Source organism: Halomonas sp. H10-59, from assembly GCF_040070555.1.
Lineage (GTDB): Bacteria > Pseudomonadota > Gammaproteobacteria > Pseudomonadales > Halomonadaceae > Halomonas > Halomonas litopenaei.
Map to the genome: position 1 here is coordinate 2797076 of NZ_CP098828.1, position 57671 is coordinate 2854746.

Annotated in this window: 49 protein-coding genes (2 of these 49 running past the window's edge); 8 read left to right on the plus strand and 41 right to left on the minus strand. The window is 64.2% G+C overall.

The annotated features are described in order from the left end of the window. Nucleotides 1-783 carry the 3' portion of a L,D-transpeptidase family protein gene (locus NFG57_RS12235; RefSeq protein WP_108132833.1) on the plus strand. Its footprint begins 273 nt before the window's first position, so the window shows 783 of its 1056 coding nt (coding positions 274-1056); the start codon falls outside the window, past its left edge; its stop codon occupies nt 781-783. A gap of 527 nt (nt 784-1310) precedes the next feature. Here the strand turns inward: NFG57_RS12235 and NFG57_RS12240 are convergent. From NFG57_RS12240 to NFG57_RS12320, 17 genes are all read right to left on the minus strand, one after another. Next, nucleotides 1311-1574 (minus strand): Lpp/OprI family alanine-zipper lipoprotein, encoded by a 264-nt coding sequence (locus NFG57_RS12240; protein ID WP_045992670.1) that lies wholly within the window; start codon nt 1572-1574, stop codon nt 1311-1313. A gap of 198 nt (nt 1575-1772) precedes the next feature. Beyond that, complete coding sequence (locus NFG57_RS12245; RefSeq protein WP_231498647.1) at nt 1773-2339, minus strand: L,D-transpeptidase; 567 nt, start codon at nt 2337-2339, stop codon at nt 1773-1775. A 216-nt stretch (nt 2340-2555) separates the two neighbouring features. Then, nucleotides 2556-3023 carry a DUF6586 family protein gene (locus tag NFG57_RS12250; protein ID WP_045992672.1) on the minus strand — a complete coding sequence of 156 codons (468 nt, stop codon included), beginning with the start codon at nt 3021-3023 and terminating at the stop codon, nt 2556-2558. After that, nucleotides 3020-5653, minus strand: coding sequence for a type I DNA topoisomerase (gene topA / locus NFG57_RS12255; protein ID WP_045992673.1), 2634 nt, complete (start codon nt 5651-5653; stop codon nt 3020-3022). The genes NFG57_RS12250 and topA overlap by 4 nt, the downstream gene beginning before the upstream one ends. Before the next feature lie 332 nt (nt 5654-5985). Then, nucleotides 5986-8763 carry a DUF3141 domain-containing protein gene (locus NFG57_RS12260; RefSeq protein WP_348816181.1) on the minus strand — a complete coding sequence of 926 codons (2778 nt, stop codon included), beginning with the start codon at nt 8761-8763 and terminating at the stop codon, nt 5986-5988. A gap of 224 nt (nt 8764-8987) precedes the next feature. Then, nucleotides 8988-9989 carry a lipoyl synthase gene (gene lipA, locus NFG57_RS12265; protein ID WP_045992674.1) on the minus strand — a complete coding sequence of 334 codons (1002 nt, stop codon included), beginning with the start codon at nt 9987-9989 and terminating at the stop codon, nt 8988-8990. 67 nt (nt 9990-10056) lie between these two features. Continuing rightward, complete coding sequence (gene lipB, locus NFG57_RS12270) at nt 10057-10728, minus strand: lipoyl(octanoyl) transferase LipB (protein ID WP_348814421.1); 672 nt, start codon at nt 10726-10728, stop codon at nt 10057-10059. Further along, a complete protein-coding gene (locus tag NFG57_RS12275; protein ID WP_045992676.1) occupies nt 10728-11036 on the minus strand; it encodes a DUF493 domain-containing protein in 309 nt (102 codons plus the stop codon). The genes lipB and NFG57_RS12275 overlap by 1 nt, the downstream gene beginning before the upstream one ends. A gap of 144 nt (nt 11037-11180) precedes the next feature. Then, a complete protein-coding gene (locus NFG57_RS12280) occupies nt 11181-12401 on the minus strand; it encodes a D-alanyl-D-alanine carboxypeptidase family protein (RefSeq protein ID WP_253551978.1) in 1221 nt (406 codons plus the stop codon). A 140-nt stretch (nt 12402-12541) separates the two neighbouring features. Beyond that, a complete protein-coding gene (locus tag NFG57_RS12285; RefSeq protein WP_348814422.1) occupies nt 12542-13582 on the minus strand; it encodes a septal ring lytic transglycosylase RlpA family protein in 1041 nt (346 codons plus the stop codon). Further along, a complete protein-coding gene (mltB, locus tag NFG57_RS12290; RefSeq protein WP_045992678.1) occupies nt 13579-14631 on the minus strand; it encodes a lytic murein transglycosylase B in 1053 nt (350 codons plus the stop codon). Before mltB ends, NFG57_RS12285 begins: the two co-directional genes overlap by 4 nt. 273 nt (nt 14632-14904) lie before the next feature. Further along, nucleotides 14905-16062: a rod shape-determining protein RodA gene (gene rodA / locus NFG57_RS12295; protein WP_108132837.1), complete on the minus strand. Its 1158-nt coding sequence runs from the start codon at nt 16060-16062 to the stop codon at nt 14905-14907. Next, nucleotides 16062-17948 (minus strand): penicillin-binding protein 2, encoded by a 1887-nt coding sequence (gene mrdA, locus NFG57_RS12300; protein WP_045994182.1) that lies wholly within the window; start codon nt 17946-17948, stop codon nt 16062-16064. Before mrdA ends, rodA begins: the two co-directional genes overlap by 1 nt. Nucleotides 17949-17981: 33 nt before the next feature. Continuing rightward, the gene (rlmH, locus tag NFG57_RS12305) at nt 17982-18449 is read right to left on the minus strand and encodes a 23S rRNA (pseudouridine(1915)-N(3))-methyltransferase RlmH (RefSeq protein ID WP_108132839.1); all 468 of its coding nucleotides are present in this window, start codon (nt 18447-18449) and stop codon (nt 17982-17984) included. Continuing rightward, entirely contained in the window at nt 18446-18808 is a 363-nt protein-coding gene (gene rsfS, locus NFG57_RS12310; protein ID WP_108132840.1) for a ribosome silencing factor, read from the minus strand. Before rsfS ends, rlmH begins: the two co-directional genes overlap by 4 nt. A 117-nt stretch (nt 18809-18925) precedes the next feature. Continuing rightward, a complete protein-coding gene (gene nadD, locus NFG57_RS12315; RefSeq protein WP_108448871.1) occupies nt 18926-19555 on the minus strand; it encodes a nicotinate-nucleotide adenylyltransferase in 630 nt (209 codons plus the stop codon). A gap of 47 nt (nt 19556-19602) precedes the next feature. Next, complete coding sequence (locus NFG57_RS12320) at nt 19603-20841, minus strand: glutamate-5-semialdehyde dehydrogenase (RefSeq protein ID WP_083970559.1); 1239 nt, start codon at nt 20839-20841, stop codon at nt 19603-19605. A 176-nt stretch (nt 20842-21017) separates the two neighbouring features. Between NFG57_RS12320 and NFG57_RS12325 the strand changes: the two genes are divergently transcribed. The 3 genes from NFG57_RS12325 to NFG57_RS12335 are packed head-to-tail and all read left to right on the plus strand — an operon-like array spanning nt 21018 to nt 24295. Next, nucleotides 21018-21881, plus strand: a complete 864-nt coding sequence (locus tag NFG57_RS12325) for a hypothetical protein (protein ID WP_348814423.1) — start codon at nt 21018-21020, stop codon at nt 21879-21881. Beyond that, a complete protein-coding gene (locus tag NFG57_RS12330) occupies nt 21878-22828 on the plus strand; it encodes a diguanylate cyclase (protein WP_348814424.1) in 951 nt (316 codons plus the stop codon). Before NFG57_RS12325 ends, NFG57_RS12330 begins: the two co-directional genes overlap by 4 nt. A gap of 60 nt (nt 22829-22888) precedes the next feature. Further along, complete coding sequence (locus NFG57_RS12335) at nt 22889-24295, plus strand: bifunctional DedA family/phosphatase PAP2 family protein (RefSeq protein ID WP_348814425.1); 1407 nt, start codon at nt 22889-22891, stop codon at nt 24293-24295. Nucleotides 24296-24547: 252 nt separating this feature from the next. Here the strand turns inward: NFG57_RS12335 and NFG57_RS12340 are convergent, their stop codons facing one another. The 3 genes from NFG57_RS12340 to mpl all read right to left on the minus strand — a co-directional run bounded on the left by NFG57_RS12340 (nt 24548) and on the right by mpl (nt 27308). After that, nucleotides 24548-25171: a LysE family translocator gene (locus tag NFG57_RS12340; protein ID WP_045994175.1), complete on the minus strand. Its 624-nt coding sequence runs from the start codon at nt 25169-25171 to the stop codon at nt 24548-24550. A gap of 120 nt (nt 25172-25291) precedes the next feature. Then, on the minus strand, nt 25292-25933 hold the full coding sequence (locus NFG57_RS12345; protein ID WP_222516574.1) for a flavin prenyltransferase UbiX: 642 nt from the start codon (nt 25931-25933) through the stop codon (nt 25292-25294). Further along, a complete protein-coding gene (gene mpl, locus NFG57_RS12350; RefSeq protein WP_348814426.1) occupies nt 25926-27308 on the minus strand; it encodes a UDP-N-acetylmuramate:L-alanyl-gamma-D-glutamyl-meso-diaminopimelate ligase in 1383 nt (460 codons plus the stop codon). The genes NFG57_RS12345 and mpl overlap by 8 nt, the downstream gene beginning before the upstream one ends. A gap of 451 nt (nt 27309-27759) precedes the next feature. Here mpl and NFG57_RS12355 point away from each other — a divergent pair, with 451 nt between their 5' ends. After that, the gene (locus NFG57_RS12355; RefSeq protein WP_108132845.1) at nt 27760-29019 is read left to right on the plus strand and encodes a 6-phosphofructokinase; all 1260 of its coding nucleotides are present in this window, start codon (nt 27760-27762) and stop codon (nt 29017-29019) included. 400 nt (nt 29020-29419) lie between these two features. Here NFG57_RS12355 and NFG57_RS12360 read toward each other — a convergent pair whose 3' ends face one another. Beyond that, nucleotides 29420-31141 (minus strand): protein kinase, encoded by a 1722-nt coding sequence (locus NFG57_RS12360; RefSeq protein WP_348814427.1) that lies wholly within the window; start codon nt 31139-31141, stop codon nt 29420-29422. Between the two features lie 303 nt (nt 31142-31444). On the opposite strand from NFG57_RS12360, the gene ppa reads away from it, so the two are divergent. Beyond that, nucleotides 31445-31975: an inorganic diphosphatase gene (ppa, locus tag NFG57_RS12365; protein WP_045993354.1), complete on the plus strand. Its 531-nt coding sequence runs from the start codon at nt 31445-31447 to the stop codon at nt 31973-31975. 195 nt (nt 31976-32170) lie between these two features. Here ppa and NFG57_RS12370 read toward each other — a convergent pair whose 3' ends face one another. Together NFG57_RS12370 and NFG57_RS12375 are read right to left on the minus strand one after the other, a co-directional pair. After that, nucleotides 32171-33445, minus strand: a complete 1275-nt coding sequence (locus NFG57_RS12370; protein ID WP_108449017.1) for an O-antigen ligase family protein — start codon at nt 33443-33445, stop codon at nt 32171-32173. 3 nt (nt 33446-33448) lie between these two features. Further along, a complete protein-coding gene (locus NFG57_RS12375) occupies nt 33449-34462 on the minus strand; it encodes an NAD-dependent epimerase (RefSeq protein WP_108132848.1) in 1014 nt (337 codons plus the stop codon). 600 nt (nt 34463-35062) lie between these two features. Here NFG57_RS12375 and NFG57_RS12380 point away from each other — a divergent pair. Both NFG57_RS12380 and tviB read left to right on the plus strand, forming a co-directional pair. After that, on the plus strand, nt 35063-37042 hold the full coding sequence (locus NFG57_RS12380; RefSeq protein ID WP_348814428.1) for a nucleoside-diphosphate sugar epimerase/dehydratase: 1980 nt from the start codon (nt 35063-35065) through the stop codon (nt 37040-37042). 36 nt (nt 37043-37078) lie between these two features. Beyond that, nucleotides 37079-38365 carry a Vi polysaccharide biosynthesis UDP-N-acetylglucosamine C-6 dehydrogenase TviB gene (gene tviB / locus NFG57_RS12385; protein ID WP_348814429.1) on the plus strand — a complete coding sequence of 429 codons (1287 nt, stop codon included), beginning with the start codon at nt 37079-37081 and terminating at the stop codon, nt 38363-38365. A gap of 260 nt (nt 38366-38625) precedes the next feature. On the opposite strand, the gene NFG57_RS12390 is transcribed toward tviB, so the two are convergent. The 18 genes from NFG57_RS12390 to neuC all read right to left on the minus strand — a co-directional run. After that, nucleotides 38626-39819, minus strand: coding sequence for a DegT/DnrJ/EryC1/StrS aminotransferase family protein (locus NFG57_RS12390; RefSeq protein ID WP_124803714.1), 1194 nt, complete (start codon nt 39817-39819; stop codon nt 38626-38628). Between the two features lie 240 nt (nt 39820-40059). Further along, nucleotides 40060-41283 carry a glycosyltransferase gene (locus NFG57_RS12395; protein ID WP_348814430.1) on the minus strand — a complete coding sequence of 408 codons (1224 nt, stop codon included), beginning with the start codon at nt 41281-41283 and terminating at the stop codon, nt 40060-40062. 142 nt (nt 41284-41425) lie between these two features. Continuing rightward, nucleotides 41426-42538, minus strand: coding sequence for a glycosyltransferase (locus tag NFG57_RS12400; RefSeq protein WP_222569827.1), 1113 nt, complete (start codon nt 42536-42538; stop codon nt 41426-41428). Nucleotides 42539-42670: 132 nt separating this feature from the next. Next, nucleotides 42671-43594, minus strand: coding sequence for a glycosyltransferase family 2 protein (locus NFG57_RS12405; RefSeq protein ID WP_108449013.1), 924 nt, complete (start codon nt 43592-43594; stop codon nt 42671-42673). A 30-nt stretch (nt 43595-43624) separates the two neighbouring features. Beyond that, nucleotides 43625-44572, minus strand: coding sequence for an ATP-grasp fold amidoligase family protein (locus NFG57_RS12410; protein WP_108449012.1), 948 nt, complete (start codon nt 44570-44572; stop codon nt 43625-43627). Continuing rightward, nucleotides 44556-45542: an ATP-grasp fold amidoligase family protein gene (locus NFG57_RS12415; protein WP_124803724.1), complete on the minus strand. Its 987-nt coding sequence runs from the start codon at nt 45540-45542 to the stop codon at nt 44556-44558. Before NFG57_RS12415 ends, NFG57_RS12410 begins: the two co-directional genes overlap by 17 nt. Nucleotides 45543-45569: 27 nt before the next feature. Beyond that, the gene (locus NFG57_RS12420; RefSeq protein ID WP_124803726.1) at nt 45570-46904 is read right to left on the minus strand and encodes an oligosaccharide flippase family protein; all 1335 of its coding nucleotides are present in this window, start codon (nt 46902-46904) and stop codon (nt 45570-45572) included. Continuing rightward, nucleotides 46901-47494, minus strand: a complete 594-nt coding sequence (locus tag NFG57_RS12425; protein WP_045994001.1) for a sugar transferase — start codon at nt 47492-47494, stop codon at nt 46901-46903. The genes NFG57_RS12420 and NFG57_RS12425 overlap by 4 nt, the downstream gene beginning before the upstream one ends. A 2-nt stretch (nt 47495-47496) precedes the next feature. Then, nucleotides 47497-48750 carry a glycosyltransferase family 4 protein gene (locus NFG57_RS12430; RefSeq protein WP_213227200.1) on the minus strand — a complete coding sequence of 418 codons (1254 nt, stop codon included), beginning with the start codon at nt 48748-48750 and terminating at the stop codon, nt 47497-47499. Next, on the minus strand, nt 48747-49955 hold the full coding sequence (locus NFG57_RS12435; RefSeq protein WP_348814431.1) for a hypothetical protein: 1209 nt from the start codon (nt 49953-49955) through the stop codon (nt 48747-48749). Before NFG57_RS12435 ends, NFG57_RS12430 begins: the two co-directional genes overlap by 4 nt. An 82-nt stretch (nt 49956-50037) precedes the next feature. Further along, entirely contained in the window at nt 50038-51036 is a 999-nt protein-coding gene (locus NFG57_RS12440) for a hypothetical protein (RefSeq protein WP_045993990.1), read from the minus strand. Nucleotides 51037-51128: 92 nt separating this feature from the next. Beyond that, on the minus strand, nt 51129-52460 hold the full coding sequence (locus tag NFG57_RS12445; RefSeq protein WP_348814432.1) for a DUF4910 domain-containing protein: 1332 nt from the start codon (nt 52458-52460) through the stop codon (nt 51129-51131). A 105-nt stretch (nt 52461-52565) separates the two neighbouring features. After that, nucleotides 52566-53549, minus strand: a complete 984-nt coding sequence (locus tag NFG57_RS12450) for a polysaccharide deacetylase family protein (RefSeq protein ID WP_348814433.1) — start codon at nt 53547-53549, stop codon at nt 52566-52568. A 94-nt stretch (nt 53550-53643) separates the two neighbouring features. Then, on the minus strand, nt 53644-54507 hold the full coding sequence (locus tag NFG57_RS12455) for an SDR family oxidoreductase (RefSeq protein ID WP_348814434.1): 864 nt from the start codon (nt 54505-54507) through the stop codon (nt 53644-53646). After that, on the minus strand, nt 54497-55411 hold the full coding sequence (locus tag NFG57_RS12460; RefSeq protein WP_348814435.1) for a Gfo/Idh/MocA family oxidoreductase: 915 nt from the start codon (nt 55409-55411) through the stop codon (nt 54497-54499). Before NFG57_RS12460 ends, NFG57_RS12455 begins: the two co-directional genes overlap by 11 nt. Next, complete coding sequence (locus NFG57_RS12465; protein WP_222516590.1) at nt 55408-56232, minus strand: SDR family oxidoreductase; 825 nt, start codon at nt 56230-56232, stop codon at nt 55408-55410. The genes NFG57_RS12460 and NFG57_RS12465 overlap by 4 nt, the downstream gene beginning before the upstream one ends. Before the next feature lie 70 nt (nt 56233-56302). After that, complete coding sequence (locus NFG57_RS12470) at nt 56303-57016, minus strand: acylneuraminate cytidylyltransferase family protein (RefSeq protein ID WP_348814436.1); 714 nt, start codon at nt 57014-57016, stop codon at nt 56303-56305. 46 nt (nt 57017-57062) lie between these two features. Continuing rightward, nucleotides 57063-57671: the final stretch of a UDP-N-acetylglucosamine 2-epimerase gene (gene neuC, locus NFG57_RS12475; RefSeq protein ID WP_222516592.1), read on the minus strand. Its footprint extends 609 nt past the window's final position; the window shows 609 of its 1218 coding nt (coding positions 610-1218); its start codon lies off the right edge, out of view; the stop codon is at nt 57063-57065.

Genomic DNA, 57671 nt, shown 5'->3' on the forward strand with positions numbered 1-57671 from the left:
GAAGTGACCATCCCGGCCCAGTTCATCCTGCCCGATGCACCGCGCAACGGCATCGTGGTCAACGTGGCCGAGATGCGCCTCTACTACTACCCGCCGGCCAAGGAAGGCGAGCCGCGTACGGTGCAGACCTACCCGATCGCCGTGGGCCGCATGGACTGGAAGACGCCGCTGGGCTCCACCACCATCACCCAGATGGTCAAGAATCCGTCCTGGTATCCTCCTGCCTCCATTCGCCGCGAACACGCCGAGGCCGGCGACCCCTTGCCCGGCGTGGTGCCGCCCGGACCCGACAACCCCATGGGCACGCGCAAGATGCGCCTGGGCATCCCCGGCTACCTGATCCACGGCACCAACAAGCCCGAGGGCGTCGGCATGCGCGTCACCCACGGCTGCATCCGCATGCTGCCCGACGATGTCGAGAATCTGTTCGATCAAGTCGCGGTGGGCACCCGTGTCCGACTGGTCAACGAACCGCTGAAGCTCGGCTGGTCCGACGAGCACCTCTATGTCCAGGCCTACCCCTACCTCGACGAAGAAGAAGGCGCGCCGATCGAGGACATGACCGCCGCTATCGAGGAGGTCGAGGCCGCCGTCAAGGACAAGGACTACGATGTCGACTTTGCGCGCCTGCGTAGCGCCATGGAGACGCCCAGCGGCCTTCCGGTCGCCATGCAGACCACCACCCCGGCAGAACCCAAGCCGCTGCCTGGCAGCCTCTATGACCATATCGAGTTGATCGCCGACGAGCCTGCCCTGCTGGGACAGGTCAGCCACGAAGGCTGAACCGGCGACCACAGGCACCACATCAAGCACGTGACGTGCACGGCGCCCCGACAGGGGCGCCTTTTTTTGGCGCCAACATTTCCAGCGGGGGCCTCGCCGGCATGGTGGCGACACCATGATCCAGCTCAAGCGATGCATCCGCAGCAGTCAGCCGTCAGGCAGAGGAGAGGCAGCCGTCAGGCGGCAAGCGACAGGACAGGCAGCCGTCAGGCAGAGGAGAGTCAGCCGTCAGGAGACAAGCGACAGGACAGGCAGCCGTCAGGCAGAGGAGAGGCAGCCGTCAGGAGACAAGCGACAGGACAGGCAGCCAGACAGGCAGCCGTCAGATGAAGGAACAGGCAGCGGTCAGACGATTGGCTGGCAGCTCCCGCCCACCATCAATCGTCATGCAATGATCACACGCCACAAACGACTGAGGCCCCACCTTTCGGTGGGGCCTCAGCCTATCGTTTCATGACCTGGACGACCTGATTTCGATGAAACCCTGACGTCCTGTCGGTCAATCCCGCGAACGGGATGCGAAACGATTACTTGCGCATGGAGCGCTCGAACATGCGGTTCATCTCTTCGCGGTTCTGCTGAGACAGCTGCAGGGCCGCTTGAGCGTCACGCTGTGCCTGGTTGGCAGTGTTCTGAGCCTGAGTGGCGATGCTGCGAGCTTCTGCAGCGTCGGCCTGAGCGGACTCAGCGGTCATGCGGACTTCTTCCAGAGCGCTGGAAGAAGCACAGCCAGCCAGAACGGCCAGAGAAGCGGCGGCGGCGGTCAGCTTCAGGGTAGTCTTCAGAGTCATGGTGTTCTCCTTGAGTCTTCCTTGGTACTGCGTTGGTGACAGTAACATACCCGATCAGGGTATGTATCCATCAGGCTTCCTGCAAAGGCAGGCCTTTCTTGCAGCGACTTGTGCTGCTAAGCACAGGAGTCAAACGCTGTTTTATAATACACAACGGCGCTTGTCCATAGTCTTGAACGTCCCTTGCGCCCCTAAAGACTAGCGGATGACGACGCGAGTGCCAACATCAATCAAGCCGGAAAGTTCCCGAATTTCATGATTGGTCACGGCGACACATCCGTTGGTCCAGTCAAAGTTGCGATGGATGTCCATGTCTCCATCGCCGACTCCGTGTATGCCGATATAACCGCCCAGGATCGTCTGCTGGGGCGGGCTACGATGCCGGCGATAGTAGTCGAAATAGTCGTCGTAATCCTGCTGACTGTACAGCCCCGTCTCCAGCGCCATCCTGGCGTGGGTGGGCGTCGGATAGTCCAGGCCGATGAAGATGTCGAACTTGCTGTCGAAGTTGAAGCGATTAACGTGGAACTCGCCTCTTGGCGTGGTCTTGTCGCCCATGACCCGCTGGGACTTGGCGCCCCCTCTACCGACCGAAATCGGTGAGTATCGAGCCAGCTCAACCCCCCCGCGATACACCGTCAGGCGAGACTCCTGGTTATCGATCAGGACCCAGATCTCGCTGGAGGAGTCCGGGACAATGGCACGGCGAAGCTGGTCCTCCACCATGTCCATGCTGGCACTGACACCCAGAGGGAGTAGCAGCATGGCACCAAGTATCATTTGGATGAAACGGCGACGTTGACTCTGGGCGAACATGGATAAACTCACTGTGAATAAACGAAAACATCTGTGACGCAGTGTAATCCCGATTCTGCGGAACTTCACGCGGAACCTGGCCGATTTCACGGCAGGCAAACGAGCTCTGTCGCAGCTATCAAACGACGGCGCACAGAAGCGTCGCCGGCCGACGACACTCTGCCTTTACCATTCCTCACTGGTCTGGCGTAAGGCGGCGATCTCGACCTTGGCCGCCTCGAGGCAATGCTGCAATTCCTGCCCCAGATCCGCCTGCCGGTCCACGGCAATTACCCCGGACAATGCCGGCGAGCGAGGTCGACTCGCACCTTCATCGCCATGCAGCGCCTCGAGATGACCGATGACACGGTATAGCCAACTGCTGCCGTCGCGGGCCAGCTCACGTAGCCGATGAACCTCGGCCACGGCGGGTGGGTCATCACCCAGCAACAGGCTTCGCCAGTCATGTTCCGCCAGATGAGCGTGCTCGCAGACGTCGCGCAGCAGGGCGTCGATCGCCAGCTCGAACAACGCCAGGGCGCCCTCCTCGCTGGCCCTCTTTCTGGCGCCCTGGTGCTCGTCATCACCCGGCGCCACGTCCAGCAGCAACTGCGCCTGATACAACAACTGATTGGTGCGGGCCCGCGGTGTCACTTGCGCTTGTCCTCCACCACCCACTTGTTACCGTCCCAGCTCGCCTTCCAGCCACTGGCCTTGCCATTGTCGCCGTCGGTCATCACGAACTGCTCCTTGAGCTTGCGCGAGAAACGAATCTGAGCCGGGCGCCCATCCGGGTCCTGGTCCGGCGCATCGAGCAGGTAGTGGTACTTCTCCGGCAGCTCGGCGGCGTGGGGCTTCAGTTCCTTGACCAGAGGCGGACGGGTCTCCCGGTTCTTCGGGAACTTGCTGGCGGCCAGGAACAGCCCGCTGGCGCCATCGCGCAGCACGTAGTGGTCTTCCACCTTCTGGCAGGCCAGTTCCGGCATGGGAATCGGATCCATCTTGGGCGGAGCTACTTCACCGTTGCGCAACAGCTTGCGGGTATTCTTGCAGCTGTCACTGGTGCAGCCGAAGTACTTGCCGAAGCGCCCGGACTTGAGCTGCATCTCGGAGCCGCACTTGTCACACTCGATGACCGGGCCGTCGTAGCCCTTGATGCGGAACTTGCCCTGTTCGATCTTGTAGCCGTCACAGTCGGGGCTGTTACCGCAGATATGCAGCTTGCGCCCTTCATCGATCAGGTAGCTGTCCATGGCGGTGGAACACACCGGACAGCGTTCCTTGGCGCGCAGGGCATCGGTCTCGGCTTCTTCGCCGGCATCGGCGGCGACAGCTTCTTCACCCGGCAGCAGGTCGATGGTGGTCTTGCAGCGCTCCTTGGGCGGCAGGTTGTAGCCGCTGCAGCCGAGGAAGACACCGGTCGAGGCGGTACGAATCTGCATCTTGCGCCCGCAGGTGGGGCAGTCGATATCGGTGGGTACCGGCTGATTGGGCCGCATCCCCTCGTCGCTCTCGGCCTTGGCCAGCTCCCCGCGAAACTCCTGATAGAAGGCGTCGAGCAGCTCACGCCAGCTACGCTCGCCCTCGGCGATCTCGTCGAGGCTATCCTCCATGCGCGCGGTGAAGGAGTAGTCCATCAGGTCGGGGAACGACTCCTTGAGTCGCTCGGTGACGATGTCGCCCAGCTTCTCGGCGTAGAACCGTCGGTTCTCGAGCTTGACGTAGCCACGATCCTGGATGGTGGAGATGATGGCGGCGTAGGTCGAGGGGCGACCGATGCCGCGCTTCTCCAGCTCCTTGACCAGGCTGGCTTCGGTGTAACGGGCCGGCGGCTTGGTGAAGTGCTGCCTGGGGTCCAGCGCGTCGAGGTGCATCGGGGTGCCCTCGCCCAGATCCGGCAGCGCCTGATCCTCTTCCTTGCGCCCCATGGGGGTCATCACTCGGGTGTAGCCATCGAACTTGAGCACCCGGCCCTTGGCCTTGAGCTCGTAGCCGTCCACCACCACGCTCAGGGTCGACGACAGGTATTCCGCCGGGGTCATCTGGCAGGCGACAAACTGCCGCCAGATCAGTTCGTACAAGCGCTCGGCATCCCGCTCCATGCCTGCCAGGTCGGTCGAGCGACGGGACACCTCGGACGGCCGGATGGCTTCGTGAGCCTCCTGGGCGCCTTCCTTGCTGGAATAGCGGTTAGGGGCTTCGGGCAGGTAGCGATCGCCGAACTCCTCACCGATATAGTCACGCACGCTCTCCACCGCCTCGCGGGACAGGTTGGTCGAGTCGGTACGCATATAGGTGATGTAGCCCGCCTCGTAGAGCCGCTGGGCCAGGGTCATGGTCTTCTTCACCGAGAACCCCAGCCGGCCACTGGCGGCCTGCTGCAGCGTCGAGGTGATGAAGGGGGCGTTGGGCTTGGACCGGGTCGGCTTGTCTTCCCGCGAGGTGATCGCAAGACTGGCCTTGCGCAGCGCAGCGATGCGCTCGAGGGTCTCGCTCTCGCTGGTGGGCCTGAACGTCTTGCCATCCTGACGTACCAGCTCGAAGCGGATGGCCTCGCCGTCCGGCGTCACCAGATCGGCATGAACGTCCCAGAATTCCTCGGGCACGAAGGCGCGAATCTCGCTTTCGCGCTCGCTGATCAGGCGCATGGCCACCGACTGGACACGACCGGCCGAGAGCCCGCGGGCTACCTTGGCCCACAGCAGCGGCGACAGCATGAAGCCCACCACACGATCGAGGAAGCGGCGAGCCTGCTGGGCCTCGACCCTGGGCATGTTCAGCTGACCGGGGTCGGTGAAGGCTTCCTGGATGGCATTCTTGGTGATCTCGTTGAACACCACCCGGCGATAGCGTTGCTCGTCCCCACCGATGGTCTCGCGAAGGTGCCAGGCGATGGCTTCCCCTTCGCGGTCCAGATCGGTCGCGAGATAGACGGTGTCGGCTTTCTCCGCCAGCTTCTTGAGCTCGGCCACGACCTTTTCCTTGCCCGGCAGGATCTCGTAGTTGGCCTGCCAGCCATGGTCGGGGTCGATACCCATGCGTCGTATCAGCTGGCTATGCGCCTTCTGCTGCTTGTAGACCGCCTTTTCCTCAGCCGACATCTTGCGCGTCGCGGCCGCCTGGCGAGCCCGCTCCTTGGGATCGGAAGCCGCCTTGCCAGAGCCGCTGGTCGGAAGATCACGGATGTGACCCACGCTCGACTTCACGATGAACTCGTTGCCGAGGTACTTGTTGATCGTCTTCGCCTTGGCGGGCGACTCGACGATGACCAGAGACTTGCCCATAGTACTCCACAGTAGTCAGGGCGCCGCGCTCCTTGGCGAACGCCAGTATGTGCCACTCCCGCCGATGGTGGACGGGAAAAATGCGCTTACCCTAACCCAGCGCCGAACGTCGCGCCAGTCACATCGGTTCGAGCCCCAGGCAGGCTAGACGCATGCCCAGTCGTTTCCCCACGACTGACGCCCTGGCGTCCACCTGACATCGCCAAGAGACTAGCCCTTACCTCGACGGCCGACAAGCCGCCCCTCAGAACCGACTTGCCCCTGCACGAAGCAGGGGCAAGCGGAATGGTCGATGTCTCACACTCGATCATCGAAGGCGGTCAGGCGCCCGACTAGCGCTTGCGCCGCTGCCCTCGGGGCGATCCGGTGCTGCGCCGACGGGTGGCGGCCGGCGCCTTCTCGGCGTCATTGCCTCCCTCGCGAGAGGCTGGCGTGGCGGCCTGGGCAGCCTTGGGCTCGGCCTCAGCCACAGGCTTTGTCTCGACCTCAGGCTTGGCCTCAGGTTTGGCCTCAGTTTTAGCGTCAGCCGCCGGTTTGGCCTCGGACTTGGTCTCGGGCTTGGCCTCGGTTTTAGCGTCAGCCGCCGGTTTGGCCTCGGACTTGGGCTCGGGCTTTGCCTCGGTTTTAGCGTCAACCGCCGGCTTGGGCTCGGGCTTGGCCTCAGGTTTAGTTTCAGGCTTCGCTTCGGCAGCCGGCTTCGCCTCGGTCCTGGCCTGGGCCTTTGCCGCAGGCGCATCAGCAGGCTCGGCGTCGGCCTTGGGCGCAGCCTGGGCCTGCCCTTCGACGCGGGAAGCTTCGCTTGCAGATTGACGAGTGCCGCGCTTGGCTGACGTGCCGCTAGCCGGCGACGTCTTGGCGCTGCTGTTACCACTGGCCCCACTGGCCCCACCACCACTGCGGCGGGCCGTACGACGCGTTGCCGGACGGGCCTTGCCAAACAGCGCCTTGATACGCTCGAAACGAGCGGCGGCGTGCTCGCTGAGCTCACCGCTGGCCGCCAGTACATGCTCGATATGCTCGATATGGCCGTCGATCGTCCTGGCATCGAGCCCCTTGAGCAGCTCGGGAATGGCCTCCAGCGCAGCCTCACGATCCTGCTTCAGGATAAAGAACTGATCGCGCATCAGATGCTTGAAGTCTTCCAGCCGCAGCTCCGGCTCAAGCTCGCTGCGTGACGCCTGCAGGCGGCGGAAATTGCGGCCATCGGTAGCAGGAGCACCACCCAGCACGAAGATCACCGAGCGCATCACGGCCTCGTGGGCGCCGCCTTGCGCCACCTGCTCGCGCACCTCCTGCTGGCGACGCTGGATAAAGCGACGACGCTCCGGCTCGGAGCCAGGCACCTGACGCTCACCCTCCACGGCGCCTTTCAGCCCCACCAGCGACTGCAACAGCGGCTGACCATAGAGGTCAAGGAAGGCCTTCTCGAGGGCGCGATCGCGCAGTACCCGCCAGGCATCCAGACTCCGCGAGATCAGGCTCGACCCGATGTCCTCATACACTCGGAAGATGTTGTCATCACCGAGTTCATGACGATGCTTGCGCACCGACTCCGCCATCACCGGCAACGACGACATCATCGGATTACGATCGGACAGCAGGCGATAGCCCATGCGATTGGGGTGCATCTTGCGCATCCAGCGAGCCGACTCGGGTGTCGACACGGCACGAATCCAGGGTTGCAGGAACTGACGATAGAGCCCCAGATTGATCTCCGAGACCCTGGCCACCGTGGCGAAACGCCGCTCGTCCTCGGGGCTATGCTTGACCACCTGATTCAGGTCGTCGAGGTCCCGGGTAGAGAACTCCAGCAGGTAGTCCCGCTCGATCAATTCGGCGTCGGGCCGCTCGCTGGCCTTGGACACCGTGGTCTCGTAGAGCCCCGGCGGCAGCACGTCGATGTAGTCCATGTTGGCGGTGAACTCGGCGTGTTCCTTGCGCGAGACGCTGCCGGAAACGAAGATGCCGAGGTGGCCGGTCTTGTCATGGACGCAGTAGACGATGGTCTGCTCGTTGGCGATGATGTCGTCGACGCCGTCGTAGAGATCACGCACCCAGCCAAGCGCCTGAGGCGGCGGCGTGATGTCATCACCTTGTGAGCAGAACACCACCACCGGGGAGCGCACGTTGCGAAGATCGATACGGCGCCCGTCGGACGTCACAAGCTGGGCCGTGGACAGGCGATTGCCGACAAACAGGTTGTCGACGATGTACTGGATCTCTTCTCCACCCAGCACCACATGGCCGCCCCACCAGCGCTCGAACTGAAGATAGCGATCGGCTTCGGTATCGACATGGGCGTACAGGTTGTACTGCTTGTCCCACCAGGTGTTGGCCGGATTAAGGCGTTCGAAGTTCTGCACCAGCCAGGCCCCGTCGAACAGGCCATCGCCCATGTCCGAGAGCATATGGGTGGCCCAGCTGCCGCCGGTCATGCCGCCGGTATAGCGCATCGGCGCCTTGCCGCGCTCCCCGGCCCAGTAGGACAGCGGTGCACCGGCGATCAGGATCGGTCCGAACAGCTCGGGCTCGAGCGCTGCCGCCATCATGATCTGCCAGCCCGCCTGACAGTTGCCCACGACCATCGGTTTTTCGCTATCGGGATGCAGCTCCGCGACGTGGCGCAGGAAGGTGACCTCGGCTTCAACCACGTCCTCGACCCGCTGCCCCGGGACGGGATAGGGCATGAAGGCGATGAAGTAGCAGGGATGGCCGGCGCGCAGTGCGATACCGATCTCGCTGTCGGGCTTGAAGCCACCGATACCCGGGCCATGTCCGGCGCGCGGGTCGACCACCACGAAGGGGCGTGCCAGTTCATCTGTCTCGACACCCTCGGGCGGGTGCACGCGCAGAAGCTCATAGTTGACGGGGCGAGGCAGGGTCTCGCCTTCCATCACGATGTCGGTATCGAAGCCAAGTACGGTGGGGCGGGTCTTCTCGATATGTTCGAGGTATTCGTTGCCGCGCTGGCGCATGACATCCCAGTAGAGGATGCTGCGCTCGACGCTGTCACGCCAGTAGTCGGCCGCGGCACGGCCGAAGCCGAAGGGGTCGAACAGTGGAGCAAAGGGTTCCGCCAGCGCGAACAGGGGCGCGGTGGCGCTTGGCATCAACGCATTCATATAGGCTCCCAGGGTTGCGTGATGCGCAGCAGGCGATCCTTGCGTCTGCGCACTTGTTGCAGTGCAATATAGCGCAATAATGCAGGTACTGCGAAGCCCCCTCCTTTCGGAGCTGCACATCGTGTAGGAGATTCACTGTAGAGCGGGTACGCTCAAAAACACAACGCCCGGCAATGCCGGGCGTTGTGGGTAGCTGAAATACCGCTTTCGCTCTACTTCACTTCGATACCGTGTGCCTGCTGATCGGCATGGTAGGACGAGCGCACCAACGGGCCGGAAGCCACGTGGGTGAAGCCCATGGCGCGCCCCTGCTCGGCGAACCAGTCGAACGTGGACGGCGGCACCCAGCGATCCACCGGCAGGTGATTGCGAGACGGCTGCATGTACTGCCCCAGGGTCAGCATGTCCACGTCGTGGGCACGCAGGTCGCGCATCACCTCGATGACCTGCTCGTCGGTCTCGCCGACACCCAGCATCAAGCCAGACTTGGTCATCACTTCGGGACGGCGCGCCTTGTAGCCCTTGAGCAGGTCCAGCGACCACTGATAGTCGGCCCCCGGCCGCACCTTGCGATACAGACTCGGCACCGTCTCCAGGTTGTGGTTGAAGACGTCGGGCGGCGTGGTCTCGAGGATGTCCAGCGCCACCTCCATGCGACCACGAAAGTCCGGCACCAGTACCTCGATCTCGATGCTCGGGCTATCACGACGAATCTCGCGGATGCAGTCGACGAAGTGCTGGGCACCGCCGTCACGCAGATCGTCACGGTCGACGGAGGTCACCACCACATAGTTCAGGCGCATCTCGGCGATGGCCTCGGCCAGTTCGCGCGGCTCGCGCTCGTTCAGGGCGTTGGGACGCCCGTGAGCCACATCACAGAACGGGCAGCGGCGGGTACAGATATCGCCCATGATCATGAAGGTGGCGGTACCGCCGTTGAAGCACTCGCCCAGGTTGGGGCATGAGGCTTCCTCGCAGACGGTGTGCAGGCCATGACGTCGCAGGGTCTCCTTGATACGGGTGACTTCCTTGGACACCGGCATGCGTACCCTGAGCCAGTCCGGCTTGCGCGGAATCTCCTCCGTGGGGATCACCTTGACCGGGATCCGCGCCACCTTGTCGGCGCCGCGAAGCTTCACTCCCCTTTCGCTGCGGGCGTTCTTCTTGGCCTTGGCGGCGGCGGCCGCCGCCTGGATGGCGGAACTGTCTGTCATTTCACTGTCCTGTGAGGATCGCTCGGGAGACACGTTGCTGTGACGGCCTTCGGCGTGCCCTGTGCGATCAGTCAAAATTGTGGGCGTCGAGCACTCCCGGCAAGCCGGGGCGCTCGATCAGTTCGCGTTGTCCCAGTCGCGTCGCCAGCGTGCGCAATAGCCGACGCGCTTCGGCTTCCATGTCCAGCCTCGAAGAGACCAGATCGGCCAGCCGGGCCATCTCGAGTCCAGCGTAGCCACATGGGTTGATAAACGAAAATGGCGTGAGATCGACCTCGAGATTGACCGCGATGCCATGAAAACTGGCACCCCGTCGAATCCTCAACCCCAGTGAGGCAATCTTGCGTTCACCGACGTACACGCCAGGCGCGTCAGGCCGGGCGCTTGCCTCGATGCCATGCTCGCCCAGGGCATCGACCACGCTGTCTTCCAGCGCACTGACGAGGTCTCGGACCCCCAGTCTGGCACGCTTGACATCGATCAGCGGGTACAGCACAAGCTGACCCGGGCCGTGGTAGGTCACCTGCCCGCCGCGATCGGTCTCCACCACCGGAATCTCGCCCGGCATCAACAGGTGCTCGGGCTTGCCTGCCTGGCCCTGGGTGAACACCGGCGGGTGCTGGACCACCCAGATCTGGTCAGGCGTATCGCCATCTCGGGTGTCGGTCAGTTCGCGCATCGCCTGCCACACTGGCCGATAGGGCTTGAGCCCCAGATGATAGACGTCGATCGCCTCCATCACACCACCATGTGCACGCGGCCTGTGGCCTTGAGTTCGTCGAACAGCGCCTTGAGCTGGGCTTCACCGGTGGCGCGCATGGTCAACCGCACCGACTGGAAGCGCCCGTTGCGACTGTCGACCACCTCGAGGCTGCTGCCCTCGAAGGTAGGATCATGGCGATGCACGATCTGGCTGACGGTGGCGGCGAAGTCCTCGGCAGCATCTCCGACCACCTTGATCGGATAGTCGCAGGGAAAGGTGATGGTGACATCCGCCGGATCCGGCCCTGCCTGGGTGCGCAGATCGCGAAAGGTCCTGTCGTTCATCCGATGCCCCTTACAATGGATACCCGAGTATTCTACTCAACCTTGGCATCACGACCAAGGACGCCGGCCGAGGCGGCTCACCTCGGCCGGCGTCACGGCGACCACAGGGCGCGCATTGACGCCAGGGCCGCACCACAGGGACGATCAGTCGAACCAGCCGCCGACCAGGTCGCTGAAGAAGCGCTGGACCTTGTCGATCATGCGCTTGAACAGCCCACCCTGCTCTACCGCTTCCAGCGCCACCAGGTCACGCTCGCCGACCACCTCGTCCCCGAGGCGCACCTCCATGGTGCCGACCCGCTGGCCGGCGGCGATGGGTGCGGTCAAGCCACTGTCGATGTCCAGGCGCGCGGTGAGCTCGTCATTACGGTTGCGCGGCACGGTCATGTAGACGCCATTGTCGACGCCCACCTTGAGCTCGTTGGTGCTGCCTTCCCACACCCGCGGCGTGTTGAGTACGGCGCCACGGTCATACAGCTTCAGTGTCTCGTAGTAGCGGAAGCCATAGCTCAGAAGCTTCTGGGTTTCCTGGGCGCGGGCTTCTTCGGAGCTGGTCCCCATCACCACCGAGATCAACCGCATGTCATCACGCTGGCCCGAGGACACCAGGCAGTAGCCGGCCTCTTCGGTCCAGCCGGTCTTGAGGCCGTCGACGCTGGGGTCGCGCCACAACAGACGGTTGCGGTTGGCCTGTTCGATACCGTTGTAGGTGAAGTGCTTCTGGCTGTAGATGGCGTAGTGTTCCGGGTAGTCCAGAATGATGTGCCTGGCCAGACGCATCAGGTCCCGAGCCGAGGAGTAGTGATTCTCCGACGGCAGCCCGGTGGCGTTCTCGTAGTGGGTGTTCTCCATGCCCAGCTGGGTGGCGTGCTGGTTCATCAGGTCGGCAAAGGGGGCCTCGCCGCCGGCCAGATACTCGGACATGGCGACGCTGGCGTCATTGCCGGAGACGATGACGATACCGTGGAGCAGCTCCTCGACGGAGACACGAGTACCGACCTCGACAAACATCTTCGAGCCGCCGGTACGCCAGGCCTTCTCGCTGATCGGCACCATGTCGTCGGGCTGGATGTTGCCCCGATCAAGTTCACGTTCGACCAGGTACGCCGTCATCAGCTTGGTCAGGCTGGCCGGCGGCAGGCGCTGGTCAGAATTGTGCTCGGCCAGGACTCGTCCGCTGTTGGCGTCGATCAGGATCCACGACTTGGCCGCCAGCTGAGGCGGTGCCGGGATCATGACCTGGGGCTCTGGCACGTCCGGTGTCGGCGAGTCGGGCTGCTGAGCACTCGTCAGAGGCGCCACCAGGGCCGCACATACAAAGGCCACGGGCAACCAGCGGCGAGTAAAGGATGACTTAGCGATCATGGTGAAATGTCTCGTTACAACAATCAGGGAAAGCGGTGATCAGGGCCACCGCACAATGCTTCCAACAGCCGGCCTCACTGGAACCGCCGGCATCGACCGGCCGGACGATCAGCGAGGCGTCGGCTGCACTTCGTCGACACCTAGCGAGCATCGACGACAAAGGTCTGCGCGAATCCCGCCTGGCGCAAGCGTTCGCGGACCGGCTCCGCCTGCCCACGACTCGCCAGCGGCCCGACCTGCACCTTGTGCAGACCGGCGGCGCTGGCCACACGCACCTGCTGATTCAACCGCGTCTCCAGATCCGCCTTGAGGTCTCGGGCGCTGTCCGCCGATCCCAGGGCTGCCACTTGAATATAGATGCCGGGAGTCCCGGCCGCGGGCGCCTGCGGGGCGCTCTGGCCTGCTGCCGGCGACGCGGCGGACGGCGCGCTGGGCGCCGCATTGGGTGCAGCACGGGCTGTAGTACTGGCTGTGGTACTGGCCGTAGTTCTGGTCCCAGTACTGGCCGCAGCGCTGACTGGCGCGGCGCGCACACCCCCGCTGACCGAGTCGCTCGACGCACCCGCGCCGCGACTGGCCTGCCACTGATCGGGATCGATCACGCTGACCCGCACCCGGCCCGTGCCATGGTCGAGAATATCGAGCCGCGCGGCCGCTGCGTAGGACAGATCGATCTCGCGGTCGTCGTGGAAGGGGCCGCGATCGTTGACTCGCACGATCACCGACCGCCCGTTGTCCAGGTTGGTCACCCGGGCGAAGGTCGGCAACGGCAGCGACTTGTGCGCCGCCGTCATCTTGTACATGTCATAGATCTCGCCGTTGGAAGTGGCGTAGCCGTGGAACTTCTGACCGTACCAGGAAGCGGTACCCTCGCGCTGATAGCCACTCGGGTCATCCAGCACATGGTAGGTCTTGCCCCACACCTCATAGGTCGAGCGGTTGCCGGCGCGTGAGCGTGGCTCGTCGCGCGGCACGGCGTCCGGCACCTGACTGACGTCCGGCGGCGTCTCGGGATAGGCGTCGCCGCTCATGGCATAGCGCCCACCCGCCGTCGCCCGCGAATCCTGAGGCGTCGTGGCCGCGTCCTGAGTGGTCTCCGGGGCGGTCCCGCCACCGCCGGCACAACCGGTCAGGGCCACCAGCAGCGACAGGGTCGGCAACAAGGGCGCGCGCAGGGTCATGAACTCACCTCCGTGTCCAGGGCATGCCACCACTGGGGCTTTCCCAGCGAGCGCACCTCGGCGATGGCCTCCGACAGTTCCGTGACCGCCATGGCGTAGAGGTGGCTGTGGTTATAGCGGGTGATCACGTAGAAGTTGGCCCCACCCAGGCGGTAGTGGGTGCTGCCGTCTTCCATGTCCAAAGCCAGCGGCACCACCTTGGCATCCCCCGGCAGCGGCTCCACCGGCTGGATGCCCTGGGCTTCCAGTTCGGCAACACGGGCGTAGGGCGGATCGGTGCGGTTGAAGCGAATCGAGGACGGCACCGAGCTGGGGCCTTCGGCCTCCCAGTACAGGGTGCCACCCGCCTGCCAGCGGTGCTCGGCGAAATAGTTGGCCACACTGCCGATGGCATCCACCGGATCGGTCCACAGGTTGCGCTGGCCGTCGTCGTTGAAGTCGACCGCGTAGGCCTGGTAGCTGGTGGGAATGAACTGGGGATAGCCCATGGCACCGGCGTAGGAGCCCTTCAAGGCTCCGGGATCGACGTTCTGCTGGTAGGCAATGTCGAGAAAGGCCTCGAGCTCCCCCTCGAAGAACTCACCGCGCCGGGGATGATGAAAGGCCAGCGTGGACAGCGAATCGAGCACCCGATGATCACCGGTGATACGCCCGTAGCGGGTCTCGACGCCGATAATCGCAGCGATCACCTCCGGTGGCACACCATAACGCGCTTCAGCGCGATCGAAGGCATCACGATGGGCCTCGATAAAGGCCGCGCCCTCGTTGATGCGCTCTTCACCGAGGAAGATGCCACGATAGCGCTCCCAGGTCAGGTGATGCTCGGCGGCACCGCTCATGGCCTCGAGCACCGACGGCTGGAACTCTGCCCTGGCCATGGCGCGCTCCAGCCACTGGCGCGAGACGCCCTGGCGCTCGAGCCGATCCATCATCGCGTCGACCTCCGGCGAGGCGAAATCCTGCGCCTGGGCCGCCAGCGACAGCGAGGCCAGAAGCCCACACAACGCCGCGCCGAGGCCTTTCCTTCCCTGGACCAGGGGTACTGTCATCGATCTTCTCCCTTGGGGAACCCGCAGGCGCCGCCGCCCCTGCAAAGCCGGCAAGCGCTTCGCTCGCCGGCCCCACCGTGGCCACTGTCGCCGCCTCTCTCTGGGCTCCCGTTAGCCTGGTCGCCAGCCCCTAGGGCTTGTCTGAAAAGTGCCTGCGCTCGGTAATACGGCGTTAAAAATCGGATCAAAATGCTCATTTACACCCCGTAAACTGCGCTTTCTCACCGATTTTTGCCTTGTCTAACCTTCGCTCGTCGACTTTTCGGACAGCGCCTAGCGTGGCAGCAACCGGCGATGTGCATTGACCGCCATGAGAATACCGAAACCGGCCATCAAGGTCACGCTGGACGTCCCCCCGTAGCTCACCAGGGGCAGCGGTACGCCGACCACCGGCAGAATGCCGCTGACCATGCCGATATTGACGAAGACGTAGATAAAGAAGGTCAGCATGATGCCGCCTCCCAGCAATCTGCCGAAGGTATCCTGGGCGGCGCCCGCCAGCCACAGTCCACGCGCGACGATCAGCAGGTACAGCAGCAGGAAGGCCAGCATGCCGACCAGCCCGAATTCCTCGCCCAGCACGGCCACGATAAAGTCGGTGTGCCGCTCCGGCAGGAACTCGAGCTGCGACTGGGTGCCTTCGAGCCAGCCCTTGCCCCAGACGCCCCCGCTGCCGATGGCGGTGGTCGACTGGATAATGTTCCAGCCGGCGCCCAGCGGGTCGCTTTCGGGATCGAGAAAGGTCAGCACGCGCTGACGCTGATAGTTGTGCATATTCATCCACAACAGCGGCAGCGCTGCCCCCGCCAGCGCCACCATGACACCGATAAAGCGCCAGGACAGCCCCGCCAGCAGGATCACGAAGACCGCCGCTGCCGCCACCAGCAGCGAGGTGCCAAGGTCCGGCTGGCGCGCGATCAGGCCCACCGGCAGAGCGATCAGCAGTGCGCAACCGGCCAGCGCGCGCCAGTTGGGTGGCAGCTCGTGGCGACTGAGCCAGGCCGCCACCATCATCGGCATGGCGATCTTCATCATCTCGGAAGGCTGAAAGCGCACCACGCCGGGAATCACCAGCCAGCGCTGAGCGCCCATGCCGACGTCACCGAGGATCTCCACCGCCACCAGCATCACCAGGCCGGCCAGGTAGGCCGGCAACGCCCAGCGCATCAGCGTCGCCGGCGAAAACTGCGCCAGCACCAGCATGACCGCCCAGGCCACGCCGAAGCGAATCGCCTGGGCGGTGACCACGTGAACGTTCTCGCCACTGGCGCTGTAGAGCACCGCCAGGCCACTGCACATCAGCACCAGCAGCATGCCGAGCAACCAGGGATCGACGTGCATCCTTTGCCAGAACGAGGTGCGTCGGGCGATACCGCTGGCCGGGGGACGCACCGGGTGGCCGCGCAACGAGCGCACAAAATCGATGGCCATCAGTCTTCCTCCTCGGCGGCGGTCTCGTCGGTGCGCGGACGACCGGCGTTGTGGTCGAGAATCCAGGCATCGGCCATGGCCCGAGCCAGCCCCGCGGCGTGGGTCGACCCGCCACCGGCGTTCTCGACGATGACCGAAATGGCGATTTGAGGGTCCTCCACCGGCGCAAAAGCCATGAACAGCGCATGGTCGCGCAGACGCTCCCGCAGTTCAGCGGCGTTGTACTTCTGGTTCTGCCCCAGCGAGAACACCTGGGCGGTACCCGACTTGCCGGCCATGCGATACTGAAGGCCTGCCCCGGTGCGCCGTGCCGTGCCCTCGCGCCCGGACAACACCTTTTCCATGCCGTTGAAGACCCGGGTCCAGTAGTTCTCGGGGGCCTCGATATCCGGCGGCGTGTCGGGCAGATCAACCGGCACCGGCTGGTCGCCGATGCGCTTGGCCAGCCGCGGGCGCACCCAGTGGCCGCGATTGGCGAGCACGGCGGTCGCGGCCGCCAACTGCAGCGGAGTGATCTGCAGATACCCCTGGCCGATACCCACCGACAGCGTCTCGCCGGGATACCAGGGCTGATTGAAGCGTGCCTTCTTCCAGTCTCTGGATGGCAGCAGACCATCCCCCTGCCCGGCCACGTCGGCGGCGACCCGGCTGCCGAAGCCGAAGGCCCCCAGGTTCTCGTCGATACGATCGATGCCGAGCTCGTGGGCCAATGAATAGAAGTAGGTGTTGTTGGACACCGCCAGGGCGCGTTCGAGATTCACCCGCCCATGACCCCAGCGCAGCCAGTTGCGGTAGCGCCGGTCGTCATTGGGCAGCTGATAGTAGCCCGGGTCGTAGATGACCTCGTCTGGGGTAACGGCCCCTTCGATCAGCCCGGCCATGGCCATGAACGGCTTGATCGTCGACCCCGCCGGATAGCTGCCCCGGGTCGCCCGATCGAACAGCGGCAGATCGATATCGCTCTGCAGCCCGCGGTAGGACTTGACGTCGATGCCGGTGACAAACTGGTTGGTGTCGAATCCAGGCACCGAGGCCATCGCCAGAATTTCGCCGGTCTGGGGCGCAATGGCGACGATGGCGCCGCGCCGACCATCGAGCAGATCCACAGCGAGCTGCTGCATGTCCATGTCCAGGGTCAGGGTCAGGTCCTGCCCCGGCTCGGGGTCGGTGTGCCCCAGCTCACGCAGCACCCTCCCCCGGGCGTTGGTCTCGACCTTTCTCAATCCCGCACGACCGTGCAGCTGATCCTCGTAGAAGCGCTCCACCCCGGTCTTGCCGATAAAGTGGGTACCGGCGTAGTTGCCCGGATCCAGGCTCTCGAGTTCTTCGGCGTTGATCCTGCCCACGTAGCCAAGCGCATGGGACATGATCTCGGCGTCGGGATAGAAGCGCAGCAGCTGGGCCTGCACCTCCACTCCCGGCAAGCGGTGGCGATTGACCGCGAGCCTGGCGATCTGCGACTCGGTCAGATCACTCATCAACAGCGCCGGCTGGTAGGGACGCTGACGCTGGCGTGAACGCACCTTGAAGGCGTCCACCTCTTCGTCCGGCAGATCCAGCAGCTCGACCAGCAGCTCCAGGGTGGCATCGAGATCATCGACCCGCTCACGCACCAGGGTCAGGTTGTAGGTGGGACGATTTTCGGCCAGCAATTGGCCGTTGCGGTCGTAGATCAGCCCGCGGGTCGGGGGCAGCGGCTCCACCCTCACCCGATTCTTCTCGGATCGAGTGCTGTAGACCTCGTGCTGGACGATCTGCAGATAGCACAACCGTCCCACCAGCAGGCCGGACAGCAGTACCACGACCACCCCGGCAAGCGTCGCACGCACACGAAAGATGCGCAGCGCGTTCTCGGGGTTCTTGAGGGTTTCGCGACGCTTACGCATGCGAGAGGCAATCCTTGTCTGACGCAGGAGCCATCATCGGTGGTAGGGGTGTCCCACCATCAGGGTCCAGGCACGGTAGAGCTGCTCGGCCAGCACCAGCCGCACCAGTGGATGGGGAAGGGTCAAGGGTGACAGCGACCAGCGCTGGTGGGCGCGGGCCGACAGCGTCGGGGCCAGGCCATCCGGGCCACCCACCAGCAGCACCACATCACGCCCGGCATGACGCCACTGATCGGCCTCATCGGCCAGCCGCTCGGTGGTCCAGGGCTTGCCGAGCACCTCCAGCGCCACCAGATGCTCATCGCCCTTGAGGCGTGCCTCGATGCGCTCGGCTTCCTGGGCCACGGCGCGCGCGGTATCCGCGTTCTTGCCGCGATGGCCCGGGGCGATCTCTTCGACCTCCAGGCGAAAATCCCGCGGCAGACGCTTGCGGTACTCTTCGACACCGTCGGTCACCCAGCCTGGCATGCGTGTTCCCACCGCCAACAGGCGGACCTTCATGCCTTGGCCTCTTCCTCTGATGCCGGTGCATCGCTGGGAAGGTCCGACCACAGTCGCTCCAGGTCGTACAGCGCACGGGTGTCCGGCATCATCACGTGGACCACCACGCCGCCGAGATCGACCAGCACCCAGTCCGACCCGTTTTCACCCTCGACGCCCAACGGCTGAACGCCATTGTCCTTGGCGTTGGTAATGACGCTGTTGGCCAGCGCCGACACATGTCGTGTCGAGGTCCCGCTCGCCACCACCATCCAATCGGTCACACTGGTCAGCCGAGACACGTCGAGCACCTCGACGTCCTTGGCCTTGATATCGTCAAGCGACTCGATCACGAGCGCCTTCAATGCTTCAATCTGCATAGCCCCTCATCACTGGGTAGTCATCGACCTCCCATTGTACCTGTTGGGAAGCCGAGTGGCAGCGCCAATCCAGCGCCTGATCGAATTTCTCGGACCGCCTTGCCCTGGCTGCCGCGCTCAGACCGCGCGGTACAGGCGTTGCGCCTGGATACGCTCTTCCACTGCCGGGGGCAGCAGGTAGCGCACGCTCTTTCCCTGCATCAGGCTATGCCTAACGAAGGTGGCCGAGATCGCCATCCGCGACGGCAGCGACAGGCGCAGCAGTCGGCCCTGGGGCTTGGCCATCAGGGCATCGCCATGCTCGACCTCACGCCCCTCGATCAGCGCCTGAAGCGCTTCGGGCAAGGGCGCTTCGTGATCGGGGCGTTCGACCACCACCAGATGGGCAAGCGCGAAGATCCTTTCCGGGTTGTGCCAGTTCGCCAGCTTGAGAAAGGCGTCGTGACCAAGGGCCATGACGATGCGCGCCTCGTGGCCGTAGCGCTCACGCAGGGACTCGAGCGTCTGCACGCTGAACGACGGGCCCTCCCGTTCCAGCTCGCAGGGGTCCGCCGCCAGCCCCGGGGTATCGCCGATCCCCAGGCGCAACAGCTCGAGCCGTTTTTCGGCGGTGACCTGGGGCCGATCGCGCAACGGAGGCTGAGCCGCGGGGATCATGTGCACGCCATCGAGCGACAGCGCAGCGCGAAGCTCAAGCGCGGTGCGCAGATGGCCTAGATGGACGGGATCGAAGGTGCCGCCAAGCATGCCGATGTGCGCAGGACGACCCTCGACGTCAAAGCGAACGGCGCCACTCACTGTCGAATCTGGCCATCGCCGAAGACCACATACTTGCGCGTGGTCAGCCCTTCGAGCCCCACCGGCCCCCGGGCATGCAGTCGGTCGGTGGAGATGCCGATCTCCGCACCGAGCCCGTATTCGAAGCCATCGGCAAACCGGGTCGAGGCGTTGACCATGACCGAACTCGAGTCGACCTCTGCCAGAAAGCGGCGTGCCAGGCTGTAGTTCTCGGTGACGATGGACTCGGTGTGACGCGAGCTGTAGCGCTCGATATGCGCCATGGCCTCGTCGATGTCATCGACTACCCTGACCGACAGCACCGGCGCAAGGTACTCGGTGGCCCAGTCCTCGTCACTCGCCGTGAGCCAGTGATCGACGATCGCCCGGGCGCGGGCACACCCCCTCACCTCGACGCCCTTTTCCGCGTAGTCAGCGGCCAGGGTCGGCAGCAGGGCCTGCGCTACCTGTGCATTCACCAACAGCGTTTCCATGGCGTTGCACACGCCGTAGCGATGGGTCTTGGCGTTGACCGCGATGGCACGGGCCTTGTCCAGGTCGGCGGCGGCGTCCACATAGACGTGACAGATGCCGTCCAGATGCTTGATCACCGGCACCCTGGCCTCACGCGAAATACGCTCGATCAACGATTTGCCACCACGGGGAATGATCACATCGACAAATTCGTCCATGCTGATCAAGCGACCCACGGCGGCACGGTCGGTGGTCGCCACCAGTTGCACGGCGCCCTGGGGCAGTCCGGCTTCGGCCAGCCCAGAGGCAATGCAGCGGGCCAGCGCCTGGTTGGACGCGCTGGCCTCGGAGCCCCCGCGCAGAATGCAGGCATTGCCCGATTTCAGGCACAGGCTGGCGGCTTCCATGGTGACGTTGGGGCGAGATTCGTAGATGATACCGATGACACCCAGGGGCACGCGCATCATGCCGACCTGGATGCCGCTGGGCCGAGTGCTCAGGCCATCGATCTCACCGACAGGGTCGGGCAAGGCAGCGACCTGGGTCAGGCCCTCGATCATGGCGTCGATGCGGCCGTCATCCAGGGCAAGGCGATCAAGCAGAGCCTCGTCGAGCCCCTTGTCGCGACCGCGCGCCAGATCCTGCCGATTGGCCGACAGGATCTCTTGACGAGACGCGTCCAGCGCCTGAGCCATCGCCTTGAGCGCCTGGTTCTTGCGCGCGGGTGGCAGGCGACGCATATCGGTGGCAGCAACACGGGCCGCCTGGCCCATGGCGGTCATGTAGGCGTCGATATCGGCGACGCACTCGGCGGTGGCATTGGCGGATGAGTCGGACACGGTGAAACGAGTCTCCTGGTAGAACGAGGTCTCCGGGCAAAGAAAGAAGGCTTGCACCGGGATGACAACGCGGACGTGATGCGGATCGTGAACCACAGAAAGGATCATATTAAGACAGCATGCGGAACAAGTACAAAGTCGGCCTGTTCAAGCTGAACCTGTTCGCCGCGGCCGCACTGCTGGCCCTTTGCGCGGCGACCTCGGCGCGGGCGCTGGACACCACGCTGCTTGGTCTGGCCGCGCTATGGCTCGGGATCACCGGCATCGTCATCGAGTTCAGCCACCGCCGCCATGCCTACCGCGCCTGGCTGGTGGTGGCCAGCGTGCTGCTTGCCGCCCTGGTGATACTCTCGCCCGACGCCAACGGTGCCTGGCTGTGGGCCTGGCCTTTCCTGTTGATCCTGCCCCAACCCCAGTGGATGCTGATACTCAACGCCAGCCTTGCCGGGATAAGCTGGTGGAGCCTGATCACCCAAATAAGCCTTCACCATTGGGGCCTGGCTGGCGCGCTCTTGCTGTGTTTGTGCTTTCTTGCGATCGGACGTGCGCTGCCGGGCGGACATTCGCAACGCCTGATGCGCAGGAGAGCCCGTCTGGCGCCCGGACTGCCGCTGTGGTCAGCCAGCCAGCTGGAACGCGACCTGGCTCGGGAAAACAGCCGCGCCACCCGTGACGGCGTCCACGCCGAACTGGTGGTGATCCAGATCCCTGGACGTTCTCTGTGGCGAGTCGCCCAGGACATCTGCACACGCATCAAGCGGTTCGAGAACGCCTATCGGCTCAACGGACGTACCGTCGCCGTGATGCTGACCAGTCGAGACGCCGTGCAGGCCAGGCAACGACGCCAGGAACTGCTGGAAGACATCGCCGTGCCGATCACGGTACGCACCGTATCGATTGCCAATCTGGACAACCTGCCCATGGTGCTGGCGGCCCTGGACAAGCAGTGCCCTGTCACCCAGGTGGTGGAGGACGACGCATGATCGAGCCACCCCAGTGGGTCCGTTCCTGGCGCGTCTGTGCCGATGTCATGGGGACCTTGCTGCTGGCGTCACTGGCCCTGTGGCACTATCTGCTGGGGCAATACGAGAGCATCCTGCTGCCGGCGTCCCTGAGTTGCCTGATGGCCGTGATCACGGTCTTCGATACCAGAAGAGCCTCGCGCGTCTCGAACTATCTGCTGCTGCTGTGCGGCTGCCTCGCCCTTTATGACCAGACGGTGCTGCAGGCATCGTTCGACGCCTTCTGGATCAGCGTACCTATCACCCTGATCCTGCTGGTACTGCCCTTCGGCCCTGCTCTGGTGCTGGCGCTGGCCGTCATGCCGATCTGGCTCATGGTGGTCGGCCAGTCTTCACCAAGCCTCGATCAAATCAAGTTTCTGCTGACCTTCCTTGCGGTCACCTCCCTGGCCGGCTGGGAATACCTGCGTCAGCGCGACCTGAACCGGGCCACCGACCCCAGCGACGTCGACTGCGATGCGATCAATCGCGCCACCCTGCACGAGCGCCTGAACGGGGAGTTCGAGCGCGCCCAGCATCTGGACCAGCGGCTGGCGGTGGTGATCCTGCACCTGCCACAACTGGAAATCGCCAGTGAGCAGTACGGCTCTCGCACTCAGCTAGCGCAACTCGACCAACTGTGCCAGGCGGTACGCCTTCACTGCCGTGACCACGATATTCTGGGACGGGAATCCCACGACACCTTCTGGCTGGTACTGCCCAACACCACCGAAAGCGGTGCCATGCTGGTGATCAAGCGACTGGAACAGGCGCTCTCCGAGGTTCGCCTGTCGGACATCGGCCCCTTGACCCTACGCTCACGGCTCTGCGCCCTGAACGCCAAGGAACCCTGGCAGCATTTCGAGCAGCGACTGGCCCGCCGCAGCGAGGCACTGGCCGTCACTCCCCTCCCACCCGGTCGCTCCTGACCACCCTGACTGTGGCAGAATGCCGAAACATCACGACGGCCCAACGCAAAGGAGAACAGGGTGGGAAATGCCGGGGACTGGTTGATTCAGTGGGCGCCTTCGCCCGGACTGTTGCTGCTGCTGATCTTTACCATCGCGCTGGTGGAGTCGCTTGCCCTGATCGGCGTGGTGGTGCCCGGCGTCGTTCTGATCACCGCCGCCGCCTCCCTGGCCGGCCACTACGACATCGCGGTTGGCTGGGTCATCGCCTGTGCCTTTGCCGGTGCCGTGGTGGGAGACGGCGCCAGCTACGCCATCGGCTATCGCTACCGTGAACAGGTCACCGCCATGTGGCCGCTGTCGCATCACCCGGAGTGGCTGGCCCGGGGTGCACGATTCTTCCAGCGTCATGGTCCTCTTTCAGTGCTGCTGGGGCGATTCGTCGGACCGGTCCGCCCCATCGTGCCGCTGGTGGCGGGCATTCTGCGCATGCCGCCGACGACCTTCACCTGGGCCAATCTTGGCTCCGCCCTGCTGTGGGCACCGGCCTACATCCTGCCCGGTTATCTGCTGGGTCGAACCTGGCAACAGTGGCTGGCATTGCCGGACGACCTGCACCCCTGGCTGACAGCGCTCGGCGTCACCGTGGCGGTGCTGGCGCTGCTGTTCTCGCTGGTCCGCCACCACGCCTCGCCTCAGGGCCTGCTGTACCGTAGCTTCGCCTGGTTCAGCCATCACCTGCCCGGCGGGAGGCGCCTGTGGCAGGCCCTGGCCCCCCACCACGAGGAAGAGCCTCCCCTGGCCAGTTGGCTGTTGCTCCTGGGTGCACTGACCGCGCTGAGCGCCTGGACGCTGGTCGTGCTCCAGGCAGACGGACCGCTGATGATGGATACGCGGCTTCACGCCTTGATCGGCGGGCTCGAGCTACCCGGACTTCTGGCGCTGTCCGAGACACTGGCCGAGGCGGGAGATACCCTCGGCGTGGCGGCATTGGCACTGCCCTGGCTGGTGTGGCTGGCCAGCCGCCGTCACTGGGCGGCACTGGGCCACGTGAGCGCTGGACTGATTGCCATCGCCACGCTCAACACCCTGGGCAAGGAGGTGATCGGCCGCCTTCGTCCGGATGCCCCTGACTATCTCGCCCACTCTCTGTCCTATCCCAGCGCCCACACCTCGACGGCGGTGGTCCTGTACGGCATGGCGGCCGCCTTTATCGCCCAGACGCTGCCACGCCGCCAACGCTTCTGGCCCTACTGGGTGGCGATCGCCATCGTCGTGCCCATGGCATTGTCACGCATCGTGCTGGGCGTGCACTGGCTGAGCGATCTCGTCGGGGGAGCCCTGCTTGGCCTGGTGGTCTGCGCCATGGTTCAACTGGCCTGGCTCAGGCGGGACCGGACGGCCCTGACGCCGTGTCCATTACCGGCGCTGCTGCTTGCCTCGCTGGCCCTGGTCAGCGCACGCATCCTGTGGCTGCCGCCGGTATAGGACAGTGACACGCCCCCGAACCGACACCTCTGGCAAGGCGGGCCCGGGGCCTTGTCCAGACGCCGATGAGTGCCGGCACTTTTCAGCCAGGCCCTAGGCGCTGTCCGAAAAGTCGACGAACGAAGGTTAGACAAGGCAAAAATCGGTGAGAAAGCGCAGTTTACGGGGTGTAAATGAGCATTTTGACCGGGCTGGCGCACCAGCCGATTTTTAACGCCGTATTACCGAGCGCAGGCACTTTTCAGACAAGCCCTAGCCCAGCGCCAGCCACAGGCCCACACCAATCATCAAGGTCCCGGCGATTCGGTTGAGCAACCGTACACTGCCCCCACGTGCGAGCAGGTGACGCAGACTCTTGCCACCACTGGCGTACAGCAGAAGGCAGGTGAACTCGAGACTCAGGATCACCAGAATCAACCCCGCCAACTGGGTCAGCACCGGCCGCGCCGGATCGATAAAGGGCGGCAGCAATGCCACGAAAAAGGCCCAGCCCTTGGGGTTGGCGACCGCAGTGACAAAGCCCTGCATGGCCAGCTCCCGTCGCTTCGGCGGCGCGGTATCCTCAAGATTGTCAGGGATCGCCATGCGCCCCCGTGAGCGCCACATCAGCCACCCCAGATAGACCAGGTAGGCCCCGCCCAGCCACTTGAACAAGGCAAACAGCGCCGGCAGCTTGAGCATCAGTGCCGCCACCCCCGCACCGGCGGAGAAGGCCACCAGCCCCACGCCAACCAGCTCCCCCAGCATCATCCACAGCGCCCGCTTCACCCCCTGGGTCATGCCCAGCACCATGGCCAGGGTCATGCACATGCCTGGCGTCAGCGAGACCAGAAAGAAGGTCGGAACGAACACAGAGAGAACGGACAGACTGGGCATGGATTTCCTTATCCCGAGCAGCGCTGGAGAGGTGTCTGACGGCGCGAGGTGATGATGGTGTCAGGTGAAGATGATGCCAGGTGATGATGGTGTCTTGTGATGACGATGCCAGCTACGCACTCAGTCGCCGACGGTGGACCCGGAGGACCCCTCGCCCCACCTTGGCATAAGCTGATGATCGATACCCAGCTGATTGAGGATGCGCGCCACGATGAAGTCGATCAGATCATCGATGCTCTGCGGCTGGTGGTAGAAGCCGGGTGCTGCGGGCAACACCACCGCCCCCATACGGGTCAGACTGAGCATGTGCTCCAGGTGAATCGCCGAGAATGGCGTCTCCCGGGGCACCAGCACCAGGCGGCGGCGTTCCTTTAGCGCCACATCGGCGGCGCGCTCGATCAGATTGTTGCTGGCGCCACAGGCCACCGCCGACAGCGTTCCCGTCGAGCACGGGCAGATCACCATGGCACTGCTGGCGCCGGAGCCCGACGCCACCGGGGCCATCCAGTCCTCACGGCCAAAGCAGCGGATCTGGCCCTCGGCCGCCGAGAACCGCTCGCTGAGCGCCTCGGCCAGCAGTGCCGGACGTGGCGGCAACGACACCTCGGTCTCGGTGGCGATGACCAGATGGGCCGCCTTGGAGATCATCACCCACACCTCGTGCCCCGCCGACACCAGCGCCTCGATCAGCCTCAGTCCGTACTGGGCGCCGGAGGCGCCGGTCAGGGCCACGGTCACAGGGGGCTTGAAGCCTTCAGCCATGGGCGGCCTCCAGCGCCTCGAGCAGGCGCTCGTGGATGCCGCCGAAGCCGCCGTTGGACATCACCACGATACGATCATAAGGACGCGCCTGTGCCACCAGATCGGCGACCAGCGCATCGATCTCGCCACGACGGTGCGCCGGTATCGGCGAGGCCTCGACCAGCGCCTCCACCGACCAGTCCAGCCCCTCGGGCTGGTACCACCAGACCTGATCGGCCTGGGCCACGCTGTCCGCCAGGCGATCGCGCAGGGTGCCCAGACGCATGGTGTTGGACCGCGGCTCGATCACCGCCAGCAGGCGACCGCGCTGGGTCGAAGCGCGCAGCCCGGACAGCGTCGCCGCGATGGCGGTGGGATGATGGGCAAAGTCGTCGATCACCTGGACGCCGCCGACCTCGCCGCGCACCTCCTGGCGACGCTTGGGCGTCTCGAAACGCGACAGCGCAGCGGCGCCGCGCGCCAGATCCACGCCGAACACGCTGGCGGCGGCCAGGGCGGCCAGGGCATTGCGGGCGTTGTAGTCACCGGTCAACCCCCAGTCGACCACGGCGTCCTCGTCGACCCCGTCCGGCCGCCGCTGGATCACCCTGAAACGACTGGCATCGTCACGCTCTAGCTCGATGCGCCAGGCCGAGTCCTGCTGCTGCCCCATTCGCGACACCGGTGTCCATGCGCCCTGGGCCAGCACCCGGTCCAGCGCCGGCGCGTCGTCCGCCACCAGCAACTGGCCACGCCCGGGCACCGTACGCACCAGGTGATGAAACTGGCGTTCGATGGCAGCCAGGTCGGGAAAGATGTCCGCGTGGTCATACTCGAGGTTGTTGAGGATGGCGACCAGCGGGCGGTAGTGAACGAACTTGGAGCGCTTGTCGAAGAAGGCGGTGTCGTACTCGTCGGCCTCCACCACAAAGGGCGCCTGCTCGCCGCCCAGTCGCGCCGATACGCCAAAGTTCCTCGGCACCCCGCCGATCAGAAAGCCAGGGGCCAGCCCGGCGCTTTCGAGCAGCCAGGCGGTCAGGCTGGCCGTGGTGGTCTTGCCGTGGGTGCCCGCCACCGCGATCACCGGGCGCCCCGGCAGCACGTGCTCGGCCAGCCACTGGGCACCGGACACGTAGGGCAGGCCACGATCGAGCACCGCCTCGACTTCAGGGTTGCCCCGCGACAGGGCGTTGCCGATCACCACCAGGTCCGGTGTCGTCGTCAGATTGTCGGCGGCGTAACCGCGCATCAGGGCGATGCCGGCCGTTTCCAGCTGGGTGCTCATGGGGGGATAGACGCTGGCATCCGAGCCGCTGACCTGGTGGCCAAGCTCCCGCGCCAACAGCGCCAGGCTGCCCATGAAGGTGCCGCAGATACCGACGATATGAAGATGCATGGCGCCTCCGGTGCGCTGCTGCTGCCCCGTCCCCGAGTCGACGCGCACGGCGCCCCCGGCAGACAACGGCACTCAAGGTTGGCGGCAGCCTAGCATGCCCCGACAAAGGCCTCCAGAGGCGGCGTCACGCCCTCGTCGCTGTTGCCGATCGCCCACTGTTTTACTTCGACGTCGGCGCTCGGCTGCGCCGGGGCATGCCGGTCGGATGCAGGCACCAGGCCGATGGGCTAGAATCGCCGACCATGTTCCGGCGCTGTCCCGGCGATGGTTGCCACGCGATGGCTTGCCACACGATGGCTTTAGTCCGCGAAGGCTTTAGTCCGCGAAGCCCTTCCCGACGAAGGCCTGGCCGACCGCGACGCGCCCACCGATCCTTTCCCTTCGCCACGCCGCGTGGGGACGTTGTTCGTTTCACCGTATTCACGATCCAGAACCAGGAGCCCCACGCCCCATGGCCCAGCACAACGCCTTTTACGCCCAGTCCGGCGGCGTCACCGCCGTGATCAACGCCAGCGCCTGCGGCGTCATCGAGACCTGCCGCCAGAACAGTGATCGCATCGGCAAGGTCTACGCCGGCCACAACGGCATCATCGGCGCCCTGACCGAGGACCTGATCGACGTAAGCCAGGAGTCCGATGACACCATCGCCGCCCTGCGCCATACGCCCGGCGGTGCCTTCGGTTCCTGTCGCTACAAGCTCAAGGACATCGAGAGCCATCGCACCCAGTACGAGCGCCTGATCGAGGTGTTCAAGGCTCACGATATCCGCTACTTCTTCTACAATGGCGGCGGCGACAGCGCCGACACCTGCCTCAAGGTCTCGCAGCTGTCCGAGAAGATGGGCTACCCGCTGACCGCCATCCACGTGCCCAAGACCGTGGACAACGACCTGCCGATCACCGACAACAGCCCGGGTTTCGGCAGCGTGGCCAAGTACATCGCCACCTCGACCCTCGAGGCCTCCATGGACATCGCCTCCATGTGCGCCACCTCCACCAAGGTGTTCGTGCTCGAGGTCATGGGTCGCCACGCCGGCTGGATCGCCGGCGCCGGTGGCCTGGCCGGCCAGGGCGAGGGTGAGCCACCCCACCTGGTGATCTTCCCCGAGATTCCCTTCGACCGTCGCCAGGTGATGGAGCGTGTGGAGTACGCGGTCAAGAACTACGGCTACTGCGTGATCGTGGTTTCCGAGGGCGCACGCTACGAGGACGGCACCTTCCTCGCCGACTCGGGTAACACCGACGCCTTCGGACACCGCCAGCTCGGCGGCGTGGCCCCGACCCTGGCCGGCATGGTCAAGCAGGACCTGGGCTACAAGTACCACTGGGCGGTTGCCGACTACCTGCAGCGCGCCGCGCGCCACCTTGGCGCCAAGACCGACGTCGAGCAGGCCTACGCGGTGGGCGTCAAGGCGGTGGAACTGGCGCTCGAGGGGCACAACGCCCAGATGCCGGCGATCAAGCGCGTCAGCGACAACCCCTACCGCTGGGAGATCGAGGCGGCGCCGCTGGCCGAGGTGGCTAACCGTGAGAAGTTCATGCCGCGCGAGTACATCCGCGAGGATGGCTTCGGTATCAGCGACGCCGGCCGCGCCTACCTGGCACCGCTGATCCAGGGCGAGGACTTCCCTCCCTTCGAGAACGGCCTGCCGAAGATGGCGCGCCTCAAGCTCGCGCGGGTGGAAAAGCGTCTGCCGGCATTCAGCCTGTAACTCAGTCTGTAAGATAGACGCGCCACAGCTCGCTGCGGCCCGGCGCTGCATCACGCACGCACCGCGACCGAGACGCAGCCGACGCGACGCCGGCATGAAAAAAGCCCCGAGGCCTGGCCTCGGGGCTTTTCGTTTGACGACGCAGGGTGTGTCAGGAAGACCGGCTGGCCCCGCCACGGATCACCAAAGCCCCAGGCTTTCTCCGATAAGTCGACGAGCGCAGGCACTTTTCAGACAAGCCCTAGGCGCTGTCCGAAAAGTCGACGAGCGAAGGTTAGACAAGGCAAAAATCGGTGAGAAAGCGCAGTTTACGGGGTGTAAATGAGCATTTTGACCGGGCTGGCGCACCAGCCGATTTTTAACGCCGTATTACCGAGTGCAGGCACTTTTCAGACAAGCCCTAGCGTAGCCACCAGGACAGGATCAACAACACCAGCAACAACCCGGCAATGGCCTGCCACAGGTTGGCGGGTTCCTTCCAGGCACGGATCGAACGACTGGGGGCTTCAGACACCTGCTGGCGACCGGGCCGCACGCTATAGAGAAATTCCGACAGGCGCCGAAAACGCAGCGATCGCTGCGGGTCCAAGGCACGCTTCAAGGCCTCGTCTAGCTCCAGGCTGACGTCTGGCCGGTAATGACGCACGCTACGGTAGCTCAACTGCTCGAGATCGGTATGACTGCGCAGCTGATGGGTCGGCACCGCGTAGGGCAGACGTCCGCTGATCAACCAGTACACCGTGGACGCCAGGGCGTACTGGTCACTGCGCCGGCCGACCTCGTCATCGAGCGCATACTCGGGCGCACTGTGTTCGTTGAGCCCCACCTGGGCCACCAGCCGTCGGGAGCGCCGGTGCCCGTCGACATCGCGCAGATGGCAGGCGCTGAAGTCGGTCAGTACCACACGTCCCTGATCATCGATCAAGACGTTGTCTGGATGAACCTGCTGGTGAATCAGGTCACGGTGGTGCAACGCCTGCAGCGCCTTGCCCAGCTGCAGCGCGATGTCGAGTCGTTGACCGAGACTGGCACGCGGATAGCGCGCGACCCACTCGCTCAAGGTCATGCCATCGACGTAACGCATCAGGTAGTAGAGATGGCGGCGGGACCGGGAAGGCTCGACCACGCTGACCACAAAGGGCGAGTGAACCCTCTCCACCACCCACTGCTGAAGCAGGAAGTGCTCCAGGTAGGCGTTTCGATTGGACAGTTCAGGACTTGGCGCCTTGAGCACACAGACCCGCTCGGTATCCACATCGCGCACCCGGTAGACCCGTGAGTGGGCGGTGCGTGACATCACCGCTTCCACCACCAGTCCGTCGATCTGGTCACCCACCGCAAGCTCGGGGGGAATCGGCAGATCCCCGTACAGCCGACTGGGAGCGTCGCTGGCCGCATCAGGCAGTTCATCCACCCGGACCAGTTGAAAGCAGAAGGGATCACTACCGTAGCCCCGCTCACGAGCCCTGGAGCTTGCCGCCTCGGCCAGGCGCTCACAGGCCGCGTCCAGGTCACTGGCATCTTCGCGAATCAGCCGCACATAGTCGGAGGGCATCAGGGTCCCACGCACCCCCTGGGTGGTGAACAGAAAGATGTCCCCCTGCTTCAGCGGCCACTCCGAATAGTCGATGTCGATGCCGACATCCATGCCCAGCGCCCTGGCCGGGTAGCGATAGCCCCCCAGGTCGGTGACGTGGTCGCGGCTCAACTGCTCGAACTCGGCTCCCCGAAGCCGAAACACCAGGGTGTCACCTACATGAAAGAGGTGCGCGCCACGGTCCTTGAACACCACCGTCGACAACGACGACACATAGCTGCCGTCCTCCATCTGGCGGGTCATGCCATGACACCAGGCGTTGAGCGCACGCATCACTCGCTGGGCCGACGCCTTGATGGTCCAGTGCGCCGGAGTCGCGTAGTAGTCGTTGAGAAATCCGCGCACACTGAGATCTCCCGCCTGCTTGGCCAGGGCATGGCCTGAGGCTGAATCGCTGATCAGCGCGCAGGCGCCCTTGGGCTCGCCCTCTTCCGGCAGGCGCACCGACATCGAACTGCGCTGCCGATGGCGTTCGGGCGCCACAAAGGCTTGCCCATAACTCAGAGCGAGACGTGCGGTGGCCAAGATCACCTCCTGTGACTCCAGCGTTGATGACGCGACAAGACGTGGGCCAGTGGGCCGACGCCTTCACCGGCGGTATGATACACACCGAATCCCTGATATGCCTGACAAGTCGCCTTTGGCTTTGTTTACTGTGCTTTGGTGGCACCTCACCCCGGCGTCTCGTCCCATGGTTGTCTTGCGCGCCTTGTTGCAGCGCGTCAAGATACGCCCACCATATTGGTAATCCCGTCACGGGGTTCGTATAATCCGACGGATTTTTTTTCCGCCGCCCAGGCGGACATCCGCCCAACGAAGGACGCGAGCATGAACTTCGACAACATCCCCGCCGGCAAGGAACTCCCCAACGACCTCTTCGTCGCCATCGAGATTCCCGCCAATCACGCCCCGGTGAAGTACGAAATTGACAAGGACATGGGTGCCCTGCTCGTCGACCGCTTCATGGCGACGCCGATGTTCTACCCGGCCAACTACGGCTTCATTCCGCACACCCTGGCAGACGACGGCGACCCCCTGGATGCCCTGGTGGTCACCCCCTACCCCGTCGCACCCGGCAGTGTCATCCGCGCCCGTCCGGTGGGCATCCTCAACATGACCGACGAAGCCGGCGAAGACGCCAAGCTGGTGTGCGTCCCGCACCCCAAGCTGTCCAGCCTCTACGACGATGTTCAGGAGGTCACCGATCTGCCCGAGCTGCTGCGTCAGCAGATCGCCCACTTCTTCGAGAACTACAAGGATCTCGAGAAGGGCAAGTGGGTCAAGGTGGAATCCTGGGAAGGTGTCGAGGCCGCCCGCAAGGCCATCGAAAAGTCCGCCGCCGCCTACACCAAGGCCTGAGCCTCGGCGCAGACGCGCCAGCGACGGTTGCTTCCCCAGGCCACGCCTGGTCCTGGGGAAGCGTCAAAAAAAGCCGCCCGGATTCGGGCGGCTTTTTTGCTGTGCCTGTTACTGTGCCTGTCTGGCGGGCTGGACGCTGCGCTCTTCCGCCTGCGCATCAACGGCTGCTGCTGCGGTCCTCGAGCGCCCGGGAGTTCAGCCTCGCGTTCTCAGCAGGGCAAAGCAGGCAGTGCACATCACCAGATAGGCGCTGAAGGTATGGGGGTCACGAAACATCGTCTGGGTCAGGCCGAACCCCGCATACATCACCACGATCAGCGCGCCGGACAGGGCGAGCACACGACACTGGCCATCGCCATGATCGAGGCGACGCAAAAAACTCGCCAACGGAATCCCATAGAACAGCAGCAGCAGCGCCACCCCCGCAAGGCCACGTCGAGCGGCGGTGTCCAGCACGTCACTGTGAAGCTGGAACCCGATTCCGGCCATGCCTTCCGGCAGCCGGCCCGCCGCGACCAGTGTCTCGAGCCAGGCGACCAGACCATCCTCTCCCCAGCCCCAGAGGGGGCGGGCAGCGAACGCATCGCCAGCGATGCCCCACAGATGCCAGCGCAAGCCCGCGTTGGTGTCGACGGCCCCCTGGCGCCATAGCAGGACGATATCCTCGGCCAGTGCCCACAGCCGAGGCAGTGCCACCAAGGTCGCCACGCCGATCGCCAGGGTGACGGTCAGCTGGATGGCGAAGCGCCGGCGGGGTGTAAGCGTCGACCAATAGAAGCGCGCCCGCCGGCCGTGACGCAGGACCAGCACCAGCATCACCAGCGGCAGGGTCAGCCAGCCGCCCCGGGTGCCGGACAGCAGCGAGCCAAGCAGCCCCATCACCGCTCCCAGCGCCGCCCACCAGAGGAACAGGCCGCGCCGCCCTTCACTGACGTTGTCGAGCCACCACACCAGGCTGAGCACCCCGAGCACCAGGCTGAGATTACCAAAGGGAATGGCGTTGATCAGATCGCCAGCCCGACGCTCATCCTCGATCAGTCGGTCATACAGCGCCTTCAGCCCGGATAGCACCGCCCCCAGGGTAATCCCGCGCCACCACCAGTAAAGCGAGGGAGGCCTGGCACGCCATGCCAATAACAAAAGCAGCCCAAGCCAGGGCCACCAGGGCAGTGACGGCACGCTATAACGCGCCAGGGGCGGCCCGCTACGCCCCGCGTCCAACACCAGCTGACAACCGAAAAGCGCCAGCATTGCCACCCATGCAAGGGACTCGGCGTCCCGGGGAAGACTGCGCCGCACCAGCACCGCCATCGCCGCCAGTGACACCAGCAGCATTCCGGTGAACCGATACGCCCAGGGTAGCGTCAGCAGACTGGACAGGAAGACGAACAGTGCCAGCCCCTGGATGGCCGACGAGGACTGCGCCGGCCATCCCCGATAGTGCCTTGCCACACCCGGCGGCGTGCGCATGGCTCAGGCGACGATGCCATGATAGGAGCGATACCAGTCGACGAATCGAGCCGCGCCCTCCTCGACCCCGATGCGCGGCTGATAGCCGGTAGCGCGATACAGTGCAGTGGTGTCGGCCCAGGTCCGAGGAACATCGCCCGGTTGCATCGGCAGGAAGTTGTACTCGGCCTTGCGCCCCAGTGCCGCCTCGATGGCATGGATAAAGTCCATCAGCCCCACCGGGCTACCGTGTCCGATGTTGTAAAGCGCGTAGGGTGCACTGCTGCGATCCGGTGAGTCGTCGACCACGCCGGCGTCGGGGTCCGCGCTGGGGACCACTTCCAGCAAGCGCACGATGCCCTCGACGATGTCGTCCACATAGGTAAAGTCCCGCGACATCTCCCCGTGGTTGTAGACGTCGATCGGACGACCTTCGAGGATCGCCTTGGTGAACAGGAACATCGCCATGTCCGGTCGCCCCCAGGGGCCATAGACGGTGAAGAACCTGAGTCCGGTGGTCGGCAGTCCATACAGGTGGGAGTAGGTGTGCGCCATCAGCTCGTTGGCCTTCTTGGTCGCGGCGTAGAGGCTGACAGGATGGTCGACATTGTCGCGTGTGGCGAAGGGCACCACCTGATTCATGCCGTAGACAGAGCTGGACGAGGCATAGAGCAGGTGCTCTACCTGCTGGTGCCGGCATCCTTCGAGCACATTGAGATGCCCCACCAGATTGGCATCCACGTAGGCGTGGGGATGGGTCAAGGAGTACCTTACCCCCGCCTGTGCCGCCAGGTGCACGACACGATCGAAGCGCTCGTCGGCAAACAGCCGGTCGACACCCTCGCGATCGGCCAGATCCAGCCGCACGAAACGCACGTTCTGCAGCTTTTCGAGACGTGCCAGCCGTGCTTTCTTCAAGGACACGTCGTAGTAGTCATTGAGGTTGTCCACACCGACCACCTCAAGCCCGTCACGGGCCAGACGTGCGGCCAGCGTCGAGCCGATGAACCCTGCCATCCCGGTAACAAGCACCTTCATCTGTTCCCTACTCCCATGGTGCTGGCAAGATCCGTCCACGGCACTCTCGCCACGTTTGACCGCCGTACTGTAGACGCCCTGAACCGAACACCAACAGGGCACCACTAGTCCGACGACTGGTCAATATCTAATGCTCTACGGCAAAGTCTCTAATAATATTTGCCGTATCAATCAACCGCGTTTCCCCTCCCTTCACCAGACTACAACTGCACACTTTTTAACTTCCTGCACAGTAAATCTTACGAAACCCCTGCATACCCGCCATTATCAACACCTTTGCATTGACTTCAATGGAGGAGGAGCACATTTCCCTTGGGCATCTAAAAATTTCGCCGCCATGACGTGACTCGTTTCATACCCTCACATCATAGGTACACCACTAATTTCACGCATGGAAATGACTTCTCTAAATCTCTCTGACCAATTATCAAAACCATCAACCAATGGGAGTTTTTTGACGCTGGTGAAATATTTCAATGCAGATATGATGCAGGAAAGGAATAGCACGTCGTAAAGCCAATCCAGACAACGAGGAAACAGCACAGTCGTCCAAACAAAATCCTAAAATATGGACGATTTTCCAAGCAGGGGATCCCTACCATGGGCAACTTTATCGAAGCCGCCTTGCGACTCCCTCGTCGCAAGAAAAGGATATTTCAGCTCGTCGCCGATATCATGCTTATCGAGACCAGCCTCGTCGTATCCATGGCCATCAACGGGCTTTTTGGCGCCTTTGTGCGCGCCCCTTCCGCCTACGCCTTGAATGTACTTGTCACGGCGATTTCCCTGGTCGTCTTTATCAAGCTAGGCCTCTATCGCGCTGTACTCAGATACGTCGGAAGCCGCGCTATCGTGACCCTGTTCATTGGCGTCGCTACCTCGACGCTGGTGCTTGACCTGCTTGGCCGCGCGATATTCACCCCGCTTCCTGCAGGCGTCCTTTTCGACTATTTCCTGCTCAGTCTGCTGCTGACCGGCGGCACCCGTTTTGCGCTGAGAAGCCTCTACCAGCATCGTCTGATGAAGGACAAGCCCAGGGTGCTTATCTATGGTGCGGGCTCTGCAGGCTGCAAGCTGGTGGCCTCTCTTCGTCAGGGAAGTGACTACCTTCCGGTGGCCTTCGTCGATGACTGGCGCGGCATGGAGGGCACCCATGTCGAAGGTCTCGAGGTCCACTCTCCTCGTCATATTGCGGAGCTGGTCGAGCGCCTCAACATCGAAAAGATCCTGCTCGCCATTCCCAGTGCCAGACGCAGACGTCGCCAGGAGATAGTGGCATCACTGGAACCCCTCAATATCACGATCCAGACCATTCCACGCCTGGATGATGTGGTGCAGGGCAGAGCGAAGATCGAAGATATTCGTGACGTCAGTGTCGAAGAACTGCTGGGCCGTGACCCGGTCCCCCCGCGACAGGATCTGATGGACGCCAATATCCGCGACCAGGTGGTCATGGTGACCGGTGCTGGCGGCTCGATCGGGTCGGAATTGTGCCGACAGATACTGGCTCAACGCCCACGCCAACTGCTGCTCTTCGATAGCTGCGAGTACTCGCTGTACCAGATCGAACAGGAGCTTCTGGGGTTCCTGGACAGCCTGAGCCTTGCTGTTGAGCTGAAGCCATTTCTCGGCACGATCCAGGATCAGAAGCGTCTTCGCATCATCCTGCAGGGCTTCAAGGTGGACACCATCTACCATGCCGCCGCCTACAAGCATGTGCCCATGGTCGAGCACAACATGGTCGAAAGCCTCAAGAACAATACCTTTGGCACCCTGGCCGCTGCGCGAGCGGCCATCGACAGTGGGGTATCGACCTTTGTGCTGATTTCCAGCGACAAGGCGGTGCGCCCCACCAACGTCATGGGCACCAGCAAGCGCCTCGCCGAGCTGGTCTGTCAGGCGCTGGCAGAGCAATCGTCGACTACCCGCTTCTGCATGGTGCGCTTCGGCAACGTGCTGGGTTCTTCCGGCTCGGTGATTCCCCTGTTCCGGCGCCAGATTCAACAAGGTGGCCCGGTCACCGTGACCCATCCCGAGATCACCCGCTACTTCATGACCATCCCGGAGGCGGCGCAACTGGTCATCCAGGCGGGCGCCATGGGCCAGGGGGGAGACGTGTTCGTGCTGGACATGGGGCAACCGGTGAAGATTCTCGATCTCGCCAGGCAGATGATTCGGCTGTCGGGACTGGAGCCTCGCACGGCCGACAACCCCCATGGCGAGATCGACATCGTCTTCACCCAACTACGTCCCGGCGAAAAGCTCTACGAGGAGTTGCTGATCGGGCAGAACGACCAGCCCTCGGAGCACCCTCGGATCATGACCGCCAACGAAGGCTACTGGTCCTGGTCGCAACTGGCCCCCTATCTGGAGCAGCTGCGCTCGGCACTGGACAGCGCTGAACTCGAGCGCGTGAGGGAACTGCTGCGCCTGCCGCCTACCGGTTACAGCCCCACTGGGGGTATCGCCGATCTTGTCTGGCGCCAGCACATGGCCCAGCCGTCCTCACCGACACGACGACTCGCTGGCGCCGCAGACCCCAGCCCCGCACCCCTTGCGCTTGCGGCAAAGCCACTCTAGCGCCGATCCCCCAGGTTCTGCTGACACGAGGCCCCCATGGAACATTCACTGACGCTGGACAAGGCACGCATCGCGGTCATCGGGCTTGGCTATGTCGGCCTGCCGCTGGCGGTCGAATTCGGCAAGCGCTACCCCACTCTGGGCTTCGATATCAGTGCCGAGCGTATCGCTCAGTTGCACGACGGTATCGATACCACACGAGAAGTGACACCAGGCGAGCTGAACCTGGCGCCGCTGCTGAGTTTCACCTATCAGCCGGCCAGGCTGGCCGACGCCAATGTCTACATCGTCACGGTCCCTACCCCGATCGACGCCCAGCACAATCCCGACCTGACACCGTTGCTGGGGGCCAGTGCCACGGTGGGCAGGGTGATTGCCAAGGGTGATATCGTGATCTTCGAGTCGACGGTCTACCCCGGCGCCACCGAAGACGAGTGCATCCCGGTCATCGAGAAGCTGTCCGGGTTGCGCTACAACCGCGACTTCTTCGCCGGCTACAGCCCGGAGCGCATCAATCCCGGTGATCGCGAGCATCGGGTCACCAACATCCGCAAGGTGACCTCCGGCTCAACGCCGGCCAGCGCCGACTTCGTCGATGAGCTCTACGCCTCGGTCATCACCGCCGGCACCTTCCGGGCCAGCTCGATAACCGTGGCCGAGGCCGCCAAGGTCATCGAGAACACCCAACGCGACGTCAACATCGCCTTGATCAACGAGCTGTCCATCATCTTCGAGCGTCTGGGCATCGACACCGAAGAGGTGCTGGAAGCCGCCGGCACCAAATGGAACTTCTTGCCCTTCCGTCCTGGCCTGGTGGGCGGGCACTGCATCGGTGTGGACCCCTACTATCTGACCCACAAGGCGCAGCAGGTTGGCTACCATCCCGAGGTCATCCTGTCCGGCCGCCGTATCAATGACGGCATGGGCGCCTACGTGGCCAATCAGTTGATCAAGTGCCTGGCCAAGCGACGCATCCATGTGCAGGATGCCCGGGTACTGATCATGGGCCTGACGTTCAAGGAGAACTGCCCGGACCTGCGCAATACCCGTGTCATCGATATCATCGACGAGCTGCGCGAGTTCAACGTGGCGGTGGACGTGCTCGACCCCCACGTGGACCGTGACGAGGCGGTGGCCGCCTTTGGCCTTCGCCCTGTCGATGAACCGGAACCCGGCGCCTACGACGCCGTCATCATCGCCGTCGCTCACCACGAATTCCGTGATATCGGGGTCGAGCGAATCCGCGGCTGGGGCAAGCCGGAACACGTGCTGTATGACCTCAAGTATCTGCTGCCCAAGGGCGCGGCGGATCTGCGCCTCTAGCCTTTGTCACTACGCCTGGGGGCATCCACAGCGGCCATCGCCTTGCCTCCCTCCCTTCCTTCCTTCCTTCCGCTGCCGCCTGGCCAATCGCTGCGGCGGTGCAGGCGCAATAGGTGCCCGGCAGACAGCGAAATTGGTGCCCCAGAAACGCAATGGGCAGGACCCGAAGGCCCTGCCCATTGCGGTTTTTCCAGAGGCGTAGCCGCGGCCACGCTCAACAGGCTCAACAGACTGACGTCGACAGCCCCACAGCGACAACGTCACTCGGGACAGAGTGCAGGCTGCGTTGCCCGCGCCATGACCTCCTCGAGCACCCGACAGGTCTTGTCCATCTGTTCCTCGGTCAGGGTCGGATGGATCAGCAGCATCAGGCTGGTCTCTCCCAGTTCCCTGGCCACCGGCAACGGCCGCGACGGGCGCCAGGGAGTGTTGTCGAAGGCGCGTTCCCGGTAGACCTCGGAGCAGCTGCCACTGAAACAGGGCACCCCCTGGGCATTGAGACACTGCATGATGGCGTCGCGGCTCCAGCCCTCGGCCAGGCGTTCGGGACGGACAAACACATAGGCCTTGTAGCCGGCATGGACGATGTGTTCGGGCGGACGCGGAGCCCGCAGTCCCGGACAGCGATCTGCGGCGTCGAGAATGGCGTAAAGATTGGCGCGGCGGCGCTGACTCCACTGAGCCATGCGCGCGAGCTGGCGTCTTCCCAGCACCGCCTGCATCTCGGTCATCCGCCAATTGGTACCGAAACTATCGTGCAGCCAGCGGAACCCCGGCGGGTGGGCCCGCTCATGGACCGCTTCCCAGCTCTTGCCGTGGTCCTTGTAGGCCCACATACGCCGGTGCAGCCCAGGGTCGTCGGTGGTGACCATGCCCCCTTCCCCGCCGGTGGTCATGATCTTGTCCTGACAGAATGACCAGGCCGCCACATCACCGAAGGTGCCGACGCTGCGGCCACGATAGCGCGCACCGTGTGCCTGGGCGCAGTCCTCGATGATCGAAAGACCAAAGGTCTGCGCCAGTTCACCGAGGGCATCCATGTCACAGGGCCAGCCCGCCAGATGGACGGCGACGATGGCGCGGGTGCGTGGGCTCAGGCACTCCTCGACGCTGGCGACCGACAGGTTCTGAGAGTCACGCTCGATGTCGGCAAACACCGGGGTAGCGCCCGCATTGACGATGGCCGACACCGACGCCAGGAAGGTCCTGGGGGTCACGATCACCTCGTGCCCTGGTCCGATATCCAGGGCATGAAGCGCCAGATCCAGCGCCAGGGTGCCGTTGGCTACGGCGACAGCGTGGTGGGCGCCTGTCCAGGCGGCGAATTCGCGCTCGAACTCGCGGCCCTCGTCGCCGGTCCAGTAGTTGACGCGTTGACTCAGCAGCACGCGCGATACCGCCTCGGCGTCGCCTTCATCGAAGCAGGGCCAGGGTGCGAAGGGGCCATTGAGCATAGGGGCTTTTCTCTACGGAGGTCTTGTCGGGGTACCACCGGCTAGGGCTTGTCTGAAAAGTGCCTACGCTCGGTAATACGGCGTTAAAAATCGGATCAACATGCTCATTTACACCCTGTAAACTGCGCTGTCTCACCGATTTTTGCCTTGTCTAACCTTCGCTCGCCGACTTTTCGGACAGAGCCTAAGGAGATGGGACGCTATCGTAAACTCGCTCCCACTCAGCGCACGTGGCGTGACTCATGGTCGAGTCGATGCTTCAGAAGCTGTTTCGGAAACTGGTTCGGACGATGCTTCAGAGGACGGTGCAGACGGCAGACTACCAACCTGCGCCGGAAGGCCGATCCGCTGGTACAACTGACGATACTGCTCAACCACCTGAGCAAGACCGAACTCGCTCACGATGCGCTCTCTTGCCTCTCGTCCCCGTTCCCGGCGCCTGTCGGCAGGTTCGTTCAAGGCTTCGAGCAAGGCCCGGGCGAGGGCCTGGCTATCTCGTGGTGGCACGATGCGTCCGCTGGTACCGAGGATGTAGTCGCTGTCACCGACGTCGGTCGCCACACAGCTCAGTTCGCAGGCCATGGCCTCCGCAAGGGCATTGGGGAAGGCCTCGAGCCATGAACTCTGACAGAACACATCCATCGCCTGCATCAGCTCGCCCACGTCGTCTCGCTCACCCGTCAGCAAGAAGCGCGAGCGGTACTCGTCCGGCACGATGCCCGCCAGCTCCGGCGCATCGAAATCGACGCCACGACCGACCACCAGAAAGCGCGCCTGAGGCATTTGTTCGGCGACGGTGACGCAGGCCCGCAACAGATTGGGATGATCCTTGATCGGGTGGCATCGGGCCACATGCCCCACCACCCATTGTTCATCGTTAAAGCCCAGACGCTTCCGCACGTGTTGCCGGCTGTCCGAATCCGGCGCCACGGCGGCGGTATCGAAGCCGTTGGGAATGACCAGTGCTGCGTCATCGCGGAAGCCGAAGTCGCGATGTTGCCGCCGAGACAGGCGACTATTGAAGACGATCGCCCCGGGCCCGCCCGAGAGCCGTCGGTTGGCGCGAATGGCCCACCGGGTCAATGGTTTGTGGCGCTCGATCTGGTACAGGCACTGGCGCACGTTCCAGCTCACCGCCGGCCGCTGGCGGCACAGGCGAGCCGCCATGCTGGCCATGAGGTTGCCGTGGTACATCCAGCCCTGAATGACGTCAGGGGCGAAACGTCGCACCAGAGCACCCAGACGAGGCAGGGTCCAGGGCGCGGGAATTCCCTGGCGCATGCCAAGGGCATGGACCTCGATGCCCAGCTCGCGAATACGTGGCCCGTAGCTACCCTCGTCCATCAGGGCGATCACTGCGACCTCGTCCGGGGCACTGACGCCTGCGGCCAGCAGATTGTAGAGATTTCGCTCCGCGCCACCGGTACCGAGTCCGGTGATGACATGAAGTACGCGCACAGACATGGGCAGACACATCCTGTGATGGGCAAGAAAGCGACAACAACGCAGTCGCTCAGGGAAAACGCAGAGGTGCCACGGAAATGGCGGTGGCCGAGATTTGCCGCGGATGGCCCGAGCACAGAGCCTTGCGCAGGCGCACCAGAACTCAGCCCTGCGACGCCATCGACGATACGCCGCTGTTCAGGCGAACAAGGTAGCGCTCGACGGCCAGTTCGGCGCCAAAATCGGCGGCGCGCTGGTGAACCGGTGGATGCTCGTCACGCGCCAGCACTTCGTCGAGCGCGTCTGCAAGCGCTTCGCTGTCGCCCATGGGAATCAGCCGCCCCCAGCGCCCGCCCTCGAGAATTTCCTGAGGGCCCGAGGGGCAGTCAGTCGCTACCACCGGGGTGCCGCAGGCCATCGCCTGGATCAGCACGCTAGGCAACCCCTCGGCGTAGGACGACAACGCGAAGACCCGGGCCTTGCGCATATACACAAAAGGATTGTCGACGAACCCGGGCAGCGATACGGCGTCGGCCACCCCGAGGCGATGCGCCTGGTCAAGCAGCGTGTCTCGCAGCGGTCCTTCGCCGAGAATCGTCAGTCGCACCTCTCGGTGCTCATGGCGCTGACGCAGTCGTGCCAGAGCGTCGATCAGCACGTCGAACCCCTTCTGCTCGATCAAGCGTCCCACCGCGACGATGCCGACTTCGCCGATATCCTCCACCGACGACTCGGCGAGCTGCACCAGCCGCTTGTCGACGATGGGATTGAAGATGACCTCGATCCGAGAAGGGTCCAGCGCCAGGCCTCTGGCCAGGTCATCGGCGACACCTTGGGAGACCGCCACCACGGCGTCGGCTCGCAGATAGGCATGGCGCATCAGCCGCCGCATCACCCGGGCATTGAAGCCGGTGTTTCTGGCGGTCACTGCAAAGTAATTGGTGTGCTCGGTCACCACCAGTCGACAGTCGAGGCGGGCCAGCGCCCGCGCCGCCACCGCCACCACGTTGGCGTGGCCCATCGCCGACAACAGGGCAGCGGGCCGTTCGCGCTTCAGATAGCGCACCAGCGCAGGCAGACTGCTGGCGACCCTGGAGGCGCCCAGGCTGAAGTGGCGGATGCCGGGGGCGATTTCCGCCTGGTAGACGTTCTCGTCGCTGGCGGTCACCAGGTCGACCTCATGACCGGCCGCGACGAAGCCATTGGCGAGCAGCACCATGACCCGCTCCGCGCCGCCGCCCCGCAGCGACGGCAGAAACAAGGCAATCTTTTGCACAGGGCTTCGAATAGCGCTTCGAACAGGGCTGCGAACAGGGCTTTGCATGGCGTCCTTTTCCTTTGCTCTTCGTTCGAGCATGACCAATGGTCGGGCGGGCTTGAACGAGCACGATGGCGTCTCAGGGGAGACTTAACGCTGCATCGCGCCCGATCGGGAGCCCAGGCGTCGCAACCTGAGCGCCAACGTCAACAGCGCGGAGGCAGCTCCGATCAGCACTGGGTGACTGGCCAATCGAAATAGCGCGAGATCCCGCCGCTCGCGCCAGTTTCCAGGGGTGAATATCTCCACCTGAAAGCGGCAGGCGGTAAGGTCTCGTCTGCTCAGGCTGGACAACCACTGGCGTCGGGAAAAGGCGTTGCGATGATGGTCCTGACACAGGTAGCGCTTGACCACGTAACGACTGGCATCCAGATTGGCGCTGGAGCTCATGCGGCCCTGGCGCGTCACGTCCATGACTGCGGTCGGCTGCGGGTCGAACAGTAGACGCTCGCCCTGGTGAAAGGCGCGAATGGCGAAGACCCAGTCCTGATGCTTGCGCGTCGCGTCATCGAAGCGCGTCCCCTGCCAAAAGGCCTTGCACAGCGACAGGGTGGAAGAACGCACGTCTCCACGCTCCACGAACAGATAGTGACGCATGTCGCCGCCGCGGTAGGCCGGAAGTCGCGACGCGCTCAGGCGGGAGGCGTCGGCGAGGCGCGCGAGATAGTTGCCAAAGATGACGCCGGCGCCGCTATCGCGGTGCATGGCCATGCGGCGCTTGAGTGCCCCTGGCGCCAGGGCATCATCGGAGTCCAGAAAGAAGACGAAAGCCCCACGGCTCTCCTCGAGTCCCCGGTTGCGGGACACGGCGGCGTTGGACCTGGCAGGCTTCTCGATCAGCCTGACGGCTTCGTATCGCTGCACCAGCCGCGAGAGCGCCTCACGATCATCCGAACAGTCGTCCACCAGCAGGATCTCGTGGCTCAACCCTTCGGTCTGGCTTACCACGGACAGCAGGGCTCGCTCGACGAAAGCGGCGCTATTGTAGGTCGGTATCACCACCGAGACCTGCATAGGTTTCCCTCCTGACGGTTCGGCCCTGACTTACCTGGGAGCCGCGACCTTGCCACCGTCGGATCGCCTTGATGAGCGCTCCTCCGGAAGCCGAAGCAGCGAGCCAAGATAATCGAGCCCTTCATCGCTGTAGCCATTGTCCATGTTGGCCGAGGGCGTAAAGGTCATCTCACCGAGAACGGGACGGCCGTGCTCGATGTAGAAGTCCACACGCACGAACGCAAAAGGCTCGGCCAAGGCGCGGGCGGACTCGAGCAGTGGTTCAAGACAAGCTGGACGGGCCAGATCGGCGGTATCGGTGATGATCGGCACCTTGGCAGCCATCAGCTCAAGCGGCCCCCAGTCTCGATCGAAATAGGCGTAGCGAGTCTGCCCCTTGTCCGCGGCGCACAGCAGCACCACCAACGGCTCGCCGTTGAAGCAGTAGACCTTGTAGTCCAGGGGCGCGTCCCTCCCGCCGCTGTCCAGCATGCGCTCGGCAAAGATCCGCGGCACGATCTGATCGTAGTGATACTCGAGCTTGCGACGCCCATAGCGTTCGGTCATCCAGCGCGACAGATCCTGGCTGGCCTTGCGCCTTTCCAGGGTCGACTTGTCGTGCACCAGGATGTTGTAGCCGCAGCCGTGATTGCACTTCAGCACGAAGGCGTCTGGCAGGGCTTCCCAGTCGATCTCGTCGACACTGCGATATACACCCAGCAGATCATTGAGAATCGCACCCTGGCCTCTTGAGCTCGCGTAATCGTGCAGCCCGAGCTTGTCGGCGCACCTGGCCATCAGCGGGTCACGATGAAACAGCTTGAGCCACTGAAGCTTCTCGTCGAAGCGCCTGGGGGTTCGAAGGTCAAGGCGACGCCGGGTCTTGCGTTGGTGCATCAGTCGCGTCGCCTGCTCGTTGGAGAAGGCATCCAGCCCCAACATCCCCAACGTCCACAGGCGGGACTTGGCCGCGCCCATCCACTCATTCATGACCGCCATTGTCCGCTCCTTGCACGGTTCCGTTGAAGCTCAATGACCGCCCTGCCGTTACTTCGCGGTCGTGTCGGCAGCGCCGGCCCACCTGCGTCAGATCGATCAGGTCGCCCAGGTAGCGCTGTCCGTAGGCGTTGTAGCGCCGTGATACGTTCGCCCCGGGTGTGAACGTCATCTCACCGAGCACCGCCCGCCCTTGCCGCTCATAGAAGTCGACCCGGACGAAGACAAAACCCCGCGACAGCCGCTCGGCCAGTTCGAGCATCTCGTCGAGCGCTCGAGGACGGGCCACGCCAGCGGCGCTCTGATGCTGCCGGTCATTCAGCTCGAGCCGTTGCCAAGCCGGATCATGGAAGTCGAAACGCATGTCGCCTCCCCTGTCGGTGCATACCAGCACCACGCAAGGGCGGCCATGAAAGCAGTAGACCTTGTAGTCCACGGGCACTCCCCCGGTAGCGGTCTCGATGTACTCCTCGGCCAGCACTCTCGGGGGAATGGCGTCGTAGTGATACTCCAGATAGCGTCGGGCGTAGCGCTCCTTCAGCCAACGCTGCAGCCGTCGCTTGACCGCTCGCTCGTCCGCCTTGCGCTTGTCGTCGATGATCACGTTGTAGCCGCAACCGTGGGTACACTTCAGCGCGAAGCGCGCCGGCAGTTCCTCCCAGACGATCGCATCGACACTTTCGTAGAGGCCGATCAGTCGACTGAGGGCAACGGCGCAGCCTCGCTCGGCGGCGAACTGTCGGACGGCGTACTTGTCGGCGCAGCGCGAAAGCCCTCGACGATCACCGTAAAGCTTGAGCCACTGCAGCTTGTCATTGAAATCCCTGGGATCGTCGAGTTCGAGTCGCTGCCCGTACTCTCGCCGGTGCACCAGCCTTGTCGCCAGACGCGGCGACAGGCGGTCGACCACCCCCAGAGCGCATCGCCACCCCAGCTTCTCCGTCCTGTCGAAGGCTCGCTGAAATCCTGTCATACGATAATCCCTTGCACAGAAGCGCTCTCACGTCTTGATCAATCCCTGGTCACGCCGTCTTGCCCGCAACAGGGTCACACCGACCAGCGCCAGATTGAGCATGGCGCCGACCAGAGAGAAGGCCACCACCGCAACGAGATCGCTGTGATACACCCGAAACCCCACATACAGCGCGGCCACACGGCCGAGCACGCTGAGTACCTCGTAGATCAGAAAACCACGCTGCAGGCCCAGACTGGCGATGGAGGCCACACTGGGCTTGTTGAGAAAGGCAAAGTACAGCCAGACCGCCATCCAGCGTGCGTACTCGCCCGCCTGCCACCAGGGGTCACCGAACAGCAGAGCAAACAGCCAGGGCCCCAGCACCACCATGGCACCAAAGGGGACGAGCCCCACCGCCGCCATCACCAGGGTGGTCTTCGCCAGTGACGCAGTAATCGGCTCGCCGCGGTTGACCGCCGAGGCCACATGGGGATAGAAGACGTCGTTGACCGACTTCGCCAGCAGCACCATGGGCGCGGCCAGTACCGAGGCCGCCAGGCTGTAGTGCCCAGCGGCTGCGGTACCGAAGAATCCCGCCAGCAACAACACCGGCAACGACTGCGACAAGGCGTTGAGCGTCACCTGGGGTGCGCGATACAAGGGAAAGTCACGGTGGCGACGCGCCAGTTCCCGCCATGGGGCGCCTCGGCCCCCGCCGACCAGACCATCACCGAGTCGCCGGTCTGCCCACCACAGCAGCAAGGCGTTAAGCCCACTGGCGGCGGCGGTGACAAGCACCAGCGTCACCCCGACCGGATGCAGCACTCCGCCGGTCGCCTTGGCCAGGTTGAGGACCAGGGCATGGATCATCGCCACCTTGGCCGTCACCCCGAATCGCTGACGCCGAATCAGCCACTGCTGCATGACCTGTTGCATGGCCGCCAGCAGCATGGCCACAGGCAGCAGCCAGATCAGCATGGCGGCAAGCCTCGGATCGAGATGCCGATCCAGCAGTGGTTGCAGCACAGTGAGCGCCGCCACGGCGGCCAGCGCCAGCAGCACCGCCAACCCCATGCTGAGTCGGGCCAGCCCCCGGGCGTCTTCGTCGCGCGGCGGCAACACCATGGCGACCGGGTAGGTCAGGGCCGCCAGCGGCGCAACGACACTGACCAGGGCGCTGAAGGAACCGGCCAGGCCGAAGGCGTCAGGGCTGAACAGACGGGTGATGAGTGGCGCAAAGGCCAGACTCAGCGCCTGTGCCCCCGCCGTGCCACCGGCTACCAGCAACACCTGGGACAGCAAGCGATGACGTCTGAGCGCTGTCAGCCAGCCCCGTTGCGGCAAGACCGCGGCCACCGAGTCGGTATCCCGGGGCGTCATTCATTGCCTCGAAAGGGCTTCATGGTGACGCTTCCTTGGCCACTGATACCCTCGCGGCGCAGCACCTTGACGACCGTCATGGCCAGTATCCGGATATCGAGCGCCAGGCTGTGGTGGTCCACGTACCAGACGTCAAGCTGGAAGCGCTCGCGCCAGGAAAGCGCATTCCTGCCGTTGACCTGAGCCCATCCCGTAATCCCCGGTCGCACCTCGTGGCGACGGGCCTGGTCCCGGTCATACAGCGGCAGGTACTCCATCAGCAGCGGGCGTGGCCCGACCAGACTCATCTCGCCTTTCAGCACGTTCCAGAGCTCGGGCAGCTCGTCCAGGCTGGACGCCCGCAGCCAACCCCCGAGCGTCGTCATGCGCTGCTCGTCGGGCAGCGTGCGTCCCTGCTCGTCACAGCGCTGGGCGAGGGTCCTGAACTTGATCAAGCGGTAGGGACGGCCGTGCAGCCCAGGGCGCCACTGAAAGAAGAAGGCCGGCTTGCCAAGCCTCAGCCGGACGAGTCCCCAGATGCCGAGCATCAAGGGGAATAGCAGGACCAGCAACGAGGCGGCCACCAGCACATCCAGACAACGCTTGGCCATCATCATCTCACCACGCTGGGGTCGAGCCCTGCCGGGCAGGACGACGCCGTCTCGACCCCCATGGCGTCGAGGATGCTGTGATTGACGCGGTGCACGTCGTAGCGCTCCTCGGCGCGAGCGCGGGAGGCCTGGCCGTGCTGGACGATCAGCGCCGGCGTTTCCAGATAGCGTTGCAACGCCAGGCACAGGGCGTCGACGTCTTTCACCTCCACCAGATAACCGTTGACCCCGGGCGCGACGGTCTCGCGGCATCCCGGCGCGTCGGTGGTCACAACCGCACGCCCCAGGGCCATGGCCTCGAGCACCGTTCTCGGGGTCCCCTCGCGATAGGACGGCAGCACATAGACGCTGCATTCGGCGATGGCCGGACGGACATCATCGAGTCGACCGAGGTACTCGATGGCGCCGTCATCGATCCACGTCTGAAGCTCGTGCGCCGCGATGCTGTCGGGGTTGTCGTCCAGCCAACCCGCCAGGCGAAAGCGCACCTGGGGATGGCGCTGGCGGATACGCGTCGCCGCCTCGGCGTACTCGCGCACCCCCTTGTCACCCAGCAACCGAGCGATCAGCAGGAAGCTGACCGGCTCGGTCGCTGGAGCCACCGGCGAAAAATGCGCCAGATCCACTCCGGAACCGTTGATCACCCGGGACGCCGTGGTATCAAGGAGAATCCCCTCCTCGATGAACAGGCGACGATCATCCGGGTTCTGGAACAGCACCATATGAGCCCGCCCCAGAGCAACGCGGTACAACCGCCGCACCAGCGCCTTGATCAAGCGGCGCTTGTTGCCACCCTGGGCGCCACCCTGAGTGCCCTCCTGGGTGCCGGTAAAGGCATACCCCAGCCCGGTGACCAGCAGGGTGCGCTGGCGCACCCCCAACACCCAGGCAGCCAGTGCCCCGTAGACCACCGGCTTGATCGTGTAGGCAAAAAGCCCATCGGGGCGTACCCGCAGCATCAATTTCATCAGAGCCACCAGGGTCTTCAGATCGGCCAGCGGATTCATGCCGGTGCGCGAAAGCGGGATATCGTGCAGCGTCGCGCCGAGGGCCTCGAGACTGGCTTTAAGACGCGACGAAGCAGCCGAACGCTCGGCGTCACCCTCACCGCCGGCGTCACCGGTAGCGCCCCTGCCCCCCACGGGCGCGGCGACATGGACCTCGATTCCGCGAGCGACCATCTCCCTGATCAGCTCACCGCGAAACCCGACGATGGACTCGGGGTAGCTCGCTACCATCAACAGTCGCTTGATCATCTCGCCACTCCATTTGGCGTGCTTTCGACAGACGGCGTAGAGCCCCCGGACGATTCGGTGTCGGTGGCTGTCTGGCGCGGGCGCCCCATGACGGACATCAACAGATAGATAAGCACCGGGGTAAACATCCACTTCTGACGCGCAGCGATGCCCAGATTGGCAGTGGTCATCGCCAGGATGGTCCAGGCCAGCAGCAGGTAAAACCACAGAAACAGTCGATTGGCGGGAGGCGCATTGCGCCCGGTGATGGCGGCGATGCCACCGACCACCATCAGATACAGCAGGATGACGTTATCCACCGAGGACGCCAGCTGGAACACACTGCTGGCTTCCATGGGCAGAGGCCTAAACATATAGGTGAAAAGCTGCATCGGCAGACTCATGGAGGCGATGTCCACCGCACCGCCGCCGGTCTGGTTGTAGCTCTGCCGCAATTCGATGTAACTCATCACCTGATCGGCATCGGAGCCGCTGCCGACCCCGGCGTAATCCAGCGCCAGGGGTACGATGATCGCCGCCCCGGCAAGCGCCGCAGTCCCCAGCAAAAGCCGCTGCCACAGCACGACGCCGGGCTGCAGACAGAAGGCAGCCGCCAAGGCGATCAGCTGTATACCGGCCATGTGCGGTCGCACCACCAGCATGATCATGACCGCCACCACCATCAGCAGGTGACGGCGTCTGAGATCAAGCGCCGCCCACAGCGAAAGCCCCATGGACAGAAACGACAGCGCATCCTTGCCGATGGCGGAGCCCCAGTAGTGCATCGAGGGCAGAAAGAGTACGGCCAGCGCCAGCAGACGAATACCCAGGGCACGCTCGGCAATGGCCTGATGGAGACTGCCGGCGAAGGCCAGCAGCCCGACATAGCCGGCCAGATTGAACACCAGAAAGGTCCCCAGAAACGACAGCCCCAGCCCCTGGGTGAACAGCGAGGTGAACACGATCACCCCGGCGGTGCCAAAGGAGAACTCGACGCCGTCGTTCAACGACGCCCGGTAGTACATCAAGGAATCTCCGCCGTCGCCGTTGACGAACCAGGCGTAGAGCACGCAGAAGGCCGTGTGCCAGAGATAGAGCGGCAGACACAGCATGTAAGACAGCCCGAAGGCTCGCCCCACCGCTCTGGCAAGCCACAGACCGAGCACGAACACCGCCAGGGCGGAGTACACGTCCCAGGCGGAAGTGACATAAGGGATGGGAACCATCGGCGGTAAGCTCACTCATTTGACGTGCAGGCATGCCGTTCGACTACCACGGGGGCCAGGCGCTGGACGGACAGCGTCCTTCTCAGGCAATCGCCACATGGTCGATGTCGTCGTGACCGGGATCGCCCACGGCCAGATCGCAGACTCGTCGGATATGAACGTCGCCCTTGAGGTCGACGAAGGTCACCCTGTCGAGCAGATCCAGGCAGTAGAGCTCAGAAGACGAGGAATAGTGATACACCACCAGTTCGTCGACCCGGCTAGCCAGTAGACGAATCCACACCTCGGCGGGAATCCACGGCTGCTCCAGCACCTGGATATCAGCATCGAGCCAGGCGCAGCCGTCGTGGGGATGGGGCTTGAACAGCAACAGGGGATGACGTCGCTTGAGCTCGGCAAGCCTCTCGGCGGAGATATCGCCGCCCCCCCAGGTACCCAGTACCAGCGCCGGCGTTGCCGACGTCAGCCGGTCGAGCCAGGGCGACAGCAGTGCCTGCCAGTCCTCCCAGCCTTGCTCCAGCTCGCCGACGAGCCCCGGGCAATAGCGCGCCTTGTGAGCCAGGCGTGGATTCAATCGGGCGTAGGTCCGCGGCCGCGAAACGAACACCAGGTCGGTCCTGCGGCCGCCTCCGAAACGCAGTCCGCAACCGCGCACCAGGGCCACCAGGCTCCACTTCAACCGCCTGGACAGAGGCATCTCGTAGAGATAGGAGCTGAAGTAGGTGCTGACCCCCTCCTCGTAAAGGCACAGACAGCCTGTCTTCAGCGGCGCCAGCAGCAGGTACTTGCTGGTGCGATCGTTGTCGATGAACAGACTGTCGTAGTGCAAGGCGCCCAGCGCCTCGCGTGCCGCGGCCTGGGTCGGCACGCGGCGTATCTCGTCAAATAGAGATCGATGGTGGCTCGCTTCGACAAAGGCGTAGAAGGCGTCATACTCGGCGATGCTTTCGGCCACCAGCAGCACCAGCGCCTGCTCGATTCGATAGTGACGAACGATCGAGGCACAGGTCAGAAACTGCAGCGGCTTGCAGCAGATAAAGACGCTTCGGCCAAACGACGCCTGCGTGCTCGTCGCCGGCACTGCCCCCCCTGTGTCGATCCCTTCCTGAAGCGGTGTTCCTGCCCCACCCGACGGATGCGCGCGCTCGCCACTCACCTCCTCCCTCGCCCGATTCATACCAGCTCCACCAGACCACAATCGCGCCAGCGCTTGAGATAGTCGTGGACCACGCTCTCCTCGAGGCCGACCTCCCTGGCCAGCTGGCGCACGGTGGTCGGGCGCGTCAGGGTCGGGATGGAGTCCATCAACAAACGCATGCGCCGGCGTGACTCGTCCGGCACGTCGCCGAAGGCGACCTGGCCAGGATCCACATAGAGGTCATGGCGGGGGTGCGACAGGCAGACGTTGCCCTCGAAGCGCTTCTTGATCAGCGGCGAGGACTCGATATCGTCGATGGCGGCGAGCACCACGTCACGCGCCTCGAGCAGGCGCTGCGGCGACATCAAGCCAAGGTTATCGGCGTCGGTGTGATACTCGGGATAGGGATAGCGCGATAGCGAGGCCATGGGGATGCCGTAGGCTTCCCACAGGTACTCGTCGTTGAGCAGCAGGCTCTCGAAGGCGCCCTCGCGGTAGGCGTGCCCACCCTCGCTGAGCACGCGCGACAACGCCTGCTCGATGTTCGATCCGGCACCTCGTGAGCGCTGCAGATTGAGTATGGTGGGCGAGCCCAGCATCTCGAGCATCACACCCTCGAACAGTCGAGCGCGCTCTGCGGCGGGAAGCCGCCCCAGGTAGTACTCGGTGCCCATGATGCCGGGGGCCAGCACCAGTCGATAGCTGAAGCGCCTGGGTCGCGCGGCAAGCGCCTCGAACACGGCGAGCCCCACCGCCACACCGGACAGACCATCGTTGGCGACACCAGGATGATCCAGGTTGGCCCCCAGCACGATGGTCTGCTCGAGCTGACCCGGCAGGTGATAGTCCAGGCAGCGCAGATACCCCGGCGCCTCACGGGTCTCGATCACCACCTCGTAGTCACCAGGCGCAAGACTCTCGACAAGACGACGTGGCACGCAGAACCCCCAGTCACGCTGCCAGCTGGTAAATAGCTGGCGAAAATGGAACGGGATGCGCTCGTCGTAGCGGTGATCAAAATGCAGGTGGGACTTGAGTTCTTCTCGCGAGACCGTGCCTCGGAACGGCAGTGACAGCGCCATCACCGCCATGGGATGCCAGCGACCATCATAGATACACTCGCCATCCTTGTAGATGGCCGCCTCCAGTACGTCCCACCTCGGCGGAATCACCCAGCCATTGTGGACGTCAGAGGCCTCGAAACGATGCTCCCTGAGCGGCCAGCGCTCGGCCAGGTAGGCCACCGTGGCGTCGTAGTCGCTCGAACAGATCACCCGATTCAGCGGAGTGAGGTCGGCCAACATGGCCATCATGGCGTCGCCGGCGGCGACAGACGCTGTCGTCGCGCTCTGCGTGCACGCTGTCATGACAAGATCCCTGTGCATGGTGGGTAGGCTGGCGGCAAACCGCCGGGGCCGCGCCAGGCTCGGCGCAAATGGGAAAGACGTGGAGGTGGACGAGGATGTGGTCAGCTATCCAACCTGGACGGTCGCCGGGTCGCCAGGGCAGGCAGCGGCCTGGCTGGGCAGATCATTGGTGTCCAGGCGCGGCAATAGCAAGGGGTCGTCCCGGGCCGGGTCGGCCTGCCGCGACGCCACGGTCAGCCCGGCGGCGCAGCCAAGCTGGCGTAGACGACCCAGCAGCGCTTCGTCGACGCCACCGTAGGGATAGCACATCACCCAGTCGTCGCCGAGCACCCCCAGGTTTCGAAGATGAGCGAGACTGACCTCGAGGTCCCTGCCCTGTTGTTCGGGCGTCAGGCTGTCGAACCAGAAGTGCTGATCTCCGTGGCAGCCGATATGCATGCCGGCGTCGTGCAGCTGGCGGACCTCGGCATCGCTCAGATAGAGCATTTCGGCGAAGGCTCGCTGGTCTGTGCTGACGAAGCGCGCAAACAGCTCATCGATGACGTCATGGCGAACCTCGAAGGGCAACTCCCGCTGCAGCAGGCGCTTGAAGAACAGGGTATCGGGGTCATCGAAGCGTCCCTGGCGCGACAGGCGATGATAGACCCTGCGATGGATATCCTCGTAGGTCCCCAGGCCATGACGCTCGCGACGCTTGTCCAGTGCCCTGGCCAAGGCCGGCAGCAACTCTGCGGTGGAAGCGACGCTGGCCAGCACGAACTGGATCTTGTTGACGTCGAGGATCAGGCCGTCGCGCAGGGTACCGGTGCAGGGAAAGAAGCTACCCTGAAGGCCGCGTCGCTCGAGCTCCGGCAGCACATGTTCGAGGTGATCACGATAGCCGTCGTCGAAGCTCAACAGCACCGCCTGCTCGGGCAATGTCTGCTGGCCGCGCCAGGCGGCGATCACCTGTTCCATCGTCACCGGCCGATAGTGCCGCTCGAGATGGTCGAGCTGAGCGCGAAAGGCAGCAAGCTCCAGCGCCTTGAGGCGCGGATAGCGCGACCCGGCCAGCGGTCGGACATAGTGGTACATCACGATGGTCAACATCGAGCGAAACTCCTTCCCTGCCGTTCAACTGGTGCCGTTGATCGGGTGCCGTTCATCGGATGCCGTTTATCGGGCAGCGTGCATCGACGCCGTGCTACCAGGCGCTCAAGCCACCATCCACGTGAAGCGTCTGCCCCGTCACGTAGCCGGAGGCATCCGAGGCCAGAAAGATCAGCGCGCCGACCAGATCGGTCGGCGTTCCCATGCGCCCCAGCGGCACCCTGGCCGAATAGCGCTCGACGAAGGCTGAGTTCTGGCCACTCTCGATGCCGCCCGGTACCAGGGTATTGACGCGGATACCGTGGCCTGCCCAGAGCGTGGCGAGATAACGCGCCAGTCCAGACACCCCGGCCTTGGAGGCGGCGTAGACCGGAGGCGTGTTGATGGCCACCCCCAGGTACTCCGAGCCCTCGTAGATACGCGGATCGCAGCCCATCTCGCCGTAGATGGAACCGGTATGGATGATGCTGCCGCCTCGACCCTGCTCGATCATCTGCCGGCCTACCGCTCGCGACACCAGAAAGACACCGTCGAGATTGACCGCCATGACGTCACGCCACTGGGCCAGGGTGTAGTCTTCGGCCGGGGCGAAGAAGGCCTCCAGGTCTCGCGCCTTGGTCGCCGCATTGTTGTGCAGGATGTCGATGCCTCCCAGCGTCTTGACCGCATGCGCCACCATGGCCTCGACCGAGGCCTCGTCGCTGACGTCACAGCCAAGTCCGAGGCAAGGACGACCGAAGTCGGTCTGAAGCTCGGCGGCGAAGCGCTCGGCCTCGGCAGCGTCGAGATCCGCGACCACCAGCGAGGCGCCGCATTCGGCGAGTGCTCGACAGAAGTGCCGCCCCAGGATGCCCAGGGCCCCGGTGACCAGTGCTACCCGACCGCTCAGATCGAACAGCGCCGATACCGCGCACGCCTGCGCGGGTACAAGGCCTGCACCCTCATTGTCAGAGCGCATCGAGACGTACCTCCTCTCCCCGTTCGGCCGCGAGGCGCCCGGCGATCAACGTCTTGATCACCGCGAGTGTGGTCTGGCATTGATGACGATCCGGCCCCTGCTCGAGCATCCGCCAGAACTCCCACAGGGTGCGACGAAACATGCCGAAGTTGTCGCGGATGTCGGCACTGGTCTGGCCGGCATCACCAAACACCTCGATACGAAATACCGGCGGCACCTCGCCGAGCGCATCGATGCTCAAAAGGCTGCCGTCACTCATGGTGATGGCGAAGGACTGGTGGCCTGCCCCAAGCGCTCTGACGGACACCGGCGTCGCCGCCGTCAACGGCAGGATGGCGTCGAGCAGGTGAACCCCGTAGCGCTCCCAGTCCTTGACGATGGCGCCCCTGGCCAGGCGCCAGTTGCCCAGCGCCCCCGGCGCCGCACGCAGGGCGTCGAGTTCGCTGGCGAAGCGCATGCCGGAACATGACATCAGGCGCCCTGCTGCCAGGTAGGGGGAAAAATAGGCCAGATCCTGCGGATCCAGGGTCAGCGGCTTGTCGATGAATACCGCCAGGCCCGCCTCGAGAAAGGGTGCCGCCAGTTCGCGGTGGCTCGCCGGATCGTCACGGGCGATGATGACCGCATCCACCTGCCCCAGCATGTCACCAGGCTCGGCCACGGCCTCGTCGATATGGCAGGCGCGACATAGCCGCTCGGTGACGTCTCGATCCTGGGTCCAGGCGTGGGTGACACGCAGATCACCGACGCCGAATTCCGAGCGATGTCGCCGTGCCAGATAGTCATGGATCACCGGCCAGCCCGCCTCGGCCATGGCCGCATCGTGGTAGCCATTGAGGATGGCGGAAAACGAAAACGGGTGACCGTTGCCGGGACTCATGCCCAGCATGCCAATACGCCTCATCGGCACGCCCTGTCACTGCTGCTTACGTCCGCGCCACTGCTGTCGAGACCGCTGCTCTCGTCTGCCTCTGGCCAAAGCCGGGCAAAACCTGCCGGCGCGGTCCCCGCCAGCCAGTCGATGCCATCGAGGGACGGCGTCAGCGGTATCTCGTGACCCAGCCAGAAGAAGCGCCCGCTGGCGCCATCCGCGGGCAGTTCCAGTAGATGGTCCAGGGTCGGTAGACAGACCTCTGGCGCCATCGGTGCCTCGGGGGCCATCTTGCTGCGCACCGGGCCGGGGCTCATCAGGTTGATCTTGATATCCACGTCCTGATGCTCTCTGGCGGCGGTCACCGTCAGCGCATTCAGCGCCGCCTTGGAGGCGCTGTAGGCGGCATGCCCGGCAAAACAGTTGAGCGGTGCGCCGGAGGTGATATTGACGATGCGGCCAAAGCCACGACGGCGCATGCCGGGCAGCACCGCCGCCATGAGCATGGCCGGCGCGATGGCGTTGACCTCGAGCGAGCGCCGAAGCACGGCTTCGATGTCGGCGTCCACTGGCGCAGGCCGATTGAAGCCGGCATTGTTGATCAGATAGCCGACGTCGCCGCATTGCTCCATCAGTGACGCGATATCACTTGCGATCTCACCGCCGGCGAGATCCAGGCAGTGGACCTCGACACCGGGAAGGCTTGCGGCCAGTTCTGCCAGGGCGTTGGCGTCACGCCCCAGCGCGATCACCCGAAAGCGGCGGTTCAGGTGGCGGCACAGGGCCATGCCGACCCCACCGGTAGCCCCGGTGATCAAGATCGCCGGGCGCACATCGGCAGATGCGGGAGTCACTAAGGCTTCGACGGGGTGGCTCAACGGGCTCTCCAACGGGCTCTCCAACGGGCTGTACAACGGGCTATCCTCAACGTGCTCTCCTCAACAGGCTTTCGACGATGACGAAGTCGTGCTCGCGGTCGATGTCGACCGAGCGTTCCGCCGGCATGATCACCGCGCCACTGCGCCCGAACAGCAACGCCTTGCCATCCTCGGGAAGACGATCGGGACGGAAGGCATAGACGGCACCATTGAGCTGATAGGCCATGGGTAACGCCTGTCGCGGCAGCCAGGGATCGCTGCCGTCGATAAAGGCGGTGGGCCGGCCCCGCGCATCCAGCCGCCAGGTACGGTGAGGATTGACCTCGGCAGCCTTGAAGGTGGCCACCGAATCCAGCCCCTGCACCACCAGACGCGACAGGCACTCGGCCACATCCTGGGCACTGCGCAAGGGGCAGGTGGGCTCCAGCAGCACCATCACCTCGGGAGCCTCGCCGCCCTGGTTCAGCTCATCGAACACTTCGCGGATGGCGTCGATCACCAGCGCCTCGTCGGTGGCCAGATGCGCCGACCGACGATGCACCTCGGCGCCATGCCGGCGGGCCACCTGGGCAATCTCGTCATCATCGGTACTCACGATCACCCGATCGATCGCCATCACCTGCCGTGCCACCTCGATCGACCAGACCAGCAGCGGGCGTCCGCCGAGCGGCCTCAGGTTCTTTCTCGGCACCGACTTGCTGCCGCCCCGCGCCGGTATCACCGCCGTCACCGACATTGCCGCCTCGGACACTGGTGTCATCTTCATTTCCTGAAGGTTGTTAGGGTCGTTATCGAAGCGACGAAGGTCAGCCCATCAGGCCTTTGGTCGGAGAAGAGGTGCCGCCCAGAGGGGACACCTCGTCGATGTCGAAGAACCACTTCTCACGGATGCCGGCATCCAGCTTGACCCGTTTCAAGGTGTTCTTGATTCGCCGCGAGGCGGCTCCATCCTCGAAGGGGTCATAGGGATTGCTCAGGGCGCCCAGCGAACGCTTGAAGGTCTCGCTCAGGGCGGTCTCGATGCCCTTGGCGATGGCCTCTTCCGAGGCCTCGACATTGATCACGTTTGCCGCCTTGAGGCGGCCGTCCTGACGCTTGCCGACATTGACCACCGGCCGACGGAAGGATGGCGCCTCGATCAGACCGCTGGAGGAATTGCCCACCAGCACATCCATGTGCTCGAGACAGCCGTGATAGAGACGCTGTCCCAGACTGTCGACCAGACGCCTGGCCTCGGGGCGCTCGGCACACCAGCGCGCCAGCCGGGCATTGATGCTGCGTCCATGACAGTCGGCGTTGGCCTTGCACACCAGCACGTCCAGATCCTCGAAACGCGACAAGGCCGCGATCAGCGCTTCCACGTCCTCGCCCGTGCCCGCGGTCACCGGGTGATAGGTGACCAGCGCGGTGGGTCG

Excerpts from the sequence above, each read along its gene's own strand:
- NFG57_RS12240 (WP_045992670.1), bottom strand. The coding sequence starts at position 1,574 with ATGACTCTGAAGACTACCCTGAAGCTGACCGCCGCCGCCGCTTCTCTG.
- NFG57_RS12245 (WP_231498647.1), bottom strand. The coding sequence starts at position 2,339 with ATGCTGCTACTCCCTCTGGGTGTCAGTGCCAGCATGGACATGGTGGAG.
- topA (WP_045992673.1), bottom strand. The coding sequence starts at position 5,653 with ATGGGCAAGTCTCTGGTCATCGTCGAGTCGCCCGCCAAGGCGAAGACG.
- NFG57_RS12260 (WP_348816181.1), bottom strand. The coding sequence starts at position 8,763 with ATGCCAAGCGCCACCGCGCCCCTGTTCGCGCTGGCGGAACCCTTTGCT.
- lipA (WP_045992674.1), bottom strand. The coding sequence starts at position 9,989 with ATGACAGACAGTTCCGCCATCCAGGCGGCGGCCGCCGCCGCCAAGGCC.
- lipB (WP_348814421.1), bottom strand. The coding sequence starts at position 10,728 with ATGGAGGCGATCGACGTCTATCATCTGGGGCTCAAGCCCTATCGGCCA.
- NFG57_RS12275 (WP_045992676.1), bottom strand. The coding sequence starts at position 11,036 with ATGAACGACAGGACCTTTCGCGATCTGCGCACCCAGGCAGGGCCGGAT.
- NFG57_RS12280 (WP_253551978.1), bottom strand. The coding sequence starts at position 12,401 with ATGATCGCTAAGTCATCCTTTACTCGCCGCTGGTTGCCCGTGGCCTTT.
- NFG57_RS12285 (WP_348814422.1), bottom strand. The coding sequence starts at position 13,582 with ATGACCCTGCGCGCGCCCTTGTTGCCGACCCTGTCGCTGCTGGTGGCC.
- mltB (WP_045992678.1), bottom strand. The coding sequence starts at position 14,631 with ATGACAGTACCCCTGGTCCAGGGAAGGAAAGGCCTCGGCGCGGCGTTG.
- rodA (WP_108132837.1), bottom strand. The coding sequence starts at position 16,062 with ATGGCCATCGATTTTGTGCGCTCGTTGCGCGGCCACCCGGTGCGTCCC.
- mrdA (WP_045994182.1), bottom strand. The coding sequence starts at position 17,948 with ATGCGTAAGCGTCGCGAAACCCTCAAGAACCCCGAGAACGCGCTGCGC.
- rlmH (WP_108132839.1), bottom strand. The coding sequence starts at position 18,449 with ATGAAGGTCCGCCTGTTGGCGGTGGGAACACGCATGCCAGGCTGGGTG.
- rsfS (WP_108132840.1), bottom strand. The coding sequence starts at position 18,808 with ATGCAGATTGAAGCATTGAAGGCGCTCGTGATCGAGTCGCTTGACGAT.
- nadD (WP_108448871.1), bottom strand. The coding sequence starts at position 19,555 with ATGCTTGGCGGCACCTTCGATCCCGTCCATCTAGGCCATCTGCGCACC.
- NFG57_RS12320 (WP_083970559.1), bottom strand. The coding sequence starts at position 20,841 with ATGACCGCCATGGGCCAGGCGGCCCGTGTTGCTGCCACCGATATGCGT.
- NFG57_RS12325 (WP_348814423.1), top strand. The coding sequence starts at position 21,018 with ATGCGGAACAAGTACAAAGTCGGCCTGTTCAAGCTGAACCTGTTCGCC.
- NFG57_RS12330 (WP_348814424.1), top strand. The coding sequence starts at position 21,878 with ATGATCGAGCCACCCCAGTGGGTCCGTTCCTGGCGCGTCTGTGCCGAT.
- NFG57_RS12340 (WP_045994175.1), bottom strand. The coding sequence starts at position 25,171 with ATGCCCAGTCTGTCCGTTCTCTCTGTGTTCGTTCCGACCTTCTTTCTG.
- NFG57_RS12345 (WP_222516574.1), bottom strand. The coding sequence starts at position 25,933 with ATGGCTGAAGGCTTCAAGCCCCCTGTGACCGTGGCCCTGACCGGCGCC.
- mpl (WP_348814426.1), bottom strand. The coding sequence starts at position 27,308 with ATGCATCTTCATATCGTCGGTATCTGCGGCACCTTCATGGGCAGCCTG.
- NFG57_RS12355 (WP_108132845.1), top strand. The coding sequence starts at position 27,760 with ATGGCCCAGCACAACGCCTTTTACGCCCAGTCCGGCGGCGTCACCGCC.
- ppa (WP_045993354.1), top strand. The coding sequence starts at position 31,445 with ATGAACTTCGACAACATCCCCGCCGGCAAGGAACTCCCCAACGACCTC.
- NFG57_RS12370 (WP_108449017.1), bottom strand. The coding sequence starts at position 33,445 with ATGCGCACGCCGCCGGGTGTGGCAAGGCACTATCGGGGATGGCCGGCG.
- NFG57_RS12375 (WP_108132848.1), bottom strand. The coding sequence starts at position 34,462 with ATGAAGGTGCTTGTTACCGGGATGGCAGGGTTCATCGGCTCGACGCTG.
- NFG57_RS12380 (WP_348814428.1), top strand. The coding sequence starts at position 35,063 with ATGGGCAACTTTATCGAAGCCGCCTTGCGACTCCCTCGTCGCAAGAAA.
- tviB (WP_348814429.1), top strand. The coding sequence starts at position 37,079 with ATGGAACATTCACTGACGCTGGACAAGGCACGCATCGCGGTCATCGGG.
- NFG57_RS12390 (WP_124803714.1), bottom strand. The coding sequence starts at position 39,819 with ATGCTCAATGGCCCCTTCGCACCCTGGCCCTGCTTCGATGAAGGCGAC.
- NFG57_RS12395 (WP_348814430.1), bottom strand. The coding sequence starts at position 41,283 with ATGTCTGTGCGCGTACTTCATGTCATCACCGGACTCGGTACCGGTGGC.
- NFG57_RS12405 (WP_108449013.1), bottom strand. The coding sequence starts at position 43,594 with ATGCAGGTCTCGGTGGTGATACCGACCTACAATAGCGCCGCTTTCGTC.
- NFG57_RS12410 (WP_108449012.1), bottom strand. The coding sequence starts at position 44,572 with ATGGCGGTCATGAATGAGTGGATGGGCGCGGCCAAGTCCCGCCTGTGG.
- NFG57_RS12415 (WP_124803724.1), bottom strand. The coding sequence starts at position 45,542 with ATGACAGGATTTCAGCGAGCCTTCGACAGGACGGAGAAGCTGGGGTGG.
- NFG57_RS12420 (WP_124803726.1), bottom strand. The coding sequence starts at position 46,904 with ATGACGCCCCGGGATACCGACTCGGTGGCCGCGGTCTTGCCGCAACGG.
- NFG57_RS12425 (WP_045994001.1), bottom strand. The coding sequence starts at position 47,494 with ATGGCCAAGCGTTGTCTGGATGTGCTGGTGGCCGCCTCGTTGCTGGTC.
- NFG57_RS12430 (WP_213227200.1), bottom strand. The coding sequence starts at position 48,750 with ATGATCAAGCGACTGTTGATGGTAGCGAGCTACCCCGAGTCCATCGTC.
- NFG57_RS12435 (WP_348814431.1), bottom strand. The coding sequence starts at position 49,955 with ATGGTTCCCATCCCTTATGTCACTTCCGCCTGGGACGTGTACTCCGCC.
- NFG57_RS12445 (WP_348814432.1), bottom strand. The coding sequence starts at position 52,460 with ATGACAGCGTGCACGCAGAGCGCGACGACAGCGTCTGTCGCCGCCGGC.
- NFG57_RS12450 (WP_348814433.1), bottom strand. The coding sequence starts at position 53,549 with ATGTTGACCATCGTGATGTACCACTATGTCCGACCGCTGGCCGGGTCG.
- NFG57_RS12455 (WP_348814434.1), bottom strand. The coding sequence starts at position 54,507 with ATGCGCTCTGACAATGAGGGTGCAGGCCTTGTACCCGCGCAGGCGTGC.
- NFG57_RS12460 (WP_348814435.1), bottom strand. The coding sequence starts at position 55,411 with ATGAGGCGTATTGGCATGCTGGGCATGAGTCCCGGCAACGGTCACCCG.
- NFG57_RS12470 (WP_348814436.1), bottom strand. The coding sequence starts at position 57,016 with ATGACACCAGTGTCCGAGGCGGCAATGTCGGTGACGGCGGTGATACCG.